General features: G+C 36.2%; 57 protein-coding genes (1 of these 57 cut by a window edge). 25 read left to right on the forward strand and 32 right to left on the reverse strand.

Features of this window, described 5'->3' with window-relative positions; translation table 11 throughout:
• On the reverse strand, positions 1-569 hold the 5' portion of the coding sequence (gene nadC / locus DCS32_RS14330; protein ID WP_108878905.1) for a carboxylating nicotinate-nucleotide diphosphorylase. The gene continues 292 nt to the left of window position 1, outside the view; the window shows 569 of its 861 coding nt (coding positions 1-569); it begins with the start codon at positions 567-569; its stop codon lies beyond the left edge, outside the window.
• Between the two features lie 81 nt (positions 570-650).
• Between nadC and rlmH the strand changes: the two genes are divergently transcribed.
• The 5 genes from rlmH (at position 651) to DCS32_RS14355 (ending at position 5,472) form a co-directional block, all read left to right on the forward strand.
• Positions 651-1,124, forward strand: a complete 474-nt coding sequence (gene rlmH, locus DCS32_RS14335; protein WP_108879304.1) for a 23S rRNA (pseudouridine(1915)-N(3))-methyltransferase RlmH — start codon at positions 651-653, stop codon at positions 1,122-1,124.
• A 149-nt stretch (positions 1,125-1,273) separates the two neighbouring features.
• Positions 1,274-1,894, forward strand: coding sequence for a YqaA family protein (locus tag DCS32_RS14340; protein WP_108878906.1), 621 nt, complete (start codon positions 1,274-1,276; stop codon positions 1,892-1,894).
• Positions 1,894-2,472 (forward strand): non-canonical purine NTP diphosphatase, encoded by a 579-nt coding sequence (locus DCS32_RS14345; protein ID WP_108878907.1) that lies wholly within the window; start codon positions 1,894-1,896, stop codon positions 2,470-2,472. Before DCS32_RS14340 ends, DCS32_RS14345 begins: the two co-directional genes overlap by 1 nt.
• A 169-nt stretch (positions 2,473-2,641) precedes the next feature.
• Positions 2,642-4,576, forward strand: coding sequence for a DEAD/DEAH box helicase (locus DCS32_RS14350; RefSeq protein ID WP_108878908.1), 1,935 nt, complete (start codon positions 2,642-2,644; stop codon positions 4,574-4,576).
• Between the two features lie 86 nt (positions 4,577-4,662).
• Positions 4,663-5,472 carry a carboxypeptidase-like regulatory domain-containing protein gene (locus DCS32_RS14355; protein WP_108878909.1) on the forward strand — a complete coding sequence of 270 codons (810 nt, stop codon included), beginning with the start codon at positions 4,663-4,665 and terminating at the stop codon, positions 5,470-5,472.
• Positions 5,473-5,570: 98 nt separating this feature from the next.
• Here DCS32_RS14355 and DCS32_RS14360 read toward each other — a convergent pair whose 3' ends face one another.
• Positions 5,571-6,206, reverse strand: coding sequence for a peroxiredoxin-like family protein (locus DCS32_RS14360; RefSeq protein WP_108878910.1), 636 nt, complete (start codon positions 6,204-6,206; stop codon positions 5,571-5,573).
• 104 nt (positions 6,207-6,310) lie between these two features.
• Positions 6,311-6,967 (reverse strand): TrmH family RNA methyltransferase, encoded by a 657-nt coding sequence (locus DCS32_RS14365; RefSeq protein ID WP_108878911.1) that lies wholly within the window; start codon positions 6,965-6,967, stop codon positions 6,311-6,313.
• A 55-nt stretch (positions 6,968-7,022) separates the two neighbouring features.
• Between DCS32_RS14365 and DCS32_RS14370 the strand changes: the two genes are divergently transcribed.
• The 5 genes from DCS32_RS14370 to DCS32_RS14390 all read left to right on the forward strand — a co-directional run bounded on the left by DCS32_RS14370 (position 7,023) and on the right by DCS32_RS14390 (position 10,702).
• Positions 7,023-7,712, forward strand: a complete 690-nt coding sequence (locus DCS32_RS14370) for an SIR2 family NAD-dependent protein deacylase (RefSeq protein WP_108878912.1) — start codon at positions 7,023-7,025, stop codon at positions 7,710-7,712.
• Positions 7,713-7,715: 3 nt separating this feature from the next.
• On the forward strand, positions 7,716-8,300 hold the full coding sequence (locus tag DCS32_RS14375) for an adenylosuccinate lyase (RefSeq protein ID WP_108878913.1): 585 nt from the start codon (positions 7,716-7,718) through the stop codon (positions 8,298-8,300).
• A 68-nt stretch (positions 8,301-8,368) separates the two neighbouring features.
• Entirely contained in the window at positions 8,369-9,457 is a 1,089-nt protein-coding gene (locus DCS32_RS14380; protein WP_108878914.1) for an acyloxyacyl hydrolase, read from the forward strand.
• Positions 9,454-10,263 carry a head GIN domain-containing protein gene (locus tag DCS32_RS14385; RefSeq protein ID WP_108878915.1) on the forward strand — a complete coding sequence of 270 codons (810 nt, stop codon included), beginning with the start codon at positions 9,454-9,456 and terminating at the stop codon, positions 10,261-10,263. Before DCS32_RS14380 ends, DCS32_RS14385 begins: the two co-directional genes overlap by 4 nt.
• 61 nt (positions 10,264-10,324) lie before the next feature.
• Entirely contained in the window at positions 10,325-10,702 is a 378-nt protein-coding gene (locus DCS32_RS14390) for a LysM peptidoglycan-binding domain-containing protein (RefSeq protein WP_204161783.1), read from the forward strand.
• Between the two features lie 152 nt (positions 10,703-10,854).
• Here the strand turns inward: DCS32_RS14390 and DCS32_RS14395 are convergent, their stop codons facing one another.
• From DCS32_RS14395 to DCS32_RS14405, 3 genes are all read right to left on the reverse strand, one after another.
• Positions 10,855-12,321 carry a sigma 54-interacting transcriptional regulator gene (locus DCS32_RS14395; protein WP_108878917.1) on the reverse strand — a complete coding sequence of 489 codons (1,467 nt, stop codon included), beginning with the start codon at positions 12,319-12,321 and terminating at the stop codon, positions 10,855-10,857.
• Between the two features lie 94 nt (positions 12,322-12,415).
• The gene (locus tag DCS32_RS14400) at positions 12,416-13,537 is read right to left on the reverse strand and encodes a vWA domain-containing protein (protein ID WP_108878918.1); all 1,122 of its coding nucleotides are present in this window, start codon (positions 13,535-13,537) and stop codon (positions 12,416-12,418) included.
• 83 nt (positions 13,538-13,620) lie between these two features.
• Positions 13,621-14,211 carry a fasciclin domain-containing protein gene (locus DCS32_RS14405; RefSeq protein WP_108878919.1) on the reverse strand — a complete coding sequence of 197 codons (591 nt, stop codon included), beginning with the start codon at positions 14,209-14,211 and terminating at the stop codon, positions 13,621-13,623.
• Positions 14,212-14,467: 256 nt separating this feature from the next.
• Between DCS32_RS14405 and DCS32_RS14410 the strand changes: the two genes are divergently transcribed.
• From DCS32_RS14410 to DCS32_RS14435, 6 genes are all read left to right on the forward strand, one after another.
• Entirely contained in the window at positions 14,468-17,731 is a 3,264-nt protein-coding gene (locus tag DCS32_RS14410; RefSeq protein ID WP_108878920.1) for a WD40/YVTN/BNR-like repeat-containing protein, read from the forward strand.
• Positions 17,731-18,417: a DUF2490 domain-containing protein gene (locus DCS32_RS14415; RefSeq protein ID WP_108878921.1), complete on the forward strand. Its 687-nt coding sequence runs from the start codon at positions 17,731-17,733 to the stop codon at positions 18,415-18,417. Before DCS32_RS14410 ends, DCS32_RS14415 begins: the two co-directional genes overlap by 1 nt.
• A 225-nt stretch (positions 18,418-18,642) precedes the next feature.
• Positions 18,643-19,860 (forward strand): bifunctional alpha/beta hydrolase/OsmC family protein, encoded by a 1,218-nt coding sequence (locus DCS32_RS14420; RefSeq protein WP_108878922.1) that lies wholly within the window; start codon positions 18,643-18,645, stop codon positions 19,858-19,860.
• A gap of 170 nt (positions 19,861-20,030) precedes the next feature.
• Positions 20,031-20,534 carry a hypothetical protein gene (locus DCS32_RS14425; RefSeq protein WP_108878923.1) on the forward strand — a complete coding sequence of 168 codons (504 nt, stop codon included), beginning with the start codon at positions 20,031-20,033 and terminating at the stop codon, positions 20,532-20,534.
• A gap of 6 nt (positions 20,535-20,540) precedes the next feature.
• Positions 20,541-21,284: an LVIVD repeat-containing protein gene (locus DCS32_RS14430; RefSeq protein WP_108878924.1), complete on the forward strand. Its 744-nt coding sequence runs from the start codon at positions 20,541-20,543 to the stop codon at positions 21,282-21,284.
• A gap of 82 nt (positions 21,285-21,366) precedes the next feature.
• Positions 21,367-21,948 (forward strand): superoxide dismutase family protein, encoded by a 582-nt coding sequence (locus DCS32_RS14435; RefSeq protein ID WP_108878925.1) that lies wholly within the window; start codon positions 21,367-21,369, stop codon positions 21,946-21,948.
• A gap of 332 nt (positions 21,949-22,280) precedes the next feature.
• Here DCS32_RS14435 and yajC read toward each other — a convergent pair whose 3' ends face one another.
• Genes yajC through DCS32_RS14450 form a run of 3 tightly spaced genes read right to left on the reverse strand, consistent with a single transcriptional unit; the run spans position 22,281 to position 24,003 of the window.
• Positions 22,281-22,580: a preprotein translocase subunit YajC gene (gene yajC / locus DCS32_RS14440; protein WP_013752057.1), complete on the reverse strand. Its 300-nt coding sequence runs from the start codon at positions 22,578-22,580 to the stop codon at positions 22,281-22,283.
• A gap of 5 nt (positions 22,581-22,585) precedes the next feature.
• On the reverse strand, positions 22,586-23,044 hold the full coding sequence (locus DCS32_RS14445; RefSeq protein ID WP_108878926.1) for a DUF1573 domain-containing protein: 459 nt from the start codon (positions 23,042-23,044) through the stop codon (positions 22,586-22,588).
• A 47-nt stretch (positions 23,045-23,091) separates the two neighbouring features.
• Positions 23,092-24,003: a transcription antitermination protein NusB gene (locus DCS32_RS14450; protein WP_239057529.1), complete on the reverse strand. Its 912-nt coding sequence runs from the start codon at positions 24,001-24,003 to the stop codon at positions 23,092-23,094.
• A 216-nt stretch (positions 24,004-24,219) separates the two neighbouring features.
• Here DCS32_RS14450 and DCS32_RS14455 point away from each other — a divergent pair, with 216 nt between their 5' ends.
• Both DCS32_RS14455 and DCS32_RS14460 read left to right on the forward strand, forming a co-directional pair.
• A complete protein-coding gene (locus tag DCS32_RS14455) occupies positions 24,220-25,977 on the forward strand; it encodes an ABC transporter ATP-binding protein (RefSeq protein WP_108878928.1) in 1,758 nt (585 codons plus the stop codon).
• A 73-nt stretch (positions 25,978-26,050) separates the two neighbouring features.
• A complete protein-coding gene (locus DCS32_RS14460) occupies positions 26,051-26,452 on the forward strand; it encodes a PUR family DNA/RNA-binding protein (protein WP_108878929.1) in 402 nt (133 codons plus the stop codon).
• 60 nt (positions 26,453-26,512) lie between these two features.
• Here the strand turns inward: DCS32_RS14460 and DCS32_RS14465 are convergent, their stop codons facing one another.
• Both DCS32_RS14465 and DCS32_RS14470 read right to left on the reverse strand, forming a co-directional pair.
• Entirely contained in the window at positions 26,513-27,640 is a 1,128-nt protein-coding gene (locus DCS32_RS14465; RefSeq protein WP_108878930.1) for a hypothetical protein, read from the reverse strand.
• A gap of 20 nt (positions 27,641-27,660) precedes the next feature.
• Complete coding sequence (locus DCS32_RS14470; protein ID WP_108878931.1) at positions 27,661-28,146, reverse strand: RidA family protein; 486 nt, start codon at positions 28,144-28,146, stop codon at positions 27,661-27,663.
• 127 nt (positions 28,147-28,273) lie between these two features.
• Here DCS32_RS14470 and DCS32_RS14475 point away from each other — a divergent pair, with 127 nt between their 5' ends.
• From DCS32_RS14475 to DCS32_RS14490, 4 genes are all read left to right on the forward strand, one after another.
• Positions 28,274-29,809, forward strand: coding sequence for a helicase HerA-like domain-containing protein (locus DCS32_RS14475; protein ID WP_108878932.1), 1,536 nt, complete (start codon positions 28,274-28,276; stop codon positions 29,807-29,809).
• A gap of 91 nt (positions 29,810-29,900) precedes the next feature.
• A complete protein-coding gene (locus DCS32_RS14480) occupies positions 29,901-30,446 on the forward strand; it encodes a hypothetical protein (RefSeq protein WP_108878933.1) in 546 nt (181 codons plus the stop codon).
• A complete protein-coding gene (locus DCS32_RS14485; RefSeq protein WP_108878934.1) occupies positions 30,446-30,808 on the forward strand; it encodes a cupin domain-containing protein in 363 nt (120 codons plus the stop codon). The genes DCS32_RS14480 and DCS32_RS14485 overlap by 1 nt, the downstream gene beginning before the upstream one ends.
• An 8-nt stretch (positions 30,809-30,816) precedes the next feature.
• The gene (locus DCS32_RS14490; protein ID WP_108878935.1) at positions 30,817-31,653 is read left to right on the forward strand and encodes an alpha/beta fold hydrolase; all 837 of its coding nucleotides are present in this window, start codon (positions 30,817-30,819) and stop codon (positions 31,651-31,653) included.
• Here DCS32_RS14490 and DCS32_RS14495 read toward each other — a convergent pair.
• Genes DCS32_RS14495 through hisG form a run of 7 tightly spaced genes read right to left on the reverse strand, consistent with a single transcriptional unit; the run spans position 31,645 to position 37,870 of the window.
• Positions 31,645-32,202: a DinB family protein gene (locus tag DCS32_RS14495; RefSeq protein WP_013752046.1), complete on the reverse strand. Its 558-nt coding sequence runs from the start codon at positions 32,200-32,202 to the stop codon at positions 31,645-31,647. The two genes, DCS32_RS14490 and DCS32_RS14495, sit on opposite strands and share 9 nt — an antisense overlap.
• 1 nt (position 32,203) lies before the next feature.
• Positions 32,204-32,935 carry a 1-(5-phosphoribosyl)-5-[(5-phosphoribosylamino)methylideneamino]imidazole-4-carboxamide isomerase gene (hisA, locus tag DCS32_RS14500; protein WP_108878936.1) on the reverse strand — a complete coding sequence of 244 codons (732 nt, stop codon included), beginning with the start codon at positions 32,933-32,935 and terminating at the stop codon, positions 32,204-32,206.
• Entirely contained in the window at positions 32,932-33,513 is a 582-nt protein-coding gene (gene hisH, locus DCS32_RS14505; RefSeq protein WP_108878937.1) for an imidazole glycerol phosphate synthase subunit HisH, read from the reverse strand. The genes hisA and hisH overlap by 4 nt, the downstream gene beginning before the upstream one ends.
• Complete coding sequence (gene hisB / locus DCS32_RS14510) at positions 33,513-34,649, reverse strand: bifunctional histidinol-phosphatase/imidazoleglycerol-phosphate dehydratase HisB (protein WP_108878938.1); 1,137 nt, start codon at positions 34,647-34,649, stop codon at positions 33,513-33,515. Before hisB ends, hisH begins: the two co-directional genes overlap by 1 nt.
• On the reverse strand, positions 34,649-35,698 hold the full coding sequence (hisC, locus tag DCS32_RS14515; protein ID WP_108878939.1) for a histidinol-phosphate transaminase: 1,050 nt from the start codon (positions 35,696-35,698) through the stop codon (positions 34,649-34,651). Before hisC ends, hisB begins: the two co-directional genes overlap by 1 nt.
• Positions 35,699-35,713: 15 nt before the next feature.
• Positions 35,714-36,997 carry a histidinol dehydrogenase gene (gene hisD / locus DCS32_RS14520; RefSeq protein WP_108878940.1) on the reverse strand — a complete coding sequence of 428 codons (1,284 nt, stop codon included), beginning with the start codon at positions 36,995-36,997 and terminating at the stop codon, positions 35,714-35,716.
• A gap of 12 nt (positions 36,998-37,009) precedes the next feature.
• Positions 37,010-37,870, reverse strand: coding sequence for an ATP phosphoribosyltransferase (gene hisG / locus DCS32_RS14525; RefSeq protein WP_108878941.1), 861 nt, complete (start codon positions 37,868-37,870; stop codon positions 37,010-37,012).
• Positions 37,871-38,151: 281 nt separating this feature from the next.
• Between hisG and DCS32_RS14530 the strand changes: the two genes are divergently transcribed.
• Together DCS32_RS14530 and DCS32_RS14535 are read left to right on the forward strand one after the other, a co-directional pair.
• Positions 38,152-38,862 carry an OmpA family protein gene (locus tag DCS32_RS14530; protein WP_108878942.1) on the forward strand — a complete coding sequence of 237 codons (711 nt, stop codon included), beginning with the start codon at positions 38,152-38,154 and terminating at the stop codon, positions 38,860-38,862.
• A gap of 1 nt (position 38,863) precedes the next feature.
• Positions 38,864-39,487, forward strand: a complete 624-nt coding sequence (locus DCS32_RS14535; protein ID WP_108878943.1) for a hypothetical protein — start codon at positions 38,864-38,866, stop codon at positions 39,485-39,487.
• A 34-nt stretch (positions 39,488-39,521) separates the two neighbouring features.
• On the opposite strand, the gene DCS32_RS14540 is transcribed toward DCS32_RS14535, so the two are convergent.
• The 12 genes from DCS32_RS14540 to DCS32_RS14595 all read right to left on the reverse strand — a co-directional run bounded on the left by DCS32_RS14540 (position 39,522) and on the right by DCS32_RS14595 (position 51,518).
• On the reverse strand, positions 39,522-39,971 hold the full coding sequence (locus DCS32_RS14540) for a PepSY-like domain-containing protein (RefSeq protein WP_239057530.1): 450 nt from the start codon (positions 39,969-39,971) through the stop codon (positions 39,522-39,524).
• Between the two features lie 103 nt (positions 39,972-40,074).
• The gene (locus tag DCS32_RS14545; RefSeq protein WP_013752036.1) at positions 40,075-40,890 is read right to left on the reverse strand and encodes a prohibitin family protein; all 816 of its coding nucleotides are present in this window, start codon (positions 40,888-40,890) and stop codon (positions 40,075-40,077) included.
• 20 nt (positions 40,891-40,910) lie between these two features.
• Positions 40,911-42,944: a hypothetical protein gene (locus tag DCS32_RS14550; RefSeq protein ID WP_108878944.1), complete on the reverse strand. Its 2,034-nt coding sequence runs from the start codon at positions 42,942-42,944 to the stop codon at positions 40,911-40,913.
• A gap of 62 nt (positions 42,945-43,006) precedes the next feature.
• On the reverse strand, positions 43,007-43,753 hold the full coding sequence (fabG, locus tag DCS32_RS14555; RefSeq protein WP_108878945.1) for a 3-oxoacyl-[acyl-carrier-protein] reductase: 747 nt from the start codon (positions 43,751-43,753) through the stop codon (positions 43,007-43,009).
• A 213-nt stretch (positions 43,754-43,966) separates the two neighbouring features.
• Positions 43,967-44,842 (reverse strand): succinate--CoA ligase subunit alpha, encoded by an 876-nt coding sequence (gene sucD, locus DCS32_RS14560; protein WP_108878946.1) that lies wholly within the window; start codon positions 44,840-44,842, stop codon positions 43,967-43,969.
• A gap of 72 nt (positions 44,843-44,914) precedes the next feature.
• On the reverse strand, positions 44,915-45,316 hold the full coding sequence (locus DCS32_RS14565; RefSeq protein ID WP_013752032.1) for a nuclear transport factor 2 family protein: 402 nt from the start codon (positions 45,314-45,316) through the stop codon (positions 44,915-44,917).
• The gene (locus DCS32_RS14570) at positions 45,316-46,251 is read right to left on the reverse strand and encodes a UDP-3-O-(3-hydroxymyristoyl)glucosamine N-acyltransferase (protein WP_108879306.1); all 936 of its coding nucleotides are present in this window, start codon (positions 46,249-46,251) and stop codon (positions 45,316-45,318) included. The genes DCS32_RS14565 and DCS32_RS14570 overlap by 1 nt, the downstream gene beginning before the upstream one ends.
• Before the next feature lie 67 nt (positions 46,252-46,318).
• Complete coding sequence (gene efp / locus DCS32_RS14575; protein ID WP_013752030.1) at positions 46,319-46,885, reverse strand: elongation factor P; 567 nt, start codon at positions 46,883-46,885, stop codon at positions 46,319-46,321.
• Positions 46,886-47,064: 179 nt separating this feature from the next.
• Positions 47,065-47,847, reverse strand: a complete 783-nt coding sequence (lpxA, locus tag DCS32_RS14580; RefSeq protein WP_013752029.1) for an acyl-ACP--UDP-N-acetylglucosamine O-acyltransferase — start codon at positions 47,845-47,847, stop codon at positions 47,065-47,067.
• Position 47,848: 1 nt separating this feature from the next.
• Positions 47,849-49,255: a bifunctional UDP-3-O-[3-hydroxymyristoyl] N-acetylglucosamine deacetylase/3-hydroxyacyl-ACP dehydratase gene (locus tag DCS32_RS14585; protein WP_108878947.1), complete on the reverse strand. Its 1,407-nt coding sequence runs from the start codon at positions 49,253-49,255 to the stop codon at positions 47,849-47,851.
• Positions 49,248-50,273 (reverse strand): UDP-3-O-(3-hydroxymyristoyl)glucosamine N-acyltransferase, encoded by a 1,026-nt coding sequence (gene lpxD, locus DCS32_RS14590; protein WP_108878948.1) that lies wholly within the window; start codon positions 50,271-50,273, stop codon positions 49,248-49,250. Before lpxD ends, DCS32_RS14585 begins: the two co-directional genes overlap by 8 nt.
• Positions 50,274-50,294: 21 nt before the next feature.
• On the reverse strand, positions 50,295-51,518 hold the full coding sequence (locus tag DCS32_RS14595) for an HD domain-containing protein (protein ID WP_410492543.1): 1,224 nt from the start codon (positions 51,516-51,518) through the stop codon (positions 50,295-50,297).
• Positions 51,519-51,636: 118 nt separating this feature from the next.
• Between DCS32_RS14595 and DCS32_RS14600 the strand changes: the two genes are divergently transcribed.
• A complete protein-coding gene (locus tag DCS32_RS14600) occupies positions 51,637-53,184 on the forward strand; it encodes a bifunctional response regulator/alkaline phosphatase family protein (protein WP_013752025.1) in 1,548 nt (515 codons plus the stop codon).
• 99 nt (positions 53,185-53,283) lie between these two features.
• On the opposite strand, the gene DCS32_RS14605 is transcribed toward DCS32_RS14600, so the two are convergent.
• Both DCS32_RS14605 and DCS32_RS14610 read right to left on the reverse strand, forming a co-directional pair.
• A complete protein-coding gene (locus DCS32_RS14605) occupies positions 53,284-55,125 on the reverse strand; it encodes a helix-turn-helix domain-containing protein (protein WP_108878949.1) in 1,842 nt (613 codons plus the stop codon).
• Between the two features lie 277 nt (positions 55,126-55,402).
• Positions 55,403-57,244 (reverse strand): helix-turn-helix domain-containing protein, encoded by a 1,842-nt coding sequence (locus DCS32_RS14610; RefSeq protein WP_108878950.1) that lies wholly within the window; start codon positions 57,242-57,244, stop codon positions 55,403-55,405.
• Positions 57,245-57,671 lie beyond the last annotated feature (427 nt).

Below are 57,671 nucleotides of genomic sequence, written 5' to 3' on the forward strand. Positions count from 1 at the left end.
AGGTAATCCACTGTTTTGAGAATCGCTTTTGTAACACCACCCGCAAAATCAATATGATTATCTTTAAGCATAATCATATCATACAGTGCAAAACGGTGATTCTCACCACCACCTATTTTAACAGCCCATTTCTCTAGCGCTCTTATTCCTGGTGTGGTCTTTCTTGTGTCTAGAATTTTAGTATCTGTTCCTTCTAAAAGGTTCACAAAGAACTTTGTCTTTGTCGCAATAGCACTCATACGCTGCATAGCATTAAGCACTAAGCGTTCTGCTTTGAGAATGCTTTGGCTTGAACCAGATACATAAAATGCAATATCACCATATTTTACAGCGTCTCCATCCTTTAATACGTCCTCTACTTCTAATGAAGGATCTACGTGTGCAAATACCGCTTTCGCGAAAGCGCAACCCGCAAGGACACCCTCATCCTTTACAAGTAGTTTTGCTTTTCCAGTGGCGGTGGCTGGTATACAAGCCAGTGAGCTATGGTCTCCATCACCTAAATCCTCTCTAATAGCATTTGCAATTATACCTTCTATCTCAATCTGAAATTGTGCTTCTGAAATCATATTTATATTGTTCCTTTGATGTAAAAATAAGCAAAAGGTAAAGCTTCTTACTTCTGTATGGTAGTTTTGTATTTTTGCCACATGAATATTAAACTTCTCTGCGTAGGCAAGACCGATAATAAACAGTTGCAAGCACTGATAGACACGTATAGCAAACGGCTCAATTTTTATGTGAAATACTCCATAGAAATTCTCCCGGATATTAAAAATGTCAAAAATCTTAGTGAGCAAGAACAGAAAAACAAGGAAGGCGACCTTATTTTATCTAAAATAGGCCCTTATGATCACCTCTTGCTATTTGATGAAAATGGAAAAACGTTTACAAGCGTAGGCTTTTCAAAATTTCTACAAAAGAAAATGAATAGTGGTATTAAGACCCTAGTCTTTGTTATAGGTGGTCCTTATGGATTTTCTCAAGAGGTTTATGCAAAAGCACAAGGAAAAGTATCCTTATCATCCATGACCTTTTCTCACCAGATGGTTAGACTCTTTATTACCGAGCAAATTTATAGAGGTTATACTATATTAAAAGGGGAACCATATCATCATCAATAAGGATAATTTCTAAAATAAAAATGAGCTTACAATTACCTTGAGTTAATAACGTTAAAAATTAAACGGGTTTAACCTATATTTATGAGCATAAGTAGCTATATAATTACCGCTACGTGTTATTTTTGTATGCTCAATACGACTACAATTACATGGGATCACAATCAGGTACAAAAAAGAAAAACAGGCTGCAATTATTGCACCAGTACTACGTGTACACTGGTTTTTATACTTTTTTAAAGGATGCTCTTAAAAAAGCACTCCCTCCTATCTTATTTGTTGTGGCAGCTATAGTTCTTATTCACTATTTTGTAATAGACCTTAATACTGCACTTCAATATGTAATAGACAACTATTCAAATCTACTTGTCCTTACCTTATTTTTTGTTTCAGAATCTATACTTGGTATAATACCTCCAGAGCTTTTTATTGCATGGAGTGATAAGACGAGTAATCCTATTTTATACCTATCTCTTATTGCACTATTATCATATGCTGGTGGAGCAGTTTCGTATTTTACAGGAAGAGCAGCTTTAAAAATTCCATCCGTTCATAATTACCTAGAGGTAAAAATGGAGAAGCACTTAAAAAATGCTCGTAAATGGGGAGGCTTTTTAATTCTTGTAGGAGCTTTACTCCCGCTTCCTTTTGCTGTAGCAAGTCTTGCTGCAGGTATGATTCGTTTTGAGTTTAAGTATTGGGCATTATTTGGTCTTGCTCGTTTTGTAAGATATGCAATATACGGAGCAGCAATTTTTAGCCTTGTATCCTAATGAAACTAGTTTTTGCAACACACAATCACAATAAACTTCGCGAAGTTCAAGCATTAGTGCCTGATCATATTACCCTCCTATCTTTAACAGACATAGGATGCACAGAAGAAATCATTGAGGATGCAGATACCATCGAAGGTAACGCACTTCTTAAAGTAAATCATGTGCTAACTAACTATGGGTACGATTGTTTTGCAGATGATACTGGTCTTGAGGTAGATGCGCTTGATGGTGCACCAGGAGTATATTCAGCAAGGTATGCTGGTGAGCAAAAAGATAACTCGGATAATATGAATAAGCTCTTAATTAATCTCGCTACTAAGCAAGACCGTGGAGCACAGTTTAAAACAGTTATCGCTTTCGCGAAAGCAAATAAAACAGAAACCTTTACAGGTATATGCAGAGGTGAAATCACCAAAGAGCGTCATGGTGATGGCGGTTTTGGGTACGATCCTATTTTCAAACCCGAAGGTTACGATGCAACATTTGCACAAATGGCTCCATCTTTAAAAGGAAAAATAAGCCACAGAGGCCTTGCTGTATCTGCATTTCTTGAATTTCTACATAACCAGGAATAAGTTTTTTAAACCCAAATGCTTTCATTATAGTTTTATTGAGTACTTTTGCACCTTGAAAAACCTCAGGGTGAGGTATTGCCAGATTTTTTGGCACGTGTTGATCGAAGCAATTGGTTTATAAGTCGTTGCGCTTCCTATACACGCTAACACTTATAAATACTATTGTCTTATGACATTTGATGAACTAGGCCTAAATGCGCCTTTACTCCAGGCTATTGCCGATATGGGATTTGAAACCCCATCAAAAATCCAAGAAGAAGCTATCCCACAACTACTCGCCGAAGACCGCGATATGGTTGCTCTTGCACAAACAGGAACAGGAAAAACAGCTGCCTTTGGATTTCCATTATTACAAAATATAGATGAAAATAGTAAGACTACTCAAGGTCTTATTATAGCTCCTACTCGCGAACTATGTCTCCAGATTACAAATGAGATGAAACTGTACTCAAAGCACATGAAAGGTGTGCGTGTTGTTGCAGTTTATGGAGGAGCAAATATACAAGAACAAGCTCGTGAGATTTCTCGCGGAGCACAAATTGTAGTAGCTACACCAGGACGTATGCAAGATATGATGCGCCGTCGCATGGTAGATATTACAAAATTGAGCTACTGTGTACTTGATGAAGCAGATGAGATGCTTAACATGGGGTTCTATGAGGATATTACAAACATCCTAGCAGATACACCAGAAGATAAGCTTACATGGCTCTTTAGTGCGACAATGCCTAGAGAAGTTGCACGTATAGCAAAGGAGTTTATGGTAAACCCGTTAGAAATAACGGTAGGACATAAAAACGAAGGAGCAAAGAACGTATCTCATGAGTACTTTGTAGTACACACAAGAGATCGTTACCAAGCACTTAAAAGACTTTCTGACGCAAATCCAGATATCTTTGCGGTTATCTTTTGTCGCACAAAACGTGATACTCAAAAAGTTGCCGAGCAACTTATTGAAGATGGATACAACGCAGGAGCACTTCACGGAGATTTAAGTCAGAACCAGCGTGACCTGGTAATGAAGAGCTTTAGAAATCGCCAGATACAAATGCTTGTTGCAACAGATGTTGCTGCTCGTGGTATTGACGTAGATGATATTACTCACGTAGTAAACTATCAATTACCTGACGAGATAGAAACCTACACACACCGTTCTGGTCGTACTGGTCGTGCTGGTAAAACAGGTACTTCTCTGGTAATTGTTACTAAAAGTGAAATGCGTAAGATCAAACAACTTGAGAAAATCTTAGGTAAGAAGTTTGAACAAAAAACCATTCCAGACGGAAAGGAAATCACGCAAGTACAGTTATTTCACCTTGCAAATAGCATTAACACAACAGAGATTAATAACGAGATTGATGCTTACCTTCCAGAAATAGAAGAAGTATTAAAAGACAACACGAAAGAAGAGCTTATCAAAAAAGTATTTTCTGTAGAGTTCACACGTTTCTTTAATTACTACAAGAAGTCCAAAGATCTTAATCAAAATGCAGTTGGAGCAGCTAAGGAGCAATCTGGTGACTCTACTCGTTACTTTATAAATGTAGGTAGCAAAGATGATTTTGACTGGATGAAACTTAAAGACTTCTTAAAGGAAGAATTAGGATTAGGTCAAGATGGCGTATACCGTGTAGACTGTAAAGATGCTTTTTCATTCTTTAATACAGATACTGAGCACAAAGATAGAATTTTATCTCACTTTGAAAACTTTGAGCTAGATGGTCGTCGTGTAAGCGTTGAGGAAACTCAAGGTGGCGGTGGTCGCAGTGGTGGCGGAGGTCGTAGCGGTGGCGGAGATCGTCGTCGTAGTGGCGGAGGTCGCAGCGGTGGTGGTGATCGTCGTAGAGGTGGTGATGATGGATTTAGATCTAGTGGTCGCAGCGGTGGCGGAGATCGTCGTCGTAGTGGCGGAGGATCTTCAGATAGAAAACGTAGCGATCGTAAATCAAGCTATGGAGATGACCAAGGAGGTCGCTCTAGAAGTAGATCAGAAAGACCAGCAAGGTCGGAGAGATCAGAACGTAGTTCATCTCCACGCACGCCAGATAACAGGTCTGAAGGAAACAAGAGCCCATTTTCTGGCAAAAGACGTCGCAGAAGCTAGTCTAACGCACGTTAAATGTTAGAATTATTGTAAATAAATAGATTTGGTATGATTTTCCCAATGGAATGCATAAATTGCCTTAGCATATGAAGAAGATCATACTAAACCTACTTATATTCTCTGCCGTTGCAGTAGGATATTCACAAGAAATAGATACTATATCAGACCCAACTGAAGCTCAAGAAAAGCTAGAGGATGGATTTATTGATGGAAAAGTATTAAGCAGTAGTACAGATATTACTTTACAGAATGTAAATATCCTCAACCTCTCAAATTTTAAAGGAGCAACTACTGATAAATATGGTAGATTCGAGATTAAGGCTGCAGTAAATGACACCTTATACTTCTCTTACCTTGGATACAAATCTCTTAAAGTACGCGTGAGCGGTGACTGGATTAAATACGGAGACGTAAAAATCCAAATGACAGAGATAGGTATTGCACTTGAAGAAGTTGTGGTTCAAGAAATTGAGCTTACTGGATATCTAGAAATTGATGCAAAGAGAGTTCCTATTTACAGCAATCAGCGATACAGTATATCTGGTCTAAATTCTGGTTACGAGGTAGGAAAAAGTCAGCCAGGAGCTATATCTAGAGTATTGAGCTCTATTTTCAATCCTGCAGATTTTCTTTATAATATTTTTAGCAGAAAGAAAGGCCAACTTCGTAAGCTTAGGCAAATGAAGGAAGATGATAAAGTACGTAATCTCCTAGAGCGTAAATTTGACCGTGAGACACTAAGTGCATTACTTCAAATAGATCGTGTTGATATAGATGCAATACTCAAAAATTGTAGCTACTCAGATAATTTTATCATGAGCGCAAATGATCTTCAAATTCTCGATGCAATAAGTGAATGTTATGAAGAGTACAGAGTACTTCAAAGAAAAGATTAATTATCTATTAAACAGATAAACAAAAAGCCCGCTAGATTTAGCGGGCTTTCGGTTTTATGTACTATTTTAAATAGTACGCTTTCGCGAAAATATGATTTTTATAATGCAGCTATAATATCTTCTGGATCTGCTCTAAGTTTATAATCTTCTGACAGAAAATGATAAGAAACCTCTCCGTTTTGGTCTATAATATACGTGGCAGCGATAGGAAGTTCATTTGCATTATTACCTTGACTCTCTAAAAGATCAATGCCAAATTTCCCATATAATTCCGCAAGTGCCTCTGGAAGTTTAAAAACTAAATTGAGTGATCTTGCTAATTCGTTATTTTTACTAGTAAGGACTTCAAAATCTAGCTGATTTTTCTCCTTAGTTGATAAAGAATTATCTGGTGTCTCTGGAGTAATAGCAATAAGTGTTGCGCCTTTATCCTTAATTTGAGGTAACACCTCTTGAAAAGCTTTAAGTTCTAAGTTACAATAAGGACACCATCCACCTCTATAAAAGGTAATCACTACCTTACCTTTTTGTAATTGCTCACTTAGCGTGATAGTTTTTCCTTGAGCATTTGGCAATGTAAAGTCTGGAAATTTATCTCTTGTCTTTACAGCATGCTTCAATATATCTGTAGCTTCAAGATCTTCAATAGCTTTTCTCATGATGTCTTGAGCAGCGCCAGGATGACGTTTTATACTGTTATCTGCAAGTTCTTTTAGTGATGCGGTAAGTTTCATAATTTGAATTTTTCAATTTACATCTTGGTCTTTAAAAGTGCATCAACTTTACACTTATTGACAGCTTATATTTTAAGAAATCAAATTTTCGCGAAAGCGTACTTCTACCCTCTTTCTTCTAGAAATCTTTGCTCAATTCCTTCCACATCTTTAATCATCTTACGTGTCCACTCAAGTTTTTTATCAAAAAGCTCTTGCTCCGTAAATTGCCAAGAATTACTTGATTGCTTGAGCTTAGTCATAATATGCTGTAAGGTTATTGCCGCAGAAACTGAGATATTGAGACTCTCTGTAAAACCCACCATAGGTATATAAATAAAATCGTCTGCCATGTCAAGCACCGTATCACTTAATCCCTCTGTCTCACGACCAAAAAATATAGCTGCCTTTTCTGTAATATCAAAATCCTCTAATCGATGAGCATCTTTATGAGGTGAAGTGGCAACAATCTTATATCCTTGCTTTCTTAGGTTCTCAATACAATGTTTTGCACTGCTATGGCGCTGCACATCTACCCATTTTTGAGCACCCATTGCAATCTCACGATCTATTCTCTTAACATTAACCTCTTCTATAACGTGTAGTTCTTGAACCCCAAAAGACTCACAGCTACGTATTACAGCGCTGGTGTTATGCAATTGATACACATCCTCCACCGCAACAGTAAAATGATTTGTACGCTCTTTAAGCACCCTATCAAATAATTGAACGCGTCTTTCTGTAAGAAATGATTGTAAATATACTAGCAGCTCTTGATCCATGATTGTTGTTTACAGGCCAAAGATACTGTACTTTTAAAATGCAAAACAAACTAGAATGTCTAAACAAAACATAGTTGTCCTCTCTGGAGCGGGAATAAGTGCCGAAAGCGGTTTAAAAACCTTTAGAGATGCAGATGGTCTCTGGGAAGGTCATGATGTAATGGAAGTTGCTACTCCAGAAGGATGGCGCAATAATCAAGAACTCGTATTACGCTTCTATAACGACAGAAGGAAACAACTACTAGAGGTCACGCCTAATGCCGCGCACAAAGACCTTGTGCTACTAGAAGAAGATTACAATGTCACAATTATCACTCAAAATGTAGACGACCTGCATGAACGCGCAGGTAGCTCAAATGTCATACACTTGCACGGAGAGTTACTCAAAGTACGTAGCAGTAAAGATAAAAGTGATATAAAACCATGGACAACCGACTTAAAAAAAGGGGATTTATGTGCACTAGGGTCCCAACTAAGACCGCATATAGTATGGTTTGGCGAAGAGGTACCACTTCTAGACAAAGCTGCAGAGCTTGTGAGTAAAGCAGATTTTATAATTATTGTAGGAACCTCCATGCAAGTATATCCAGCCGCTGGACTTATTGATTTTGCAAAACCTAACGCTCAGATTTATTTTATAGATCCAAAACCCTCAATAGCACAGAGAGAACGTCTTAGCATAGTTCCAGAAATAGCATCTACCGGAATTAAAAAAGTGGTTGAAACATTATTAAGACAAGCCTAATTAATGACACTATCCGAACTTTATAATGAACTAGCACATGTGAACCATACTCGCAATAAGCGCGCGCACTATGCACAGTTAGTCATAAATGAGCCTAGTCTTATGGAGATCGTTCTAGAAATTCTATTTATGATAGACGACCCTAGATCTCCTAAGGCCGGCTGGATAGCAGAGTTTGCAATTAGAAAAGAAATCAAAACCCTTTTACCTTATTTGGAGTATTTTACAAGCAAGATGCATACAGTTTATCAAGATTCCGCACTGCGACCTGTGAGCAAGATCTGTGAGGAGCTAGCCGTCTCCCATTACAAAATAATGAATCCAGAAATAAGATCTTCTCTAACTAAAATTCAAAGAGAGCGCATGACTACTACTTGTTTTGACTGGTTAATATCAGATCAAAAGGTTGCCGTTAAAGCATACTCCATGACCACACTATTTCATCTAGGAACAGAATTTGACTGGATACACGGAGATTTACTACGCATTATGGAAGACGACTACACAGCTAGTAGTGCAGCATTTAAAGCGAGATGTAGACATATCACAACGTGGATTAATAAACACCAAAAACTCAAATCATCTTGAGTAATTAATCGATATCTAGAAAATAAATCATATCTCAGTTTTTTATTGATATTTTCGCACATCTCTCTATGATGCAAAAACTACTTATCACCACAATTGCTTTACTTACCATACTACAAGTAAACGCTCAAGAAGTACAACCCTACGAACTAGAAGCTAACTATTTTTACGGAAGTATTTTAAGACATAATAAAGATGTATCCTCACTTATTACTGGACATCCCGAAGGAATTATTCTGAGTTATAATAGAAAAACCTACGGTCTAAAGGAGTGGGAACGACTCTATAATTATCCAGACTGGGGATTTACCTTTGCATATCAAGATCTCAAAAATGAAAATCTAGGAGATACCTACAATGCGCTGGCTCACTACAATTTTTATTTCTTGAACCGCAAGCTCATGTTTAGAATAGGTCAAGGTATTGGTTATACTACAAATCCCTTTGACTTAGAAACTAATGTGGAAAACAATGCGTATGGCTCTCGTTTATTTAGCGCGACACTCGTAATGCTTAACTATAAACAAGCCATCACTCCTACGCTTTCATTTCAAACAGGACTTACTTTTTTACACGGTTCTAATGGAAATTTACGAGCGCCCAACACGAGTACAAACACAATAGCTTTCAATGCCGGGATTATTTATAAAGATCAGGCCGTTCCAGATTTTATCCCAAAGGGAAAAAAAGTATCTTACAAAGAGCCTATCCATTATAATATTGCCCTAAGCGCAGGACTCAACGAGAGCGACTTTATAGGCTTAGGCAGAGAGCCATTTGCAATAATCTCTGCATATGCAGATAAGAGATTAAGCAAGAAAAGTAGTGTTCTCGCAGGTGCTGAAGCTTTTTTCTCAAAATTCTTGGACAATGAAATTGAATTTTTGTCTGTTGCATTTCCTGGACGTGGCGTAACTGCAGATCAAGACTGGAAGCGTGTAGGATTATTTATTGGTCACGAGTTACATCTCAACAATACAGCACTAATAACACATGCGGGATATTATCTTTATTATCCATATGATTTTGAAGGTAGATTTTATCAACGCGTAGGACTTAAACGCACCTTTGGTAAAAAGTACTTTGGTAGTGTGGCTGTAAAAACCCACGGAGCAAAAGCAGAAGCAATAGAATTTGGATTAGGGATACGATTATGAGTTTACAAAAACACTTATTAAATATTTTAAGTACGCTTTCGCGAAAGCGTAACACTATGCTGCAGCTACTTGTCATACTGTTATTCTCTTGCGATACAGAAAATGCAAATGATTGCCTCCAAACGGATGGTGATATCATCACTTATGAAATTGACGTACCTGTTTTTACAAAAATCCAAATGGAAGATGACATTCGGGTGCTCATAAAGCAGGGAGCAGAACAACAAGTGATTATTGAAACAGGTGAAAATCTTGTATCGGACTTAAATTTTGAAGTATCAGAAGGAACACTTGTACTACAGAACAATAATAGTTGTAATATTCTAAGGGAGTATGGACGAACACTAGTAACAATAACGTCTCCAAACATTAATTTTATAAGACAAGCATCTTCTTTTGACATAGAAAGTGAAGGAATCCTCTCCTACCCAGCTCTAACATTATGGAGCAACACAAGTCCAAATGGCGTTAACATAGATGATCCTAATAAAAACGGTAATGTGTTTTTAACTCTAGATGTACCGTCGTTAACAATATCTGCAAATGGTTCTAGCAACTTTAAAATATCCGGCAGAGCAGATCAAATGAATATCAACTTTAGTGATGAGTTTCCGCAGTTTGATGGGAGAGACTTTCTAGTAGATGATATTCAGTTTAGACACACTAGCGCCGCTGCGATGGTATTTAACCCTATAAGCAGTCTTAAAGGAACCATACGCGCCACGGGCGATGTAATTGTTGTAAACGAACCACCTTTAGTCGAGGTAGAAGTGCTATTTACGGGACAACTAATCTTTGAAGACTAAAAAGTATCTAATTGTAGAAAACATTGTATCTTTTAATCATTAATAACAATAAACTTAAATAATGGTAAAAGCAAAATATCAAAACGTTCTTGACCTAGGAGAAAAACTTAACATCCAGAACGGAGATGTAAAAGAAGAAAACGGTGTACTTCATGTAACAGGTACTGCTACAAATCAGTATGAGAAAAATCAACTTTGGGATGCAATCAAAGCAGCTGGAGGAGAAAGTCCAAGTGATATTGTAGCCGATATTAAAGTTGCAGACACATCTGTGTATGCAAAACATACAGTGGAAAGTGGAGACACTTTAGGGAAAATTGCAAAGCACTATTATGGTGATGCAATGAAGTACAAAGAGATTTTTGAAGCAAACAAAGACATCTTAAAAAACCCAGATGTTATACACCCAGATCAAAATCTTGTGATTCCAAATTTATAAGTTAACATCATTTTCTTATAGATAATTATCGATAAAAAAAGCTCCCAATTTGGGAGCTTTTTCATTTTTAGTCTAAACTAAAAAATTTACATAATTCACTTTAAATCAAATGTATAAACAAATTAACTAAAGCAATTATTTAATTATGTTTCCTATGCTAATCCTGACAAATAAGACCCGTAGAGATCATTGAAACGCATACCAGTCGTAAGCTTATATTTTGACAGCTTCTTGAATTCTACTAACCCGAAGAGTATAAATTCTTTTAAGAAATACGTATCCTCTTTTGCAATTTCAGGTTGATATTTCTTGATTAAATCATCAAGGGGTGTAATACTATCTAGCATAAGTTCGTACTCTTTATTGGTAAGCGTATCTTCTAGTTCAAAACCGCTTTGCTCAAAAAACCATGCTAGCACTTCTTCATAAGGATCTTTCTCATCATCCTTTGTGAGTTTTTCAATCTTAGGGAAATAGTCATTAAACAAAGAAGCTGTTGCATCACCTATTAAAATTTTGGCAACCTCTCCTGCTCCTTCTTGTTCCCCTTCGTAAACAAGTTCTACCTTCCCTGTAATTGCAGGAACGATTCCTAGTAGATCTGAGTAGCGTATTGTAGTTGAACTATCACCAGAAAGCAACATACGACGCTCTGCAGTACTCATTAGGTTTTGAAAAGCTGTAATACTCATTCTGGCACTTATCCCACTCTTTTCGTCTATAAACTCACTTTCACGAGCAACAAATCCTATTTCTTCAATTAAGTCTTTCACTAGATTAGGAACATGAACCTTCGTTTTTTGACGCTCGTCAAGATTTGCTTCTTGATCTGTTATGGTTCGTGCAATAGCTACTGTTTCTGGATAGTGAGTAAGTATTTGCGAACCTATACGGTCTTTAAGAGGTGTTACAATACTTCCTCTATTTGTATAATCTTCTGGATTTGCAGTAAATACAAATTGCATGTCAAGTGGCAATCTTAATTTGAATCCGCGTATTTGAATATCACCTTCTTGTAGGATGTTAAATAATGCAACCTGTATTCTAGCTTGTAAATCCGGTAATTCATTGATTACAAAAATTGATCTGTTTGCACGAGGAATCATCCCGTAGTGTATCACGCGATCATCTGCATAGCTCAGTTTTAAATTTGCTGCTTTGATGGGATCTACGTCACCTACAATATCTGCAACTGTTACATCTGGAGTCGCTAGCTTCTCTGCAAAGCGCTCAGAGCGATGAATCCATGTAATTGGAGTATCGCTGCCTTTTTCTTCAATAAGCTCCGTAGCATATCTAGAAATAGGATTAAGTGGATCATCATTAATCTCAGATCCGCCTACTATAGGCATCCACTCATCAAGTAGGTTTACCATTTGACGTGCAAGACGTGTTTTAGCCTGCCCTCTTAATCCTAGTAAGTTTATGTTATGCTTACTAAGAATAGCTCTCTCAAGCTCAGGAATTACAGTATGCTCATAACCGTGTATACCTTCAAATGTAGGCTTACCAGACTGTAATCTTTCTATCAAGTGTTCTCGTAACTCATCCTTTATGCTACGAGATATCCATCCAGCTTCTTTAAGTTGTCCTAGTGTATTTATCGTTTCGTAATTCATAGTGTTTTTTATTTCCTTTTTGTAATAGCTGCTTGTTTGAATAGTCTACAAGCAACGGTATCTCCTTTGTAACAAGTGATTATTATAGAAGTTCTTACTTAATTCTCTTTTTTCTATTAGTCTCGTAGTCTTGAAAAATCATCTCACCTAACCCTTGTAAGCCTGTAAAAAATGCTTTTCCTTGATTTGCTTCTGTAAAATTATCTACAAACTGTTGTAAATAAGGATCATTTGCTATCATAAAAGTGGTGATAGGTATATGAAGCTTGCGTGCTTGTCTAGCCATACTGTAACACTTATTTACAATATACTCGTCTAGTCCGTTAGGGTTTTTATAGTAACGACCATCCTTAAGTTTTAAACAAGATGGCTTCCCGTCTGTAATATTAAATATCTGTTTATTTGAGTTGCGCTTGCGCCTTAAGATATCCATAGCAAGATTAAGACCTGCTACTGTATTGGTATGATACGGTCCTACTTGTAAATACGGTAAGTCTTTAATTTTAATAGGCCAGGCATCATTACCATACACGATTATGTCAAGAGAGTCCTTAGGATAACGCGTGGTAATAAGCTGTGCGAGTGCCATTGCTACTTTCTTTGCAGGTGTAATACGATCTTCACCATAAAGAATCATACTGTGAGAGATATCAATCATTAACACAGTACTCATTTGAGCTTTAAAATGCGTCTCTTCTACTATAAGATCACTTTCGCGTAAGCTAAAGTCATCTGCTCCATTATTAATTTGCGCATTACGCAAACTTTCTGTCATAGATATACGCTCTAGTGGATCGCCAAAACGATACTCACGATGATCCCCAGTATGCTCATCACCTCTTCCATTTAGTTTGGAGCGGTGATTTCCCTGGGAGCTTTTTTTGAGTTTACCAAAAATTTGATCAAGAGCACGCTTTCTTATGGCACGTTCTGTCTTTTCTGTTATCGCGGTACCACTGTTACCATCGGGTTTAACCTCCTCCCGTATGTAACCTTTGTCTTTTAATTCTTGAACAAAGTCGTCGAGGGTGTAGTCCTCATTTGTTAGTTTATATTCTTTATCCAAGTCTTTAAGCCAATCCATAGCCTCATCAAAGTCTCCTGAGGTATGTGTAATTAGTTCTTGGAAAATATCGAGCAACTGATCAAATAATGATTGTTGCGGAGCATCATAGGTTTTAAAGACAAACCCACTCCTTTCTTGTTGTCTTCTCATAGCTTTATAAAAATACTACCTAATGTTCCAATAAAAAAACACCTCGCTAGAGGTGCTTCATAAATCTTTCTTAAGAAATGTGCTTATGCTTTTGGCATAATTACAGTATCAATAGCGTGTATAACACCGTTTGAAGCTGCTACGTCTGTCATTATAATAACTGACTTCCCACCTTTTGCATCCTTAATTACAACGTTTTCTCCATCCATCATTAATGTGATTTTCTGTCCCATTACTGTGTTGGTTTCAAAAGTTCCGTTGTTGGCTTTAATAGCTTCTACTACGTCTCCAGCCATATATTTTCCAGATACTACGTGGTATGTAAGAATATCAGTCAACATCGCCTTATTTTCTGGCTTTACTAAAGTTCCTACAGTTCCTTCTGGTAATTTAGCAAATGCATCATTTGTAGGCGCAAATACTGTAAATGGTCCTGTGCTAGCAAGTGTCTCTACAAGTCCTGCAGCTTTTACTGCTGTTACTAGTGTAGTAAAGTTTTCATTCCCTACTGCTACATCTACTATAGTCCCTACCTCTTCTTTAACTGGTGCTTCAATTTCCATTGTTGCCTCAGCTACTTCATTATTTACTTCAGTAGATTTCTCTTTCGTTCCTTCGGCACATGAAGCAAATAATAATCCTGCTCCTGCAACCATTAATAACATCTTTTTCATAGTAATTGGTTTTTTGAATAATTAATTTGTTCAAAGATAATTCGATTTTGTTAGACAAACCATAATACTATCTCAATTCCTTGTTAATCATTTCATAAAGATTTCAAGGGTATTAGTTATGCTTTCGCGAAAGCGTGAATAAAACCTTTACAACATAGCCCATCCATTAACATCCCTTTAAGAATTTCAAATTAGCTTTTCTTTAACTTTAGTCCCTTGACTGCAATGTCATAAAGAATCAACCAAATAATATAAAATGAAACAACTCTTCTCTCTGTTGCTACTGTGCGTCTGTACGGTAGTTTCTGCCCAAAAACTTGACATGTCCTTATTAAAGGATATGCAACCCCGTAATATAGGTCCAGGCGGTATGTCTGGCCGTGTGACTGCTATAGACGTCGTTACAGATGATCCAGATGTAATGTATGTAGGTACTGCTTCTGGTGGTCTATGGAAATCTACCTCTGGCGGAATTAAATGGGATCCTATTTTTGAAAATGAGCTTACAGCATCTATAGGAGCTGTTGCGATACAACAATCTAATCCATCTGTGATATGGGTAGGTACGGGAGAAGGTAATCCTCGTAACTCTCTTAATGGTGGTTATGGTGTTTATAAATCTCTTGATGGTGGTAAGTCCTGGAAGTCTATGGGACTTGAGAAAACAAGACATATACACCGCGTAATTATAGATCCTACTAATCCAGATATCGTTTACGTAGGCGCTATAGGTTCGCCATGGGGTGAGCATCAAGAAAGAGGTGTTTATAAAACTACAGATGGCGGTAAGACCTGGAATAAGATCTTGTTTACAAATATTAAGTCTGGTGTTGCAGATATGGTGATGGATCCTACTAACCCTAACAAGCTTATTGTTGCCATGTGGGAACACAAACGTGATCCTTGGTTTTTTAAATCTGGTGGTGAAGGTTCTGGTATCTTCATGACTCATGATGGTGGTGATAATTGGAAACAACTGAGTGATAAAGATGGTTTGCCTAAAGGCGAACTAGGACGTATAGGTTTATCTATTGCCCCAGGAAGTCCTAATGTGGTATATGCACTTGTAGAGGCAAAAAAGAATGCTCTATACCGTTCTAACGACGGTGGTTTTAACTGGAAGAAGATCAATGATAAGAGTGATATAGGTAACAGACCATTTTACTACAGTGATATTCACGTAGATCCTCAAAATGAAAATCGTGTCTTTTCTGTGTTTACATATGTAAATGTTTCTGAGGATGGTGGAAAGAACTTTGACCAACTTATGGGTGCTTATGGAGTAGATAATGGAGTACACCCAGATCACCACGCATGGTGGATTCACCCTAATAACGGGAAGTTCATGATGGATGGTAATGACGGCGGACTTAACATCACAAAAGACGGTGGGAAAACATGGCGATTTATAGGTAACCTACCTGTAGCACAGTTCTATCATATTAATGTAGATAATGAGTTTCCTTATAATGTATATGGAGGTATGCAAGATAACGGCTCTTGGAGAGGTCCTGCTTATGTATGGAAAGCTCAAGGAATACGTAATGATTACTGGCAAGAGATTTCCTTTGGAGATGGATTTGATGTAATCCCTGATCCAGATGATAGTCAGTTTGGATGGACTATGAGTCAGCAGGGATCTGTGAGTCGCTATGATTGGAAAACTGGAAATAACTACGGAGTAAAGCCTACTCATCCAGACCCAGATGTATTTTTACGTTTTAACTGGAACTCGGCTATAAACATTGATCCTTTTGATAACAGTACTATTTACTTTGGAAGTCAGTTTGTACATAAATCTACAGATAAAGGACTTACATGGGAAGTAATCTCTCCAGATCTAACGACAAACAATCCTGAGAAACAAAAACAATCAGAATCTGGTGGGCTTTCCATGGATGCTACAGGAGCAGAAAATCATACAACGATTCTTGTAATTGAGCCTTCTCCACTGGAAAAAGATATGTTCTGGGTAGGTACAGATGACGGTCGCGTACATTATACTCAAAATGGTGGGCAATCTTATACTGATGTGTCAAAAAGCCTAAAAGGGCTTCCAGAAGGAAGCTGGATTGTACAAATCAAGGCTAGTAATAAAAATAAAGGAGAAGCATTATTAGTAGCAAACGATTACCGTCGTTTCAACTATACTCCGTATGCATACAGAACTACAAACTATGGTAAATCATGGACTCGTATTGTAGATGAGAATGATGTACAAAGTTATGCACTTGCTATAATAGAAGATCCAGAAGAGAAAAACCTTCTCTTTCTAGGTACAGACGATGGTTTATATGTGTCTATAGATGCTGGTAATAACTGGCAAAAATGGACTAAAGGATTCCCTACCACTTCGGTTAAGGATCTTGTAATTCATCCTAGAGAGCAGGATCTTGTGATTGGAACTTTTGGACGTGCTGCATGGGTTCTTGACGACATAAGACCATTACGAGCGATTGCTAAGGATAGAAGTACGCTTTCGCGAAAGCTAAAACTCTTCAACCCTCCTACTGCATATGATGCCGCATACCAGCAACCTACGGGAAGTCGTTTTGGCGCAGATGCTCTTTACAACGGAGAGAATCGCGGAAGTGGTGCACAGATAGCATATTACTTTACGAAAGAAAAGCCTACAGCTTCAGATAGTTCTAAGCGCAACGCAGATGATAATGATGATATAGATAACGATGTTCCAGATGGAGAAGACACTGCTGAAATATCTGATGATGATGATAACACTACAGAAGTAAAAGATGTAAAGTGGGACTCGATTCACTTAAAAATCTACGACGGCGCACGCCAGATTCGTCATTTAAAGTGGAAAACCCCAGACAGCACTGGAATTCATAAAATGACTTGGTATATGCGTGAAGCTGGTGGAGATCGCCCTTCTCGTTCAATTAGAAAACGTAATAACGAGCCAGGAGGGGTTTCTGTAAAGCCAGGAAATTACAAACTAGTAATGCAATATGGTGATCAATCAAGTGAGTCTTCTATTGAAGTAGCAAGTGATCCTCGTTATGATGTTCCTGCTAAGGCTATTAATGATGCTTATAACACTGGAAAGCAACTGCAAGCAATGTCACAAACCGCTGCAGATGCTGTAAAACAACTAGTACAAAGCAAAACAATCGCTAGTGATTATAAGAAGATGATTAAAAAACTAGATGATGATAAAGCTTATAAAAGCGAACTCAAATCAATAGGAGAAATGACTAAGCGTATTGATGAGGTTATTGCTCTTTATATAGGGACTATAGATAAAAGACAAGGAATAACTCGCAATCCAGAGATCACGGTAATGAACCGTATAGGATCTGCAAGTGGCTATGCACGTAGTCGCCCTAATGGACTTACATCTACAGAGACTACGTTAATATCGCATGCTCGTAATGAATTACAAACTGCGCTAGATAAAACAAACACTTTCTTCTCAGAGGAGTGGGCTCCTTTTGAGACTACACTTAAAGCAATGAATGTAAGTGCATTTAAAGAAATTAAAACCTTTACCTTAGACTAATGAAAAAAGAAATCATTTTAATAGTGCTTACCATAATTATGACAGCTAGCCTTACCGCGCAAAATCGCGGTGAGGACAAGCTAGGATCATGGGGTATGCTCTTTACTACAAATCAAATCTCAGAAAAATTAAGTATACACGCAGAGGCGCAGTATCGTACTTATGAGTTTGGAACCAATTTTAATCAGTTGTTATTGCGTACTGCTTTAAATTATCATATTTCTGAGAATGCTATGGCATCTTTTGGCTATGGATATATCACTACAGACACCGCTTTTGAGGAGTTTGACGGTGAGAAGAATGTAACTGAAAATAGACTTTATGAACAATTTGTATTAAAAAACTCATTAGGTAATTTTAAATTCAGTCATAGGTACCGTTTAGAGCAACGGTTTATCAATAGGCCTTTTGGTGAGAACACGACAGAGCATAGAGCACGTTACTTTTTACGAGTAACCTATCCTCTTAATGACACTTGGTTTTTAACGGCTTACGATGAGGTTTTTATTAATCTGCAGAATGACTTTTTCGGTCAAAACCGTTTATATGGTGCTGTAGGGTATAATTTCAACAAGAATGTGAGCACGCAAGTGGGCTATCTTAAAAATGATTTTGCGGTAGATACCTACGATCGTTTTCAAGTAGCACTGTTTATCAAAACAGATTTAAGAAAGAAAAAAGGGTGATATTATTCACATAGTATTGAAAAACCTCAATCTTATGATTGGGGTTTTCTTTTTTACGCTTTCGCGAAAGCGGAATAGAAAAATATGATAAAAGCGTAAAAATTATCAAGAACAACCTCTTTAACTTACTAAGTAGCCGTAATAATCGTACATTAAAATCTTTAAAGATAGGTTGCTCGATTTCCTTCGACAGAAGGGCTACAACCATTCAACTAATAACTTATTATGAGATCAAGCAAAATAAATTTTACAAACGCACAAGGAGAAGTATTATCTGGTAAACTTGATTTACCAGCAAATCAAGATCCTCATAACTTTGCCATTTTTGCACATTGCTTTACTTGTACAAAAGATTTTAGCGCAGTGCGCAATGTGAGTCGTGCTTTGGCTTCACAAGGATTTGGAGTACTTCGATTTGATTTTACTGGCTTAGGAGATAGTGATGGAGATTTTGCTGACACTAATTTTTCAAGCAATGTAGATGATCTTATAAGCGCTGCAGATTTCCTTGCCAAAGAATATAAAGCTCCCTCCCTACTGGTAGGTCACTCGCTAGGAGGTGCTGCTGCAATTTTTGCTGGAGGCAAGATTGACACTATAAAAGCCGTTGCAACTATAGGCGCTCCTAGTAATCCTGTACACGTTCAAAAACAACTGGGCGCTCAGTTAGCTACGATAAGAGAAAAAGGTCAAGCTCAGGTAAAACTTGCAGGCCGTGACTTTACGTTCAAAAAACAGTTTATAGACAATCTTGAAGAAAATTCATGTGTAGAAGCTGCTCGCAATTTGCATGAAGCCTTACTTATACTACATTCACCGCAAGATGATACCGTATCAATTAAGAATGCAGAAGAGATTTACCTTGCAGCACATCACCCTAAAAGTTTTGTGACTCTTGATGGCTCTGAGCATTTATTAATTGATAAGGAAAATGCTTCTTATGTAGGAAAAATAATTGCTGGATGGGCTGCCAGGTACATCCCTACACCAGATGAGGCTTCCATAAGCACTACACACCAAGTGGTCGCAAGTCTAGATGCCGAAGATGGATTCTCTACTCTTCTTAAGCTTGGAAGCCACCACATGAAAGCAGATGAGCCTGTGCGTGTAGGAGGAAATGACTACGGCCCTACTCCTTATGAATTACTAGCAGGAAGCTTATCTGCCTGTACTGCGATGACTATACAGATGTACGCCAAGCGTAAAAACTGGCACATTGAAACTGTAGAATGTCATACGAGCTACTCAAAGACACATGCAGAAGATTGTGCTGTTTGTGATGAGAGTGATACAGCAGGTAAAATAGACACTTTTCATCGTGAGATTAAAATCATATCAGATCTTGATGAAAAACAACTTAAGCGCATTTTGCAAATAGCAGATAAATGTCCAGTACACAAAACATTGCACAGCGAGACTCAAGTTCTTACTAAATTAGTATAAAATAATTACGCTTTCGCGAAAGCGTAACACTATTGAAAACATTAGAAGTTCGAAAGGGATACCATATCCTTTTCGAACTTTTTTTATTGCCTACGTTATCAAATTGTAAATTACTTACGATACACGCAACGCAAAGGAGATTCATGCATCTAGTTATAAACTACAACATTATGAAACACGTATGTATCCTACTACTCGTATCTTTCTCTCTACTGAGCTGTGTCACAGACAGAAGTAGTGATGATATAGATACTATTGGTCTATTATCAAACTACGATGCGATTACTCTTGATCGTCCCACTTTTGAAGCAAGTGTCACTCTTGAAGACGCAAGAAACATCATCAACTCAGGTAAAATTTATGTCATTAATGATTTACTCTTTGTCAATGAAAAGAATGAAGGTTTTCACGTTTATGATAATGAAGATCCACAAAACCCTACGGCCCTAGCTTTTATTAAAGCTCCCGGAGCTACAGATCTCGCTATTAAAAACAATGTGTACTACATCAATCAAGCTGTAGATCTCATAGCAGTTACTTATGATAAACTTGATGCAAATCTGGTTGTCACAAAACGCATACGCGATGTGTTTCCCGTAAAAATATCACCAGACGGATTTATTCCAGATGTGGAGGACGGAGCTATAATCATTGATTACGAACTTCAAAACTAAATCACGATGAGAACATACATATTTATAGTAGTATTTGCAATCGTTTCATTGGGATGTAGTTCTGATAGTAATGAAAACAGTAATTTTAATAGTGTGGACAGTGTAGGTCAAGGCGGATCACTTGCGACTTTTGTCATTAAGGGAGATTATCTTTATACGGTAGATAACGAAGATCTTAATGTATTTAATATTACTACAACTACAGATCCTGTCCTTGTCAATACAGTTCCTATTGGATTTGACATTGAGACTTTATTCAGTTATAAAGATTACCTCTACATAGGTTCTCGCAACGGGATGTTTATTTATGACGTAAATAATCCAGAATTTCCTGTACAATTATCATCTGTGCAACATTTTACTTCTTGTGACCCTGTTGTAGCAAATAGCACCTATGCTTTTGTAACGCTATGGAGTGATTTAGGCTGTGGTGGTTTTGTAAATCAGCTAGAGATTTATAACGTATCTGATGTACTTAACCCTATGCTTGTTAATATTCGCCAACTTACATTCCCAAAAGGTCTTGGACTTTATGGTGACTACTTGATAGTATGTGATGATGAGATAAAAATATTTGATGTAACAAACCCAGCCGAGTCTGTGTTAGTACATAGCATTGATAGACTGGCATTTGATGTCATTATTCAAGGCGACTTACTTATTGCTGTAGGAGAAAGTGGCGTTTTTCAATACGCACTAAATGCTCAAGATATTACAGATACACCAGCACTTAGCACCATAAGTATCTAAAAGGTTTTATAAATGTTTAGTATTTCTTAGCTAACCTTGGTATCTTAGAGGTTATTAAACACTAATCACAAAATTTAAAATTATGAAATTGAAGTATATTACGCTAGCAATACTAGCTACAGCAACTCTTGCAAGTTGTAAGAAAGACGTAAAAAAAGTTGAAGAAGTTGAGGAAGTGACAGTAGAAGTAGAAGCTCCTGCAGCACCCGTAGCTCAAAAAGTTATAATGAAGCTAGAACCTAAAAGCGATAGCAAAGCTACTGGGAGTGTTGTTTTTAAGGAAGAAGATGGCCAAGTAAGCTTTACAGCTGTTATAGGTGGTCTTGATGAAGGAATGCATGCAATACACATCCACGAGAGTGCAGATTGCTCTAGCGCAGATGGCTCATCGGCTGGAGGACACTGGAATCCTACTAACGAGCAGCACGGTAAATGGGGCGCAACAGAAGGTTTCCATAAAGGAGATATAGGAAACTTCCCAGCAGACGAAAGCGGAAATGGAACGATCACTATGAGTACAGATCAGTGGTGTATAGGTTGTGGAGATCCTAAAAAAGATATTGTTGGAAAAGCTATTATTGTACACCAAGGAACAGATGACTTTACATCTCAACCTAGTGGTGCAGCTGGAAAGCGTATTTCTTGTGGTGGGATTATTAAATAAGACTACAGATTAATTTATAGTAAAGCCTCACCGTTCCGGTGAGGCTTTTTTATGTGCTGCTGTGACCATATTAATCCGCATTTACATGCATTGGAAACTCATCTACACAATTGCAAAGCAAATATCACTCGCTATAAATGAGATGTTGAACAGCTTCCATTACATACATATCTCTATGGTTGATGATATAAACTTGTATATTTCGCTACACATAACGCATCGTAAACAGGACAAGCTATACTTAATAAATATGGGTAATTAGAAAATATCATAACGCAAAAAAGCCCTCGCAAATGCGAGGGCTTTTATTATAGTAAGTTCGTTTGATAAGATTACTTCTTAACTTCTACAGCAGATTTTTTTAAGGCCTGACTCATCTCTATAGATAGAGCAGATCTCTCAAATTTCATTTTACCTGACATTGTTTCCAATACACAAGTACCGTTATCATTAAGCTCAAGGATTTTACCGTGTAACCCACTTTTTGTGATCACGCGATCTCCTTTGGCAAGATCTTTATCAAAGTTCTTTTCTTGTTTGAGTTTCTTACGTTGTGGTAATACAATAAAAAATACTATAAATACCGTAAAGAGTAAGAGTGGGCCTAGTATGCCCTGCATTCCTTCGCCCATAGTGCTTATTTAGCTGCTCCTGCAGCAGGGTTTACAAATGCTTTGATAAGTACAGTTTCTGTCCCTTTCTCAGTGTTTGCTTTGATTGTAACCGTTTTAGTTACTTGGTTTGCACCACTACCGTTATATTTTACAAGTAATTCTCCTTTTTCTCCTGGAGCTACTGGATTTTTAGAATATTCTGGTACAGTACAACCACAAGAGCTCTTTGCATCTACAATTACTAATGGTGCTTTACCAGTGTTTGTAAATGTAAATTTGTGCTCTACAGTTGTTCCTTTTTCAATGTTTCCAAAATCAAATTCAGATTCATCAAAAGCAATAACTGGATATGTAGTAGCTTGTGCATCTCTTGCTGCAGCAACTTCTACATTTTCTTCTTTTACTTTGCTAGCTGCATCTTCCTTACATGAAGTAAATACCATAGCCGAAAGTACTCCTAATACTAATAAACCTTTTTTCATTGTTGTTTTTTTATTAAATAATGATATGTAAAAATAAGAAAATTTAATTATTTTAAACCTCTACCCTCTTTCTTTAACCTTTTTTCTGACTCGTACTGTTTTACAAGCTTGTCAAGTATTCCGTTTATAAAAATACTACTCTTAGGGGTTGAGTATTCCTTTGCTATCTCAAGGTACTCATTGATAGTCACTTTCACCGGAATGGTAGGGAATTTTAAAAATTCGCAAAGTGCCATTTTTATCAACACCATGTCTACATCTGCTATACGTTCTTTATCCCAATTAGGCGTATTTGCTGAAATTTCAGAAGACAAGAACTCTTCATTTGCAACAGTTTTCTCAAGTAAGGTAGTTCCAAATAGTAAATCCTCATCATTCTTAAAGAGCACTGGAAGCAACATAGATTCTGGAGATGCAGGTTTCATCTTCCCTATACGCTTTAATACAGCCATGTTTACCATAGGGATATCATCTATCCAAGTAAGACGAGCATCCTCGATATAATCATATAGCTTATCATTAGGAGCGATAATCTCTGTGTAAGCCGCAACAAGGAATTTTTTATCTAATTTAAAATCAGCTTCCTCTTGTTCCATGTAAGAGGCATATAATTCACTATTTATAAGCTCGTTATAAATGAGAGTTACATACTCATCATTCATTCTCCAGTTTTTGAGTTTACGCTTACTTACCTCGTCGCGTAGCTCTGCATTGTCAGCTAATTTGACAAGCACTTGGTTCTGAATAAACTTTGTGTTCGGATTTTTTTCTTCTTCGGTTGCTAGAATCTTTTTAGAGAATTTTTCTTGTTCCGCTTTCGCGAAAGCGTGAACCTCCACCATTAAGTCTAGCATTAAGAGATACAGATTGTACATCTGGTTCATACTCTCTACTGTAAATTTATCTTCTTGTTGAAGATCAAAATGCTCCTTACTACCTAGTGCGTAGATGGTTTGCATTACTTTGACACGGATATGGCGTCTGTTTAACATAGCGACAAAGAACTTTTAGTTTGGTTATAAAATGAAAAACGATCATTTTTAAAATCGGTGCAAAAATACAGTATTTCTAAAAGTATCTCCATGTTTTATGGATTATGTTACACTAAAATTTGGCTCGCATAGGTCTTAAAAAAAACCGACCTTAGCGGTTCAAAAAAACTGCACAATATCGCCATGGGCGCACTACAATCATTAAACAAATATTTCTTACGCTATAAATGGCGTCTTATCGCTGGATTTTTCATTGTTATTGCTGCAAGATTCTTTGCAGTTTTTAATGTGGATATCGTAGGTGACATCATAAACGACGTAGAGATTTATATCAATGCTGGAGAAGATAATCTTCCTGGCCTTAAAAAATCGATGCTCTTTAAACTGGGCTTACTACTAGGAGCAGCATTACTTTCTGGGTTTTTCACCTTCTTAATGAGACAGCTCATCATTGTAGTCTCTCGTTATATAGAAGCAGATCTTAAAAATGATGTGTACCAGCAATACCAGCGACTCAGCTTAGGTTTTTACAAACAGAACAGAACCGGAGATCTCATGAACCGCATCTCTGAGGATGTAACTAAAGTACGTATGTATGTAGGACCTGCAATCATGTACCTCTTACAAGCACTTGTTTTATTTGCTGTGGTAATACCGTATATGGTGAGAATGGCTCCTTCCCTAGCCGCCTACACACTTATCCCATTACCTATATTGTCTATTGCTATTTACAAACTAAGCCGTGCAATACATGTAAGGAGTACGATCGTTCAAGAGTATCTCTCAAAACTTACTACATTTACTCAGGAATCCTTTAGCGGGATATCTGTGATTAAAGCTTACACGCTTGAAGCAAACACCTTTAAAGATTTTGCTCAACTTAGTGAAGATAGCAAAGAGAAAAACTTAGATCTTGTAAAGGTACAAGCCTTCTTCTTCCCTCTTATGATAGGATTAATAGGTGCTAGTAACCTTATTGTAATCTTTGTGGGAGGACAGCAATATATAGACGGCACCATACCAGATTTAGGTACACTAGTAGAGTTTATAATGTATGTAAATATGCTGACCTGGCCTGTTGCTACTGTAGGATGGGTAACATCAATAATTAAAGCTGCAGAAGCTTCACAAATACGTATTAATGAGTTTCTAGAAATAGCACCTCAAATTCAGAATACCGCAAGTAACCATACGCCTATTACAGGTGCTATCGAATTTAAGGATGTTACATTTACCTATGACGACACAAATATCACGGCCTTAAAGAATGTATCTTTCTCTATTAATCCTGGGCAGACCCTCGCTATTATAGGCCCTACAGGTTCTGGAAAGTCAACAATTCTTGAGCTTATAGGTAGATTATATGACGTTACGAGCGGCGTTATTGAAATAGATGGTCTTGCTATGAAAGCTATTCATCTTGATGATTTACGATCAGAAATAGGGTATGTACCTCAAGATGCGTTCTTATTTTCTGATACTATAGGAGAAAATATCAAGTTTGGTGATACAGACGCAAGTGATGAACAGGTTTACGCTTTCGCGAAAGCGGCATCTGTACACCACAATATCATTGATTTCAAAAATGGTTATGATACCATTCTAGGAGAACGAGGAATCACTCTTTCTGGAGGTCAAAAGCAGCGTGTATCTATAGCAAGAGCGCTTATAGGTAACCCTAAAATATTACTTCTAGATGACTGTTTAAGCGCAGTTGACACCGAGACAGAAGAAGAAATACTTAACAATCTAGAGAAATTAACTGTCGATACTACGACCATCATCGTGAGCCATAGAATATCATCTGCAAAAAATGCTGACCAAATTCTAATTATCGAAGATGGAAAAATAACGCAGCAAGGCTCTCATAATCAACTAATAGAGAAAGAGGGATACTATAAAGAACTTTACGTAAAACAACTAGACGAAAAAGAAATGTAGAAATAATTGGGCAATGGCTAATTTTTTATCATTTTTGAAGTAGATAAACACAATCCAAACAATAAGGAATATTATGAGTGATTACGAAGGACGTGACAATGAAGAGATTTTCTCAAAAGTATTAAGAGCAGGAAGACGCACTTACTTTTTTGATGTAAGATCTACGAAGGCAGGAGATTATTACCTTACCATTACAGAGAGCAAGAAGTTTACAAATGATGATGGATCTTTCCATTTTAAGAAACATAAAATCTACTTATATAAAGAAGACTTTGCAGGTTTTACAGAAAACTTGAATGATATGACTTCATATATTCTTGATGAAAAAGGACAAGAAGTAATATCAGACCGTCACCAGAATGATTACTCGCGCCCAGAGCCAACAGAAGTTGTAGACTCAGGAGCTGTTTCTTCAGAGAAGCCTAGTAGCATGAGTCCAGACAAGTTTACAGATGTAAGCTTTGATGATATTTAAAAGATTAAATTACTTAAAATCTATAAATACCACCTCTCACGAGGTGGTATTTTTTTTTTGCTAGTCTCTTATGAAAATTACTTCTTGAGGTCTCACACTATCTGTTTCTAGCGTGAGTTTTACTTCCTTATCTAAGCTCATTAGTACCACAAGACCATACATAATATTATCTTCCATATACGTTCCCATCACAACGTATGTTCTCGTATCAAGATCTATTGACGTATTTATAATATTGATCCCTCGACCCGTTTCTTCAAAAATTCTATTTATTAAATCTGTACTATCATAAGTTATAATAGTATTTGTTTCGTAGGAGTACAAACTAGAGACAATCCCATCAAACTCCTTAAAAATCATCTCATTTTGAGAAAACTGCGCTTCATTAAAGCCATCACTTATACTTAATCCCAACGGAAATGAAGTAAGCTCGCTAGTAGTAAAAGTATTTATATCAAGAACAACATGAGACACTGCGTCACCATTAAAATTAAAGAGATACATCTCATCTCGCACATCATTATACATAAAACCACCATACTCACTTACATCTATAACACCTAAGCGCTCGCCATCTATTGCGCTATTTACATAGAGATTACGCACTCCCGTAAAAGTATCTACAGCTATGGCAAAAGATCTATTACCGCTGGCAAAGACATTAAATTGAACAGGCGCTATATCTGCGTTACCTATATATGACTCTGAAGACGCTCCTGATAGTTGATTATAACTATGAACATATATATCACAACAAGTACTAGTAGCATCTAGATAATAGGTGAGTAAACCTTGATCTGCATTAACGGTGTAAAAATTATTTGTAGCATTCTCAGGAGTAAAAAAATCTGTTATACTTCGCATACCACCTGTAGCCACATCATAAAATACATAAGATGTAGTTGGAAAATCAAGGGCAAATGCAAGTTCTGTTCCTACAGTGTTTTGCAAAAATCCAAACTCAAATCCAATCGTTTCTTGAAGATCTGTAATCATCTTATCCTCATATGATGCCGTCCACTCCACTAAGTTAAAGCTTGCCCCAGTAGTAAGATCATCCCCAATTATGGCTATTACAGGTAATGTTATTTGCTCTTCATCATTAGTTGAAGAAAATGTGTCATCATTATCGCAATTTATAAATGCGACACATGTGAGTATGAAAGAGAACCTGGTTAATAGCTTCATTTTTTTCTAAAAGGTACTTATTAATTTTTAACAGCGATCACTTCTATCTCGATTTTTGCACCTAGAGCTAGTGCTTCGGCAGCAAAGGTTGTTCTAGCTGGCTTTTGAGGGAAATAAGAGCTATACACTTCATTAAATGCTTTGAAGTCTTCTATATCATCAAGTATTACTAATGCCTTCACAACATTACTCATATCCATATCATGCTGAGCTAACACCTCTTTTATGTTTTCAAGAGTTTGCGTTGTTTCGGCAGTTATTCCACCAGGTACTAGTGTGCGGTTTTTTTGATTTAAACCTATTTGACCAGAGAGAAAATACATCTCGCCTACTTGTACTACGTCAGAAAAAGGAGCGTCTTTCTTTGTGATCTCGTGAGACTTATGAAAGACAGGTTTTTCATTAATTTCAACCTTGGTTTCTGGTACTGGTCTCGTAAGAGAATGTCTTTCTTGACAAGACAAAAGAAGTATTAGACACGCGGCGAATAAGGAAAGTCTTTTCATATAGATTGTTTTTTAGACAATAAATGTACACATAGATGAGAACCTTTTTTAAGGATTACGTATTTTTAAACTTTTAGATTACATGATGTAGTACGCTTTCGCGAAAGCGCACTAACAACCTACCAATATGGATAAAAAACAAGAATTTCTAGAATTCATTAAAGCAGGAAATACGTTTAAGGGAGACTTTATAACGATGGGAGCTGCGATGCTAGATGGTGAGACTATTACAAATGCACACGTAAAAGTGCCTCTTAAAACCTTGAATCGTCACGGTCTTATAGCCGGAGCAACTGGAACTGGTAAAACAAAAACACTACAAATAATAGCCGAAAACTTATCTGACAAAGGTATCCCTGTACTTTTAATGGATATGAAAGGTGATCTATCTGGTATTGCAAAAGCAAGCCCAGGACATGCTAAGATAGATGAGCGCCATGCAAAAATTGGAGTTCCCTTTGAAGCAAAAGATTTTCCCGTAGAACTTCTCACACTCTCAGATCAAAATGGGGTGAGATTAAGAGCTACGGTAAGTGAGTTTGGACCTGTGTTATTTTCTCGTATTCTTGATGCTACTGTTGCACAATCTGGTATTATCTCTATTCTCTTTAAATATAGTGATGATAATAAATTGCCTTTACTAGATTTAAAGGATTTCAAAAAAATCTTGCAGTACGCTACTAAGGAAGGTAAAGAAGAGATAGAAGAAAATTACGGAAGAATATCTCCTGCTTCTTCTGGATCTATCTTACGTAAGATTGTTGAGCTAGAACAACAAGGAGCAGATATCTTTTTTGGAGAAAAATCTTTTGATACAGATGATCTTACTAGAAAAACTGAGGATGGCCGTGGCGTTATAAACGTGATTCGACTTACAGATATTCAAGACAGACCTAAACTGTTTTCTACATTTATGCTAAGCTTGCTGGCAGAGATTTATTCTACCTTTCCAGAACAAGGAGACAGCGGTAAACCAGAGCTTGTAATATTTATAGATGAAGCACACCTTATATTTAAAGAAGCCTCAAAAGCACTTCATAGCCAGATAGAAAGTATAGTAAAATTAATACGTTCTAAAGGAGTTGGAATTTATTTTGTAACACAGAATCCAACAGATATTCCAGACGGAGTATTGAGTCAATTAGGTCTAAAAGTGCAACACGCTTTACGTGCATTTACTGCAAAAGATAGAAAAGCAATAAAACTTACTGCCGAAAACTATCCAGATTCTCCATACTACGATACCAAGTCCGTACTTACCTCGTTAGGTATAGGGGAAGCATTAATATCTGCCCTTGATGAGAAAGGTCGCCCTACTCCACTTGCTGCAACAATGTTACGAGCTCCTATGTCGCGTATGGACGTGCTTACTCAAAAAGAGATTGATAGTATTAATGATAGATCTGAACTAGTAGAAAAGTATAGCGAACTCACAGACCGCGAGAGTGCTTACGAACTTTTACAGAAAAAGATAGACAAAGCAAACGAATCTGAAGCAAAGGAAAAAGCCAAAGAAGAACGCGCCAAAGCAACAAAGTCCTCTTCTAGATCATCTAGTTCAAAAAGCACACAAAGTGCTGGTGCAAAAGCATTAATTAAGGTTCTTACCAGCGCTACAGTGATACGCGGAGTATTTGGAATACTTGGTAAAATGCTTAAATAATTAGAAATTATTAAAATGATTAAAAGCTAACCTAACGGTAGTTTTATTACAAATAATCGCATCCATCACACATGAGGTGCATCTATATTTTATGAAAAAACACATTATAACATTATCACTTTTAGGACTTATACTCGCAAGCTGTAGTAATTCTGGCAACTTTAGCATCTCAAAGGAAACTGTAGGGCCACTTACAAAGACTACCAAGGTAAGCGAACTAAAAACAACTTTTGCAAATGATAGTCTTGTAGATGCTACAGGAGCTACAGACTTTAAAACGCCACAAGGATATGTGACCGTTTTTGAAAAAGGAGGTAAAAAGCTATTAGAACTAGGTCCAAGTTCAAATGAAAGTGATGCTACTATCAACTATATTCGAGTATATGATGAACGCTTTAAAACAACCGAAGGTATCACTACCAAAAGCACTTTTAAAGATATTCAAGATGGTTATAAAATCAAGCGCATAGACAACTTGATATCTACTATAGTTGTTCTTATTGAGGATAATGACATCTTCTTTACAATTGACAAAAAGCACCTTCCATCTGAGCTTATGTTTGATACACAATCAAAAGTAGAGTTATCTCAAATCCCAGATGATGCACCTATTAAATATGTTCAAATAAGCTGGTAATGAGTAAAAAATATAAGATTCAGAAAAGTCCTTTTGTAGTTCCTACTACAGATGGTAAATTAATAGAAGAACACTGGGGTCGTGCTACAGACGGTAATACTGCTGTAAGTATTGCTCATATGATTGCTCCGCCAGGATGGAGTGAGCCATTTCAAACTCCAGAGTTTGATGAGTATACTTATATTATACGTGGTAAAAAACAATTTATCATAGAAGAAGAAACATTAATACTAGAAACGGGGCAAAGTATTAAAATAGAGCGCAACACAAGAGTGCAATACAGCAATCCATTTAATGAGGAATGTGAGTATATGTCTATTTGTACTCCTGCATTTTCGCCAGATTCCGTTAACAGAGAATAATATTACTATTGAAAAAGTCACTACAACGCCTTATACCTAAACTTATAGGGGCAAAAATTAATAGCATTAGTATTGTAAATCCTGCAGCAGCAGCGCAGCAGTCATTTAATATCTTTTGTACGCCACGCAAAGGCAGGCCTTTTGGTGAGCAAATCCCATATTTAGAACAACCAAAATTTGAAAAATTAGATTCTGGATCCTGTGAACTTCAATCTTATCGATGGGAAGGTACTGGTAAAAAGGTTCTTCTCATTCATGGCTGGGAAAGCAATACCTACAGATGGTATAGACTTATAGAAGATCTACAGAAAGAGAATTATGACATCTATGCAATAGATGCACCTGCTCATGGATACTCAACTGGAAATTTACTTAACGTCCCAAGATATGCTCAGGCGATAGAAACTGCTATCAATGCTTATAAACCTGATCACATTATCGCGCACTCGATAGGTGGTCTTGCTACGGTGTTTCATCAGTTTACTTATAAACCTGAAGGCTTGACATCTGCTGTAATCTTAGGGTCTGCTTCAGAGCTTCAAGAAATTATGGTGGGCTATAAGGCAATTCTTGGCTTGAATAATAGAACTATGACCGCCTTAGAAAAATTAGTCAAGGAATTATTTGGCTATAATTTTAAAGAATTTTCTGGAGCTACTTTTGCAAAATCTCTCACCCTACCGGCGTTGATTATTCATGATAAGTATGATAAAATTACGCCTGTCTCTGCTTCACAAAATATCCACAAAAACTGGAAAGGGAGCACCTACATTGAAACGGAAGGCTACGGGCACTCCTTATATCAAGAAGAAGTACGTAAGCATATTATAGATTTTTTAGCTTAAGTCTTCTATATCCTCAATGTCATCTTGAGAACTTTTAGGACCTTCATTGTGTACATTTAAGTCATAACCCACATAAAAACCTAATGGTTCATCTATGATTAATTTAACTTGTGAAGCAACTTGACCAGTATGAAATGAAAAATGCTCTACTGCGTGAAGCACAAGTCCTATTCCAGAATAATTGAATCCTTGCACTTGTCTTTTATTCAAAAGATTTTCAGGCAATGCATCTTCTATTATTATAGTCGCAGACTGGACTGTAAGCAACAATTTTTGAAGAAGCTCATCTCTCGTATACCCGTCTTCTGTTGAAAACTCCAACTCACGATCACGCTCATCTGGCTTACCTCCAAGGCCAGATATTATATACTGAGTAAGATTGCCACAGATATGTAATAGTTGGTTACCAAGTGTATTGAGCGCTTGATTTTGCTTTATCCAAATTTCATCTTCTGAGATTTTGGATAAAGCAATACTAATCATACGCACATTCTCGTCTAAACGAAAAATAGCATTTTCTTTAAAATCTTCGTGCCAGCTACTTTGCATACTACGCCTTTGTTTCTAAAATATAATTCTCTAGCTGCTTTAATGAGATTCTGTTCTCATAAATAGCTTTTCCTATAATCGTCCCTTCGCAACCCATTGCCGCAAGCTTAGGAAGCTCATCAAAAGTAGAAATTCCGCCTGATGCGATTAGTTTCAAATCTGGCGTACTTTTTAATATCTCTTCATATAAGTCAAAACTAGGACCTTCAAGCATACCGTCTTTACTTATATCTGTACAAATAACATAAGACACTCCTTCCTTGTTGTAAGAGTTTATAAACTCTACCACATCATCATCAGACTCTTCAAGCCATCCAGAGATTGCAATTTTTCTATTATGAGCATCTGCTCCCAAGATAATTTTATCACTCCCAAATTTTGATAGCCAGCTCTTAAATGTCTCTGGATTTTTTACAGCAATACTTCCTCCTGTAATTTGAGAAGCTCCACTTTCAAAAGCAATCCTTAAGTCCTCATCTGTTTTCAATCCTCCGCCAAAATCTACTTTTAAACTCGTATGAGAAGCTATTTGTTCCAGAATTTTATGATTTACAATATGCTTACTTTTTGCACCATCCAGATCTACAAGATGCAAGTGTGTAATCCCGTGAGCTTCAAATTGCTTTGCAACCTCAAGCGGATTTTCATTATACACTTTCTTCGTTGCATAATCACCCTTAGAAAGACGTACACAAGCTCCCTCTATGATATCTATTGCAGGTATAATTCTCATAATTCTAAAAAGTTTTTAAGTATTTGTTCTCCCACACTACTAGATTTTTCTGGGTGAAACTGTGTTCCATAAAAATTATCTTTTGTAAAAGCACTTCCGTAAGGAATTCCATAAGAGGTGGTTGCTATGGTTTCGGTGGTTACTGGAGCATAAAAACTATGCACCATATAAATAAATGATCCATCCTCTACTCCTTTAAATAATGGAGATTTAAGATCTGTGATCTTGTTCCACTGTATTTGTGGGACTTTTACGCTTTCGCGAAAGCGTAACACATCTACATCAAAGATTCCTAGCCCTTCTGTATTACCTTCTTCAGAACGGTTACACATAAGTTGCATCCCAAGACAGATTCCTAAAACAGGTTGCTTTAAGGTAGGAATCACTTTATCAAGACCTGTTTCTCTCAGTTTTGACATGGCACTACTCGCCTCGCCTACTCCTGGAAAAATCACCTTATCTGCCAAACGAATTTCTTCTTCATCATTGCTTAAAGTGGCTTCAAATCCTAAGCGCTCTATCGCAAATTTTATGCTCTGTATATTACCAGCGCCGTAATTAATTATTACTATTTTCATTACAGCATACCTTTTGTGGATGGTAAAATCATCTTATCTGCATCTCTCTTTACAGCTACTTTAATAGCCTTTGCAAATGCTTTAAAGATGGCTTCTATTTTGTGGTGCTCGTTTGTTCCTTCGGCTTTGATATTAAGGTTTGCCTTTGCACCATCTGTAAACGATTTAAAGAAGTGATAAAACATTTCTGTAGGCATTTTACCTATCATCTCACGATTAAAATCTGCTTCCCAAACTAGCCAGTTTCTTCCTCCAAAGTCTATAGCAACTTGCGCAAGACAATCGTCCATAGGCAAGCAAAAACCGTAACGTTCTATTCCTAATTTATTTCCTAAAGCGATGGCAAACACTTCTCCAAGGGCAATTGCTGTGTCTTCAATAGTGTGGTGTTCATCTACTTCTAGGTCTCCTTTTACTTGGATATCTAAATCCATTTGCCCATGACGAGCAATTTGATCCAGCATATGGTCAAAGAATGAAAGCCCAGTATCAATATTTGATTTACCAGTACCATCTAGATTAAGTGTGATGTTTATGTCTGTCTCGTTTGTTTTTCGCGAAAGCGTAGCAACACGTCTTTCTAACTTAAGAAACTCATAAATCTTTTGCCAATCATTAGTCTCTAAGGCAATATCTTTATTTAAATCATCTTGTGAGATAGTGATTTCTCCCGTACCAAGATTAGTATCATCATTAATAAATATCCCTTTTGCTCCTAAGTTTATTGCTAGTTGCATATCTGTAAGGCGGTCACCTATTACAAAAGAGTTAGCAAGATCATACTCCTCAGAAAAGTATTGAGTTAATAAACCTGTTCCAGGTTTTCTAGTGTTTTTATTTTCGTGCGGAAATGTTCTGTCTAAAAACACATTATCAAAAACAACTCCTTCGTTTTCAAAAGACTTCATTATAAAATTATGCACTGGCCAGAATGTATCTTCTGGAAATGATTCTGTACCTAAACCATCTTGATTTGTAATCATCACAAGCTCATAATCGAGCTCCTGCGCAATCTTACCTAACCAAGTAAAACACTTAGGGTAGAATATCATTTTTTCAAACGCATCGATTTGTTCATCTACCGTTTCTTTAATCATTGTACCATCACGGTCTATAAAAAGGACTTTTTTAGCCATTATTCTAATGTATTTAATGCGTTTATAAGTTGTGTGTTTTCTACTGTAGTTCCCACTGTAAAACGTAGTGTATTCTCACACAAAGGTTGTGTGCTTCTGTTACGTACAACAATCCCAAGAGCTATAAGTTGCTTGTAACGCTCGTTTGCATCATCTACTCTTGCTAGAATAAAGTTTGCGTCAGATGGAAAAATCTCTTTAACAAATGGTACTTCTTGTAAGACTTTTGATAAAGCCGCTCTGTTCTCTAAAAGCGTATTTATCTCTGTATCTATAGTTTCTGTTTGCATCAACCTATTATAAGCTCTCTCTTGTGTAAGAGCGTTTACATTATAAGGAGGTTTGATTTTATTTAATACAGTAATAATCTCATCACTTGCAATGCACAAGCCTAAACGTATACCTGCAAGGCCATACGCCTTAGATAGTGTTTGCGTGATTATTAAATTAGGATATTGAGATAATTGTTTTGACCAACTTTCTGTAGTTGCAAAATCTATGTATGCTTCATCAAGAATTACTAGACCTTTAAAAGTTTCTAAAATCTCAATAATAGGAGCTGCATCAATCACGTTACCTGTTGGATTATTAGGCGAGCAAATAAAAATGAGCTTTGTATGCTCATTTATGGCAGCCAAAATACCCGCGGTATTAAGTTGGAAATCTTGATTAAGTAAGACTTCCGTATTTTTAATATCATTAGTTCCAGCAAGCACCTTGTACATTCCATATGTAGGTGGCACAGTGATGATTTCATCCTTACCAGGAATACAAAATGTTCTAAATATAAGGTCAAGCACTTCATCACTACCGTTACCCAATAACAACTGGCTCTCAGAAATATTGCGCTGTGCAGCTATAAGACTTTTTAAAGTGCGCTGCTGCGGATCTGGATATCTATTTACACCATTTTCAAATGGATTTTCATTTGCATCAAGAAATATCATTTCCTTATCAAAATCTGTAAACTCATCTCTAGCAGAGCTATAAGCTTGCATGCTTGCCACGTTAGGACGGACGAGACTAGAGATACTAAAGGTTTTATTCATACTAAAAGGTGTAGCTTATTGTAATTTTTTAAGTCTAAGAGTTACTGCATTTCTATGTGCATCAAGTCCTTCTGCAGCAGCCATAAGCTCAATAGCTGGACCTATATTTTGAATCCCTTTTGGTGATATTTTTTGAAAAGTCATAGACTTCATAAAACTATCAAGATTTACGCCGCTGTATTGTTTTGCATAACCATTAGTAGGTAGCGTGTGATTTGTTCCAGATGCATAATCTCCAGCACTCTCAGGCGTATAATTACCTATAAATACAGATCCTGCATTCATGATATTATCCACATAAAAGTCTTCGTTTTCCATGCAAACAATAAAATGCTCTGGGCCATACTCATCAATTAATGCTAAAGCGGTTTCATCGTTTTCAACATATATCAGTTTACTGTTTTCGATGGCTTTTTCTGCAATATGCTTTCGCGAAAGCGTACTCATCTGCATTTCTACTTCTTTTTCAACATCGTCAATGAGTTTACGAGAAGTTGCCACTAAAATAACTTGACTATCAACACCGTGCTCTGCCTGGCTTAATAAATCTGACGCTACAAAACTCGCATCTGCCGAATCATCTGCCACCACTAATAACTCTGAAGGTCCAGCAGGCATATCGATTGCTACACCATGCTTTGTTGCTATTTGTTTTGCAACTGTGACAAACTGATTTCCTGGACCAAATATTTTATATACTTGAGGCACCGTCGCTGTTCCAAAAGTCATCGCAGCAATCGCCTGGATACCTCCTACTTTAAAAATTTTAGTAACTCCGCTCAGCTTTGCGGTGTATAAAATTGCAGGATTTACATTTCCATTTTTATCCGGAGGTGTACAAAGTACAATTTCTTTACAACCGGCAATATTTGCAGGAGTAGCAAGCATCAATATTGTCGAAAATAATGGCGCTGTTCCTCCTGGAATATAAAGTCCTACTCTTTGAATAGGTCGTTTTTCTTGCCAGCAATCTACTCCATCTGTTGTAGTAACTGCTACTCTAGAAGTCTTTTGAGCTGTATGAAAACGTTCAATATTTCCTTTTGCTAGCTGTATCGCCTCTTTTAATTCTATAGATAACGAATTTTCAGCATCTCGTATTTCATGATCAGATACAGTGATAGTATCTAGCGTAACATTATCAAAAATGGACGTGTATTTTGCAACCGCCTCATCTCCCTTTAACTTTACCTCTTTGAAGATATCGTTTACTGTAGCCTCGATATCATCTACTGTTTGAGTAGGTCTTTTAAGGATTTTCTCCCACTCACTTCTTTCTGGATTATAGATCTTATTCATAGCAAAATAAATTTATAGTACCATTTTTTCAATAGGACACACTAAAATACCTTCGGCTCCAGCAGATTTTAAATTATCTATAACATCCCAAAAACTATTTTTATCAATTACTGAGTGTACACTACTCCAATCCTTTTCGGCTAGAGGTAAAACAGTAGGGCTTCTCATTCCAGGAAGCATCGCTATAACATCATCTAGCTTATTGTTAGGAACATTCATAAGTACATACTTACTACGCTCACCTGTAAGAACAGCTCTAATGCGAAACTTAAGCGTATCAAGAATAGCTTCTCTTTCTTTTGTAATGGTAGGAGAAACTGTCAATACTGCTTCTGAAGTAAGCATTTGCTCTACTTCTTTAAGGTTATTTTTAAATAATGTGCTACCACTAGAAACGATATCACAAACAGCATCTGCAAGTCCTATACTTGGTGCGATTTCTACAGATCCATTAATAATGTGTAACTCTGCTTTAACACCCTTACTATCAAGATATTCTTTTACGGTGTTAGGATAAGAAGTTGCAATGCGCTTACCTTCAAAGTCCTTAACAGAATTGTATTTCTGTCCTTTAGGAATAGCAAGTGAAACTTTACACTTCGAAAAACCTAATCTCTCTACTATGGCTAAATCCTTACCTTTTTCAATTAAAGTGTTTTCACCTAAGATTGCGATATCTACGACACCATCTCTTAAGTATTGAGGTATATCACCATTCCGTAAATAAAGTACTTCTAATGGAAAATTTCTAGCAGTTGCTTTGAGTTGGTCTTTACCATTATCAATAGAGACACCACAATTTTTTAATAATTGTAATGATTCTTCATTAAGGCGTCCAGATTTTTGAATAGCAATTCTAATTTTTTGACTCATGATAATTTTTTAATGTCCAAATTACTCAAAAGAAAAAACCCGCTTGAGTAATTCAAACGGGTTTTTAATATGAAATATATACATACTCTTTACCTCGCTTGAGCGATGATTGAAGTATGATGGTGATGTGTATTGTTATTAATCATTGTGGTACAAATTTAAGAAGTTCTTTGTTAAAAACAAGTGGATAACCTGATTTAATTAATTCTTAACATTGATAACTTTTCTGTAACTTTGAAGATAGTGCTATTACCTATAATAGTGCTCGCTTAGCATAATCGATGAAGGGATTTTTTGGGGCATTCTTCGTTTTTTTACTATGGACTTCTGGCTGTATTTACTTTGTAAGTACAAGAGAGGCTACTAGTGACAGTGCCGTACAACAAATTGTTGAGGAGAAAGATAATTCAGAAAAAAGTATCCTCAATCCAAAAGACCAACAATCACCTCCCCGAGAAGTTTCTAAAACTAGGTCGACAAAGACTCGTTTTGCTCCAGATAGTTTAGATTTATATGGAATTGAACATGAGACCTCTTCCCTACTTGCAGAAGAAATTCAAAAATCTATTGCAATTAGTGATACTATAGATATTACAAAAGATGAGCCTGCGTTAGAATTTGAAAAGGAACTTAACTCATTTATGGGCCCTTCTTTTTCTAGCAATATCTTTTACCCTCGTTATAACAATACAGATCTTATACTTGATAAGGAATTAGTTGAATATGCGACAGAGCTTAGACAACTATTGAAAGAGAATCCTGATAAAAAGGTTACCATACTAGGCCACACTGATAATGTAGGAAGCAGTAAGGATAATTTTAATCAAGGACTTAAAATGTCTCGACAAGTAAAATGGTATCTCACGGCAAGAAGAGGAATACCTAGGCGTAAGATAACAGCAACATCCCGAGGTGAAGAAGAACCAATAGCAAATAATGAGACACTCTCTGGCAGACAAGAGAATAATAGAATAGAAATTATAGTAGATTAATATGAGTGTATCACAAGAGGCTATATCAATACCAGTTGCATACATAGAGACATTTGTAATGACTCTTGTTGCCTTTTTAATTGGTTATATAGGTTCGCATTTATACAGTAAAATTGTTCTTAAGAAGAAACTTGCAACTCAAAGTGATACTATAAAAAACCTAAAAGAGACTATTGATAATCTGCAAGACGAACTAGACCGCAAGGCAGATGGTGTTTTTAGAAAAGATAGAATGGATGAAGAGTTTGATCATCTCAAGGTGAGAAATCGAGCCTTTTCTCAAGAAGTTATTTCTGAGAAATTAGTAGAGAAAGATTATACAGACCTAATTAATTTTGAAAGAATAGGTAAAGCTTCAGTTTCTGATAAAAATGAACTTCAACAAATTATAGGTATAGGACCTTACACTGAAGCAAAATTAAATGAGTTAGGCATTTACACTTTTGATCAAATAAGTAGATTGACCAAAGAAGATATTGAAATTATAACTAAGCTTATTAAATTTTTTCCAGATAGAATTAAAAATGATCGATGGGTAGCCAAAGCAATCAGGCTCAAAGAACAATTACTGGAAGATACTCAAGATCCAAAAAAAAAGATGAAGCATAAAAAAACCACCTATTAGGTGGTTTTTTTATAAGTACTATTGATGTCTAGACTTAATTAATCTTAACTCCAGATTCATTAAACTCAATATCCATATTCTTTCCTTTTCTCTTAAACTCTACATCGTAAAACAATCCTTTTTCGGCGCTTTGAACGCGTTCTATTTCTGTTATTTCTTCGTCTGAGTAATTATCATCTATCGCTTTTTGAACAACTTTAGGCAGGTCATCTTTCTCTATACTTACCTCTGTCTCGATCCATGAACCGTTAGGACTAAAGTCTGCTCTGTGACGTACTCCATCTATTCTAAACCTAGATTCATAGTTCCCATTTGAATCAACGTGCCAGTCTGGATCATTCTCTCCTGGATATTTTGCTTGAAACGTTTTCTTTACTGCTTCAGGTGCATAACCCTTTTCGCTATTTTGACTTTCTACGTTTTGACCACAGCTTATAGCAATTATGAATCCAAACAAGAAAAGTATTTTCTGATATCTATACATAAAAAAATCTTTACAATCCACACGTGAATTCGCGTGGACTGTAAAGATATAAGCTTTCGCGAAAGCGTCATCTTAACGCTTTCTTATAGTTTTATGAAGTATTCTAATTATTTCCTAAAATTAATGGAAGTCCAGAATCCCCTGAACCAACAACGATAACTTTAGAATTAGGTGACTTTGATAACTCTATAGTTGCATCAATTCCTTTGTCTTGAAGAATTTTATCTGTCAAAGAAGCACTTAAAATCTTATTTGCATCTGCTTTACCTTGAGCTTCAATACGCACTTTTTCTGCTTCTTTAGATGCTGTTACAAGTCTAAACTCGTACTCTAAAGATTCTTGCTCTTGTCTTAGTTTTCTTTCAATTGCGTCTTTTATAGTATTAGGAAGCGTCACGTCTCTTACTAATACCTCATTAAGTTGCACATATTGCTTAGACAAAATAGCTTTAGTTTCTACAAATATTTCGTCCTGTATAGCATCTCTTTTACTTGAGTACAATTGCTCAGGTGTATACCTACCTACTACACTACGTGCTGCAGATCGTATAGCTGGCTGGATTACTCGTTGTAAATAATCTTTACCTAGTGTTTGGTGTAGATTTCCTAAATCTTTGCGCACTGGCTCATACCAAGCCGAGGCGTCAATTTGTATTTCTAATCCATTAGACGATAAAACTTTCATTTTTTCAAAAAGCTCTTGTTGTCTTACTTCATAAACGAATACCTTATTCCATGGTGCAACTAAGTGAAATCCTTCACTCATAGGTGGCTCATCTGTCACCACACCATTTCCAAACGTTTTAAATAATACTCCCGCCTCTCCAGAATCTATGGTTACAGCAGATTTTGTAACTAATACTAATAAAATAATGATACCTATAACTATAGGTACGCCAATCTTTGGTAATTTTTCCATAATAATTTTTTGATTTTTATTTACGTGAGTCCGTTATACTTGCGCATAAACCACTCAATAGAAAGTAGTAAGGCTATTATAAATAATAACCATTTCCAATCTATTAAAGGTACGATTTTTTCCGTGCTTTTCTGTATAGGTTTGTATCGAGTATCTTTCAAAAGATCTTCAATAAGTTGGTCTCCTGTTGCGCTCGTATAAAGGGCTGCTGCTGTATTAGACGCTAGAGTACGTAGTTCTGTTACATTTGCATTTAAGAATTGTTGTTCTATCTCAAAAGAAACTATTGTAAAACTACCAGATCGAGCGAGTCCTTGATCTATAACCGACACTGTAAACTTGTAATTACCCGGCTCTAGATTATTCATCGCAACCTGATATGTATTCTTATTAAGCAATAACGGTATATCTGTCACTTTACCTGTCTCTTCATGGACTACACGTATGGATAAACGTGCTCGTGTATCAAAGGTGTAATTTTTATCAAAGTACTGCGCATATAATGTGACATCACCATTCCCATAATAGAAGGACTCATAATCTATATTGAGACGACTCTTTTTCTTATTTGATGCTGCATATTGCACGAGATTATCAATAAAATTGTCAAAATCTTCAAAGCTGTTATTATTAATAAAACTCTGTGCTCTCCATCGCCACAAGCCTTCTCCTAGAATGTATACTTCGCGCTGTCCATTTGTATCAGTAGTTGCTATAAGTGGATTTTCAGTATTTAAAGATCCTATAGTTTGGGTCAGTGCAACATCTACTTCTGTCTTAAAATTAACGTCACCAAAGCTTGTCTTTAACGGCGGAAAGTCAGCAAAGCCTATATCTTCTATCACAAAAGCAGAGAAATTCACATTGAGTTCGCCTTGTACTTCCTCTTGCTGTCCAGTGATTTCTTGATTAATGGTATTCTGGAAGGTATTTACAGCATTCCAATCTGTATTTGCGCCAGCGACTGTAATACTATTTTTGGATAACGAAGTAAGTTGCTCATAAACATTCTTGAAACGTGCATCTGGCTGATACAATATTACTAGCTCATAGTCATTGAGCTTACTTATACTTTCTAGAGGGTTTGAAAAAGTAACCGTGCGTAGTCTGTTACTCTCTATACTCTTTTTAAGCATACCCACATCTGGATGAACGATGTTACTTACTATAAGAACATTCGTTTTTTGATCGATAACTTCAATCGCAAAGTTCTTACTATTGTTTTTTATGTTTTTCTCTGTCGTATTAGGTGCAAGCTGTATAGCATATTGCCTAACTCCTACGCTCGTTGCAGGTAATAGCAAATTGAAAACCTGTGATTCTTTGTCTGGACTAAAAGTAACTCGCTCAGAATGTACTACTGCCCCTCCTGAAGTAACCGTTAATTGTGAGCTTACTGTATTGTTCCCGTTATAAGTGGCAAAAATCTCTACCGGAAACTTATTATTGATATAGGCATATCTATTTACGTTTATCTGCCCTAATTTAAGATCATCGTATGTAATTGTATCTCCTAGAACTACAGGATATATCTGCTGATTGAGGTTTTTTGAGGTGTATTGATAAGCCTCACCATAGGTTTGATTCCCATCGGTGAGTAAGATAACTGGTGCTATTTCTGTACCGTAAATGTCTTCAAGACTATGAAGAACATTAGAAATGTTAGTCTGCTTTTCCTGAAAATCTAAAGTATCTAAACGTTTAAATTCTTGACCGAAACTATAAAACTGTACGTCAAAAGCATTGTTTAAAGATTCGCTTTCGCGAAAGCGTGATACTAAATCACTACTCTCATCATCATATTCCAAGTGTTTAATACTTGCCGTATTATCTACAGCTACCGCTAGTGATGGTTTTACGGTAACGTATGTAACTTGTTTATAAGAAGGATTAATTAAAATAATAAGCAATCCAAAAACGCTTAAAAATCTTATAAGCGCATAAACTTTATTCCGGCTGGTCTTATATTTTGCCTTATAAAAATACTGAAAAACCGCTATTCCCAAGGCGAGAATAGCAGCTCCAATAATTAATAATAATGTTTCTGTTTGCAAATGTTGTGGTTGTTCTTATCTCAAATACATTGAGAATGGGCAATAGACACGTAACTCGTAAATTACGTAAGCATTCCTCCATCTACATTAATAACTTGACCTGTGATGTATGCACTCATATCACTAGCAAGAAATACGCAAGTGTTTGCAATATCTTCTGGGCTTCCACCGCGTTTTAATGGTATAGACTGTCTCCATCCATCTACAGTAGCTTCATCAAGTTTACCTGTCATCTCAGTCTCGATAAATCCGGGAGCAATCACGTTTGTACGTATGTTACGAGAACCTAGCTCAAGTGCCATAGACTTAGAGAAACCTATCATTCCAGCCTTTGAGGCAGCATAGTTTGCTTGACCAGCATTTCCTTTTACTCCTACCACAGAACTCATGTTAATGATACTTCCTTTGCGAGCTTTAAGCATCGTGCGCTGCACAGCTTTAGTCATATTAAAGATAGACTTAAGGTTTACCTCTATTACGTTGTCAAAATCCTCTTCAGACATACGCATAAGGAGATTATCCTTTGTAATACCTGCATTATTTACAAGAATATCAATAGTTCCAAAATCTTCAAGCACGTTCTTCACAAGCACTTGAGCCTGCTCAAAATCTGCTGCATTACTTTTATATCCTTTGATTTTTACACCTGTGCTTTCTAAACTTTTCTCTAGTTCATCTGCCGCGGCAGATGATGAACTGTATGTAAAAGCAACATTTGCTCCATGTTGAGCAAATACTTCTGCGATTCCTTTTCCTATGCCACGGCTAGCACCAGTGATGATAGCTGTTTTTCCTTCTAATAATTTCATATTAAATGCTATGAATAGACAGTTAACCTATTATAATTACTGTCTGAGGTTATTTTTATTGATCTAATTAGTTTAAATATTAGGTTGTATCGTCACGCTTTCGCGAAAGCATACATCGCTAAATTTACTTACTCAAATATAAGAATTACGATACCGACTAGAAACAAAAAAACCTCCCTAAAAAAGGAGGCTTTTTTATAATGTATCGTAAAATTATTTACCTAAAACTTCGGCAACTTTTTTACCTATTTCTGCTGGGCTATCCACAACGTGAATACCACATTCTCTCATTATTGCTTTTTTAGCTTGAGCTGTATCATCAGATCCTCCTACAATTGCTCCTGCATGACCCATAGTACGTCCTGCTGGTGCAGTTTCACCTGCAATAAAACCAATTACTGGCTTCTTGCTACCGCTTTCTTTGTACCACTTTGCAGCGTCACCTTCAAGTTGACCACCTATCTCACCTATCATTACAACAGCTTCTGTTTCTGGATCATTAATAAGCATCTCTACTGCTTCTTTTGTAGTAGTTCCTATAATAGGATCTCCTCCAATACCGATTGCTGTAGTAATACCAAGACCTTGTTTTACAACCTGATCTGCCGCTTCATACGTAAGTGTTCCAGATTTTGAAACAATACCTACAGTTCCTTTCTTAAATACAAAACCTGGCATGATACCTACTTTTGCCTCACCTGGAGTAATAACACCTGGACAGTTAGGTCCTATAAGGCGACACTCTTTTGTAGAGATATAGTCTGATGCTTTGATCATATCTGCAACAGGGATACCTTCTGTAATTGTGATAATCACTTTGATTCCTGCATCTGCAGCTTCCATAATTGCATCTGCAGCAAATGCTGGCGGTACAAAAATAATAGTAGTATCTGCTCCTACTTTTTCTACTGCTTCTTGAACGGTATTAAAAACAGGCTTATCAAGATGTGTTTGTCCTCCTTTTCCTGGAGTTACACCACCTACTACGTTTGTTCCATAATCAATCATCTGGCCCGCGTGGAAAGTTCCTTCGCTACCTGTGAATCCTTGAACAATTATTTTCGAATCTTTATTAACTAAAACGCTCATCGGTTTGTTTTAAAATTTTGCACTGCAAAAGTAACAGTTTGGTTAAGTATTATGAAGTAAAAACAATGAAATTTACTTCCAAGATTTCATGCTCTCTTTTGCTTCTTCTGCTGGTTGGCTCATTTGGTACCCTCTATACATCAAACCATCCTTCATTTCCCATATAGCCATAAAATGTGCCATAGGTTGTTCTGTATCTGGTTGCTCGATCGTAGTTACAAAATATGTGAACCTTATCACTACCTGATCCTCTTTAGAAAGAAGGTGTGTAATCTCTGGACGAACCGCATCAAAAGATTTACCAGCCTCTGCTGCCATTTCTTTTAATCCTGCTATTTCCATATGATTGTAACCTGTTTTTGCATTCCAAAAAAGCTGCATATCAGGATGAATATACTCATCAAAAGCAGTTGTGTCATTAAAAAAGTCTGAGCTATAAAACTCTTTCACGATTTTCTTATTACTCTTAGCCATTATTGTTGCTTTAGTTTTTCTAATAATTCTTGCACTTGTCTCAACGCTGCAAGCTCTTTATATTTTGTTCTGAAATCACCTGCTGGTGACCCAAAATAACTTTTTTCTCCTTCTAGTGACTTACTTACTCCACTCTGCGCAGAGATGATAGCCTTCTTACCTATAGAGATCCCACTAGTAACTCCTACCTGACCCCACAAAGTCACTTCGTCCTCTATAACGACACAACCTGCTATGGTAGTTTGAGCCGCGATTAAAACACGTTCTCCTATAACAGTATCATGACCTACATGGACTTGGTTATCAATCTTAGTTCCTTTACCTATCGTTGTATCACCAGTAACTCCTTTATCTATAGTTGTCCCAGCTCCTATATCTACATTATCTTCTATTACAACACGACCACCAGATTTAAGTTTATCAAAACCTTCTGGACGTTTTTTGTAATAAAAAGCGTCTGCACCTAGTATGCTTCCTGCGTGTATAGTAACGTTGTCACCTATAATCGTATTATCATATAGACATACATTAGGGTGTATGGTACAGTTATCACCTATAACCACGTTATTGCCAACGAAGACATTAGGCTGTATAACAGTTCCTTGACCTATAATTGCCGTCTCTGCTATGGCAGCTGCTGCGCTTTTAAAAGGTTTAAAGTGATCTGTAAGCTTATTAAAATCTCTAAAAGGGTCATCAGATATTAAAAGTGCTTTACCCTCTGGGCAAGCTACTTCTTTGTTTATAAGTACAATAGTCGCGGCACTTTGTAGCGCCTTGTCGTAATACTTAGGATGATCTACAAATACAATATCTCCTGGTGTTACTACATGGATCTCATTCATACCCAAAACTGGAAACGAAGGATCACCCACAAAAGTGATATTAAGAAGACTTGCAATATCTTGAAGCGTATGTTGTTTTTTAAATTTCACGATTACGAATATAAAAGAAAATCCCGTCATTTGACGGGATTTATATAATAAGTTAATACAAGATTATTTACTCCTTAACGCGCTCTTTATAGGTCCCTTTATCGGTCTCTATTTTTATCTTATCTCCTTCATTAATAAACAAAGGAACGTTTACCTCTGCTCCTGTCTCAACAGTTGCTGGCTTTGTAGCGTTAGTTGCTGTATTACCTTTTACTCCTGGCTCTGTGTGACTCACTTCAAGTATTACAGAAGCAGGCATGTCTACAGAAAGTGGTGCGTTATCTTCCGTATTTATAAGTACGGTAACAACCTCTCCTTCCTTTAATAAATCAGAACGATCTAACGCAGTCTCTTGTAAAGCGATTTGCGTGTAGTCTTCTGTATTCATAAAGTGATACCCCTCTCCATCATTATATAAAAACTGAAATTTATGCGTCTCTACACGCACTTCTTCAATCTTATGTCCTGCAGAAAATGTATTATCTAATACTTTTCCAGAGGTAACACTTTTCATTTTTGTTCTTACAAATGCTGGGCCTTTACCTGGCTTTACGTGTAAAAATTCGATGATTTTATAAATATCGTGATTGTAGTGTATACAAAGTCCGTTGCGTATGTCTGATGTTGTTGCCATATATAGTATCAAATTTCTGCAAATGCAGAATTCTTATTTAATTAAAAGTTAATCTCGCTTTCGCGAAAATATGAAAAGATTATCAATCTCTCCGTTTTATGAATTTCTCTGCTCACCTTATGTTAGGCAAAAGCATGAGTGTTATGTTGTCAAATTTTCGCGAAAGCGTAAAAGAAAACTTATGAATTGAAGTATCCTTTCATAATACCGCGTTGAGAATTACGTATAAATTGCAATATCTCATCACGTTCCTGAGTAGCTTCCATCTCTGCTTCTATAATTGCAACAGCCTGAGAGTTGTTATAATTTTTCTGATATAAGATGCGGAATATATCCTGGATCTCACGTATTTTTTCTGTTGTAAATCCGCGGCGACGTAGTCCTATAGAGTTAATCCCTACGTAACTTAATGGCTCACGACCAGCCTTTACAAAAGGTGGCACATCCTTACGTACTAGTGACCCACCAGTTACAAATGCATGGCTTCCTATCGTACAAAATTGCTGTATTGCAGCCATACCAGCTAGTACCACGTAGTCACCTACAGTAATGTGCCCAGCAAGCGTACTGTTATTAGAAAAAATACAATTATCACCTACGATACAATCATGAGCAATATGGCAGTATGCCATAATCCAACAATTGTTTCCTACCTGAGTTTTCATACGATCTGAGGTACCACGGTTAATAGTCACACACTCACGTATGGTTGTATTATCGCCAATGATTGTAACGGTATCCTCGTCATTAAATTTTTTATCTTGTGGTACTGCAGAGATTACTGCACCTGGAAAGATACTTACGTTCTTCCCTATACGCGCACCTTCCATAATAGTCACATTAGATCCTATCCAGCTACCCTCACCTATAACAACATTATTATGTATCGTTGTAAATGGTTCTATAACTACATTCTTTGCAATTTTTGCACCTGGGTGCACATATGCTAATGGCTGATTCATACTAGAGATTTTTTACTTTTACTATTTGTGCCATTATTTCGGCTTCTGAGACAAGTTTACCATTTGCATAAGCGCGAGCTTGCATCTGGCAGATTCCTCTACGTATAGGTGACATTAGGTCTAATTTGAAAATAAGTGTATCACCAGGTACTACCTGATGCTTATATCTTACTTTATCTATTTTAAGTAAATAAGTAAGATAGTTTTCTGGATCTGGAACGGTACTTAAAACTAAAATACCTCCCGTTTGAGCCATTGCTTCTATTTGAAGTACGCCAGGCATAACCGGAGATCCAGGAAAATGCCCCACAAAGAATGGTTCATTCATTGTTACATTTTTCACTCCAATCACATGCTCTTTTGTAAGCTCTAAAATCTTATCTACAAGCAAAAATGGAGGTCTGTGAGGTAACATCTCCATGATTTGATTTACATCCTTTACAGGAGTTGCATGCAAATCTACATCTGGAACATAATTACGACGTTCATTCTTAATAATTTTCTGAAGTTTCTTTGCAAACTGTGTGTTTACAAAGTGCCCAGGCTTATTTGCAATGATTTTCCCTCGTATTCTTGTACCTGCTAGTGCTAAGTCTCCTATTACGTCAAGTAGTTTATGACGTGCTGCTTCATTAGCATGGTGCAAAGTAAGGTTATCTAGTATGCCGTTAGGCTTAACAGCGATATCATCTTTATTAAAGGCTACCTTCAATTTTTCCATTGTACTAGGAGATAATTCCTTATCTACATATACAATCGCATTATTGAGATCTCCTCCTTTAATGAGGCCATGCTCAAGCAACATCTCTATCTCATGTAAGAAACTGAATGTTCTACTATCTGAAATTTCCTCCTTAAACTGTGAGATATGCTGTATGCTTGCATTTTGAGTACCTAGCACTTTAGTACCAAAGTCTACCATAGTAGTAACTTGATACTCATCTGCCGGCATTAAAATAATCTCACTCCCAGACTCTTCGTCTAGATAAGTGATAATATCTTTAACGATATATTCATCTCGTATAGCATCCTGCTCTAGAATCCCTGCTTCCTCTAGTGCTTCTACAAAAAACTTTGAAGAGCCATCCATAATAGGAGGCTCAGAAGCATTGAGTTCAATAAGAAGGTTATCTATTTCAAGTCCTACGCAAGCAGCAAGTACGTGCTCTGTAGTTTGAATAGAAACGCCGTTTCTTTCAAGGTTTGTTCCTCGTTGTGTATTAGTTACAAGAGAAGCATCTGCATTTAGTACTGGCTCTCCTTCAAGATCAAGGCGTTTAAATTTATACCCGTGATTTTCTGGAGCTGGCTTAAAGGTCATTAGTACATCTGCACCTGTGTGCAGACCAACACCTTTTAAGCTTATTTCTTTAGCTATCGTACGTTGTTGTGCTTTAGCGTTACTCATTATTTTGTTGTTTTTTTAATTCGTTTACCGTTTGTACAATTTTTGGTAAATTTTTAAAGTGTACGTAAGAACGATTCCAATCAGCATAATTAAATGATGGAGATCCTTGCAGCACTTCATTATCCTTTATATTTCTTCCTATTCCAGATTGTGCTTGTATACGCACATTATCACCTATGGTTAGGTGTCCAGAGATACCTACTTGCCCACCTATAAGACAGTGCTTTCCAATTTTTGTAGAACCAGCAATACCTGTTTGTGCAGCAATAGCTGTATGAGAACCTATCTCTACATTATGTGCAATTTGAATCTGGTTATCAAGTTTAACACCTGTTCTAATCACAGTAGATCCTAATGTTGCACGATCTATGGTAGTTCCTGCTCCTATATCTACGTGATCTTCTATAATTACATTTCCTGTTTGTGGTACTTTACTATACTCTCCTTTTTCATTTGGAGTAAAGCCAAAACCATCTGCACCTACAATGGCACCACTGTGTATGTAGACCGTGTTACCTATAACACAATCAGAATACACTTTAGATCCTGCAAAAAGTACACAATTGTCTCCTATAGTTACATTATCTCCTATGTAAACGTTAGGATAAATTTTTACATTATTCCCAATAGTTACGTTCTCTCCTAGATATGAAAAAGCTCCTAGATACAGTCCGTCTCCATAAGTAGCTGTTTCAGAAATAAAGCAAGGCTGCTCTATTCCAGATTTATTGAGTTTTACTTGATTGTAATATTCTAGTAATTTTGAAAATGACTTATAAGCATCCTCTACTCGTATAAGCGTAGGCTTCACGGGTTGTTCTGGTTCAAAGTCATTACCTACAATGGCTATACTTGCCTCTGTAGTATATATAAATGATGTATACTTAGGATTTGCTAAGAATGTTAGAGACCCTGGGATCCCTTCTTCTATTTTTGCAAGCTTTGACACTTCTACATCCGGGTTACCTTCTATAGTTCCTTCTAGTATTCCTGCGATTTGATTTGCGGTAAATTTCATGGATGACAAAAATAGGAAAAATTAACGTTTAGGTTTTGGGTAACAGAGATAGTTTTTAACTACTTCTTTTGTAAGTGACTTTAGACTTAATTGATCACTTGCTTTTACCACATCTACAATCTTCCCACTATTGAGAAGAATATTGATTCCACCTTTCTCATAATTATAAGCTTGGTTTGATATAGTCCCTGTAAACACAAAGTATGATGCCTCATGTTCTGTTATATTAAATTCCTCCATTAATAAGGACTTATGTTGCTCAAGCTTAGACGCTACAAATGGTTTCTTTTTAATTTTTACATTTAAAAGATCTCTATTTATAATCGCCTTAGACAACTCAGAAAGCACAAAATCGTCATGAAAACACCATTCTTTCATAGCAGAAATAATATCATAATCGTCTAGCTGAGCAAACGTATCTAGACTCTTTTTAATGGTATCACTATCTATTCTATGTTGTAAAAAATATTGTAAAGGTTTACTAGAAGATAGTATAACACCATCATGAGAGAGCTCTTTTGCACGCTTGAGTACTCTCGTTATTAATTGCTCTGCTACAATACCTGTTTTATGCAGGTACACCTGCCAGTACATGAGCCTTCTAGCGACAAGAAACTTCTCTACGGTATAGACACCCTTTTCTTCTACTACAAGCTTATCATCCATCACGTTAAGCATCGCAACGATACGCTCCGTATTAATGTTACCCTCGGCCATTCCGGTATAAAAACTATCACGTTTTAAATAGTCGGTACGATCCATATCTAACTGACCAGAAACCAGCTGATTTAAAAAAGAGCGATGATATGACCCCTTGAAGATTTCTATTGCCAGCGTTAAACTTCCGTTAAACTCCGTATTGAGAGCCTCCATAAATAAGCTAGAAATGTGCTCATGACTTACACCCTCTACAATACTATGTTCCATAGCATGAGAGAAAGGACCATGACCTATATCGTGAAGTAAGATTGCTATAAACACACCTTCTTTTTCTTCAGGTGATATCTCAACGCCTTTGTCTTCAAGGACTTTGATGGCTTTCTGCATAACGCCCAGACATCCTATCGCGTGCTGAAAACGTGTGTGATGCGCTCCAGGATATACAAGATATGACAATCCCATCTGCGTGATGCGTCGTAGTCTTTGGAAATATTTGTGCTGTATCAAATCAAAGACTACACCATTAGGTATAGTAATAAACCCATAAATAGGGTCGTTAATAATTGTAACTTTGGGAGACCTCAATATTAAAAATTTTGGATTTCTATTTTTTATGCTTTCGCGAAAGCGTATTACATACAAATATAAGGTTTCGCCTTGCAAACAAGGAGCCTCTTAAAAACTAACATACTTAACTAATTATATGAGCAACATACAAATACTTTGGGTAGATGACGAAATTGACTTACTTAAGCCACATATTTTATTTCTTGAAAAGAAGAATTATAGCGTAACTACCTGTGATAATGGCGCCGAAGCTGTAGAAATGATAGATGAGCAAAACTTTGACATCATTTTTCTTGATGAGAATATGCCTGGACTATCGGGTCTAGAAACACTAAGCGAAATCAAAAATAAACGGGAGAATGTTCCTGTTGTCATGATTACTAAAAGTGAAGAAGAGTATATTATGGAGGAAGCGATAGGCTCTAAAATAGTAGACTACCTTATTAAACCGGTAAATCCTAACCAGATATTACTGAGTTTAAAGAAGAATCTTGATCATAGTAGGTTAATAAGTCAAAAAACCACCTCTTCGTACCAGCAAGAATTCCGCAAGATTGCCATGGATTTATCTATGGTAAACAGCTTTGAAGAATGGTCTGAGCTTTACCAAAAGCTTATTTACTGGGAGATGGAGCTTGAAGGCATAGAAGATACAGGAATGTTTGAGATATTAGAATCTCAAAAATCTGAAGCAAATAATCAGTTTTGTAAATTTATTGATAAAAATTACCCAGATTGGTTTAACGGCTATGAGGGACCTACGATGTCTCACACCTTATTTAAAGACAAGGTACAACCACACCTTAAAAAAGGTAGTCCTACCCTATTCATTGTCATAGATAACATGCGCTATGATCAATGGAAGGCTTTTGAGCCTCACCTTAATGCGCATTATAAAAAAGTACAAGAAGAACCTTATTACAGCATCTTACCTACGGCAACTCAGTATGCTCGTAATGCTATATTTTCTGGACTCATGCCAGAAGAGATGAAAAAGAAGCATCCAGACTTATGGCTTGATGATACAGATGAGGGAGGAAAAAATATGCACGAAGCAGATTTTCTTGAGGCACAACTTAAAAGACTACGTCTTGACCTAAGCTGGGAATATCATAAAATCACCAACTTAAAAAATGGTAAAAAACTTGCCGATAATTTTAAATCTCAGAAAAATAATGATCTTACGGTAGTCGTTTACAATTTTGTAGATATGCTTTCTCATTCTAAAACAGAAATGGAAGTAATCAAAGAACTAGCTAGTAATGACAAGGCTTACAGGTCACTTACAGAAAGTTGGTTTAAAAATTCACCGTTACTCACGATGATACAGCAAGCGCAAGAGCTAGGCATGAAGCTTATACTTACTACAGATCACGGTACCATTAATGTCAAAAATCCATCTAAAGTTATAGGTGATAAGAATACTAGTCTCAACCTGCGTTATAAAACAGGTAGAAGTCTCACGTACGAAAATAAGGATGTACTCGCTGCCGAAGATCCTCGCACGATACACCTACCTACTATTAATATGAGTAGCTCATTCATATTTGCAAAGGGAGACCTATTCTTTGCATATCCTAATAATTTTAATCACTACGTAAGTTATTATAGAAATACATACCAGCATGGAGGCGTAAGCCTTGAAGAAATGGTGATTCCTTTTGTCGTGCTTGAACCTAAATAGAAATGTTACGCTTTCGCGAAAGCGTGACCACAAACAACAAAACCACAGCAATATAAGCTGTGGTTTTTTTTATGGTTGTATATGTTCTCGAAGAGCTGCTTAACCCGTTTTATTAATTCGCTCTAGAAAATCTATTACATTATCATCCTTATCTTTCTCAGGAGGCTCTTTAACATCCTCAAGATTTTTTATGAAATAAGTCACCGAAAGGCCAGTAATACGTTTAAAGTGGTTTGAAAAAGATTTTGGATTAGAAAAACCAACTTCCTTCGCTAGAGCACTCACTGTGTATGTTCTTATTTTCTCAGAACTATAGAGTAATTTAAGTACATGATTAATACGCAAGTCATTAATATAAACAGAGAAATTCTCTGATTTCTTGTCATTAATATACTTAGACAGATATGTTGAATTAGTACCTACATGGAGAGCTAGACTCTTAAGCGTGATATTCTCCTCTGTAAACATTAATGTGTCTTCAAAAGTTTTGAGACCAGCTTTAATTTTATCTGTTTGTGTAGACTTTAATTGCGGTGTAGAATTATTTATAGCTGTCTTAGTCGTACTAGTAGTTTTTACAGGAGATGACACCTCACTTTTAATACGCTTCTCAAGCGCCACTTTGAGATTATCAAACCTCTTTTTATAAATAAGTCTTTTTCTGTATTGAAATATCGCTACGATGACTCCTATGCAACTCAAGATTATGAATAGAATAACACCAGCATTACTTGTTGACTTTTCTTTTTCTAGTTTATTTATTAAAAGCTCCTTCTCGGCTGTAAGCTCTGGGATAGTATACATAGACACGACACCATTACTCACAGATTCCTTAATACTACCTACTGATTCCTCATAAGCAATCATTTTATTTAGGTATTCTATTTGCTTGTTAGTATTTCCTTCTTTCTTATAATGATTAAGTAGATATTTGAATGTATGCTTGAGCTCAGTAAAATAATAATCAGATCCTGCTGCTACAAAAAGGCTATCAGAGATAAGGAATGAAGTAGTCGCCTTTTCTTTTAAATCTAACCCCTCGTAGGCTATTCCTTGCATGGCAAAAGAATGAGACAACTCATCATCTGCTTTTTCATAGTCATTAGAAATATATTGATTGGTTAATTCTAACCCCTTTAGGTAATTTTTTTGTTTGATTAAAATAGCCCCTTTAAGCCCTAAGTAAGAGTTCTGATATTCTTTATCATTGTCAGTATCAGCATAAATCTTCACTTTTTCTATATAATCGCTTGCAGCATCTAGACTATCTATATCAAAGTAAGAAGATGCAATAGAATATCTAACGGAAGCAAGAATATTCTTATTCTGAGAATCACTACTGTAAATGTGAATATTCTTAACTTTTCCAGTGGTGTAAATAGACTCTACTTCCTTTAAATTTGAAATACCGCGACTTACATTTCCATAATTTATCTGTAATACCCCAATAAAATTCTTCAAAGTCCATTTGTTAGATAAATTTCCGGATTCTTCAGAATATTTATACGCCTCTTCCGCTAACTGCAAAGACATATCGATTTGATCATTGTAATAATATGATATTGCCTTACTTAACAGTGTTGTTTCATACAAAACGAGCAAATTATTTTCTTCAGTAAAATTTAATATATAATCAAATAAATCAAAATCATTATTTCTCAATTCAGCTAAAACAAGATAAAATTTAGCAATATCAGATTTATTCTTACTTCGTGTTGCTCGCTTTATAAGTTCCTTGCTTTTTAATTCTTGTACCAATGAATCAACTGATGTCATATCATCTTTAAAAAGAGTAAAAAAATCAGCTCTCAATACAGGATAACTTTTTACAGATATAGAGTCAGGAACATCAATATCTGATAGGTATGGAAGCTCCTGTGCACTTATAGAGAACAAAGAGCACATAAAGATTACTATAAATAAAGGGGACTTTATAATCATTAACGAAACGAATGGGAGTACTATTTTCTAAGAAAAATCTTACTCCTATATATGTTAAAAATGGTTTTAGGCTTATTTAAGCGGGATGCAAGTTAATCGTTATATCCCTATAATTAAACCTCATGACTAATAAATTCCTCAATTTTATGATTGGCACCCTTAAAATACTGAAAATTAAAAGGTATTCTTATAAAAATGGAAACAGCCATAGATTTAAAAGGAGATTTTAGTGTATCGCTATTTAAGGACGGGACATATAACTGGATTGAAAAACTGCTTACCCCGTTTTATTAATTCGCTCTAAAAAATCAATCACATTATCACCCTTTTCTTTTGCTGGAGCCGCCTTAATATCCTCAAGATTTTTTATAAAATAAGTCACCGAAAGCCCAGTAATACGTTTAAAGTGGTTTGAAAAAGATTTTGAATTAGAAAAACCAACCTCTCTTGCAAGAGCACTTACTGTGTACGTTCTTATTTTTTCAGAACTATAGAGCAATTTAAGTACATGATTAATACGCAAGTCATTGATATAAACAGAGAAATTCTCTGATTTCTTGTCATTAATATACTTAGACAGATATGAAGAATTAGTACCTACTTGGAGAGCGAGACTCTTAAGCGTGATATTTTCTTCTGTAAACATTAATGTGTCCTCAAAAGTTTTGAGACCAGCTTTAATTTTATCTGTTTGTGTAGATTTTAATTGGAGTGTAGAATTATTTATAGTTGTCTTATTCGTACTAGTAGTTTTTATAGGAGATGACACCTCACTTTTAATACGCTTCTCAAGCGTCACTTTAAGATTATCAAACCTCTTTTTATAAGTAAGTCTTTTTCTGTGTTGAAATATCGCTACGATGACTGCTATACAACTCAAGATTAAAAATAGAATAACACCGGCATTACTTGTTAACTTTTCCTTTTCTAGCTTACTTATTAAAAGTTCCTTCTCAGCTGTAAGCTCTGGGATTGTATACATAGTCGATACACCATTGCTTATAGATTCTTTAATACTACCTACTGATTCCTCATAGGAAATCATTTTATTAAGATATTCTATTTGCTTGTTTGTATTTCCTTCTTTCTTATAATGATTCAGTAGGTATTTGAATGTATGCTTGAGCTCATCAAAATAATAATCTGATCCTGCTGAAACAAAAAGGCTGTCAGCGGTAAGGAAAGAAGTAATTGCTTTTTCGTCTAAATTCAACCCTTCATATGCAATACCCTGCATGGCATAAGAATGAGACAACTCCTGATCACTTTTTTTTAGATCATTAGAAATATATTGATTGGTTACATCTAACCCTTCTAAATATCTCTTTTGTTTGATTAGTATTCCTGCTTTTAAACCAAGGTAATAATCTAAATGATCTTTATTTCCTACTGATTCAGCATATATCCTAACTTTTTCAATATAATCATCTGCCTCATCAAGACTATCAATTTCAAAATATGTCTTTGCTATGGAATACCTAATAGATGCCAGCACATCTTTATTATAGCTATCTGTATTGTAAGGGTGTATTGTTTGAACCTCTCCTGTTATATAAATAGACTCTACCTCTTTTAAATGTTGCAATCCACTAGAAACATTACCATAATCAACTTGTAGATTACCAATAAGACTTTTTAAAACCCATTTATTAGATATATTTTGAGTTTTTTCAGAAAATCTATACGCTTCTTCTGCTACTGCTAAAGCCTCTTTAATTCGCTGATCATAGTAAAGAGCAATAGCTTTTTGCAACAACCCTCCTTCGTAGGAATCATCTAACTCATTAGTTCTTGTATACTCAAGTATATATTCAAGTATATCATAATCACCATCTCTTAAATTTTCTAAAGTCAAATAGAATTTAGCTACATCGGACTTGTTTCTACTTAATGTAGCCCGTCTTACAAGTTCCTTTCCTTTTAATTCAAGTGCCAATGAATCAACCGAAGTTTTACATTCATTAAAAAGAGCAAAAAATTCAGTTCTTAATACAAGGTAACTTTTTACAGCTATAGAATCAGGTACAGCAATATCTGATAGATATGGAAGCTCTTGTGCACTTATAGAGAACAAAGAGCACATAAAGATTACTATAAATAAAGGGGACTTTGTAATCATTAAGGAAACGATTGGGAGCACTATTTTCTAAGAAAAATCTTACTCCTTATATATTAAAAATGGTTTTAGGCTAATTTAAGCGGGCTGCAAGTTAAAGTTTATATCCCTATTATTAAATCTCATGACTACTAAATTCCTCAATTTTATGACAGCCACCCTTAAAAAACGAAGAATTGAAGGGAAGATTCATAAATATGGGAAAAATCATAAATTTAAAACGAAAATTTATGAATGTTCCTACACAACTCTAGATATTCTCTTAAGTATAGCTGACTTTTACACTCCTAATCATCAATATAGTTAGTTACAAAATAACTATATATTCATCAATCAAAAAACGGACTTACATCATTTAGTGTTTCATCCAACACAAATTATAGTCTTACAAGTAAGAAGAATTAAAATCGGTGTTTAACAACTAGTTTGA

The organism is Dokdonia sp. Dokd-P16, assembly GCF_003095655.1.
GTDB lineage: Bacteria > Bacteroidota > Bacteroidia > Flavobacteriales > Flavobacteriaceae > Dokdonia.

What these genes read in the sequence shown, in the direction of transcription:
- DCS32_RS14400 (WP_108878918.1), bottom strand. Translation starts at nt 13,537, where the DNA reads ATGAGAAGACAACAAGAAAGGAGTGGGTTTGTCTTTAAAACCTATGAT.
- DCS32_RS14435 (WP_108878925.1), top strand. Translation starts at nt 21,367, where the DNA reads ATGAAATTGAAGTATATTACGCTAGCAATACTAGCTACAGCAACTCTT.
- fabG (WP_108878945.1), bottom strand. Translation starts at nt 43,753, where the DNA reads ATGAAATTATTAGAAGGAAAAACAGCTATCATCACTGGTGCTAGCCGT.
- DCS32_RS14455 (WP_108878928.1), top strand. Translation starts at nt 24,220, where the DNA reads ATGGGCGCACTACAATCATTAAACAAATATTTCTTACGCTATAAATGG.
- DCS32_RS14565 (WP_013752032.1), bottom strand. Translation starts at nt 45,316, where the DNA reads ATGGCTAAGAGTAATAAGAAAATCGTGAAAGAGTTTTATAGCTCAGAC.
- hisA (WP_108878936.1), bottom strand. Translation starts at nt 32,935, where the DNA reads ATGAGAATTATACCTGCAATAGATATCATAGAGGGAGCTTGTGTACGT.
- lpxD (WP_108878948.1), bottom strand. Translation starts at nt 50,273, where the DNA reads ATGAAATTTACCGCAAATCAAATCGCAGGAATACTAGAAGGAACTATA.
- DCS32_RS14390 (WP_204161783.1), top strand. Translation starts at nt 10,325, where the DNA reads ATGGTAAAAGCAAAATATCAAAACGTTCTTGACCTAGGAGAAAAACTT.
- hisD (WP_108878940.1), bottom strand. Translation starts at nt 36,997, where the DNA reads ATGAATAAGATCTATAATCCAGAAAGAAGTGAGTGGGAGAAAATCCTT.
- DCS32_RS14420 (WP_108878922.1), top strand. Translation starts at nt 18,643, where the DNA reads ATGAGATCAAGCAAAATAAATTTTACAAACGCACAAGGAGAAGTATTA.
- DCS32_RS14415 (WP_108878921.1), top strand. Translation starts at nt 17,731, where the DNA reads ATGAAAAAAGAAATCATTTTAATAGTGCTTACCATAATTATGACAGCT.
- DCS32_RS14350 (WP_108878908.1), top strand. Translation starts at nt 2,642, where the DNA reads ATGACATTTGATGAACTAGGCCTAAATGCGCCTTTACTCCAGGCTATT.
- DCS32_RS14475 (WP_108878932.1), top strand. Translation starts at nt 28,274, where the DNA reads ATGGATAAAAAACAAGAATTTCTAGAATTCATTAAAGCAGGAAATACG.
- DCS32_RS14600 (WP_013752025.1), top strand. Translation starts at nt 51,637, where the DNA reads ATGAGCAACATACAAATACTTTGGGTAGATGACGAAATTGACTTACTT.
- DCS32_RS14530 (WP_108878942.1), top strand. Translation starts at nt 38,152, where the DNA reads ATGAAGGGATTTTTTGGGGCATTCTTCGTTTTTTTACTATGGACTTCT.
- hisC (WP_108878939.1), bottom strand. Translation starts at nt 35,698, where the DNA reads ATGAATAAAACCTTTAGTATCTCTAGTCTCGTCCGTCCTAACGTGGCA.
- DCS32_RS14480 (WP_108878933.1), top strand. Translation starts at nt 29,901, where the DNA reads ATGAAAAAACACATTATAACATTATCACTTTTAGGACTTATACTCGCA.
- DCS32_RS14605 (WP_108878949.1), bottom strand. Translation starts at nt 55,125, where the DNA reads ATGATTATAAAGTCCCCTTTATTTATAGTAATCTTTATGTGCTCTTTG.
- DCS32_RS14370 (WP_108878912.1), top strand. Translation starts at nt 7,023, where the DNA reads ATGTCTAAACAAAACATAGTTGTCCTCTCTGGAGCGGGAATAAGTGCC.
- DCS32_RS14355 (WP_108878909.1), top strand. Translation starts at nt 4,663, where the DNA reads ATGAAGAAGATCATACTAAACCTACTTATATTCTCTGCCGTTGCAGTA.
- DCS32_RS14405 (WP_108878919.1), bottom strand. Translation starts at nt 14,211, where the DNA reads ATGAAAAAGATGTTATTAATGGTTGCAGGAGCAGGATTATTATTTGCT.
- DCS32_RS14585 (WP_108878947.1), bottom strand. Translation starts at nt 49,255, where the DNA reads ATGAGTAACGCTAAAGCACAACAACGTACGATAGCTAAAGAAATAAGC.
- sucD (WP_108878946.1), bottom strand. Translation starts at nt 44,842, where the DNA reads ATGAGCGTTTTAGTTAATAAAGATTCGAAAATAATTGTTCAAGGATTC.
- DCS32_RS14465 (WP_108878930.1), bottom strand. Translation starts at nt 27,640, where the DNA reads ATGAAGCTATTAACCAGGTTCTCTTTCATACTCACATGTGTCGCATTT.
- DCS32_RS14485 (WP_108878934.1), top strand. Translation starts at nt 30,446, where the DNA reads ATGAGTAAAAAATATAAGATTCAGAAAAGTCCTTTTGTAGTTCCTACT.
- DCS32_RS14545 (WP_013752036.1), bottom strand. Translation starts at nt 40,890, where the DNA reads ATGGAAAAATTACCAAAGATTGGCGTACCTATAGTTATAGGTATCATT.
- DCS32_RS14340 (WP_108878906.1), top strand. Translation starts at nt 1,274, where the DNA reads ATGGGATCACAATCAGGTACAAAAAAGAAAAACAGGCTGCAATTATTG.
- lpxA (WP_013752029.1), bottom strand. Translation starts at nt 47,847, where the DNA reads ATGAATCAGCCATTAGCATATGTGCACCCAGGTGCAAAAATTGCAAAG.
- rlmH (WP_108879304.1), top strand. Translation starts at nt 651, where the DNA reads ATGAATATTAAACTTCTCTGCGTAGGCAAGACCGATAATAAACAGTTG.
- DCS32_RS14385 (WP_108878915.1), top strand. Translation starts at nt 9,454, where the DNA reads ATGAGTTTACAAAAACACTTATTAAATATTTTAAGTACGCTTTCGCGA.
- DCS32_RS14460 (WP_108878929.1), top strand. Translation starts at nt 26,051, where the DNA reads ATGAGTGATTACGAAGGACGTGACAATGAAGAGATTTTCTCAAAAGTA.
- DCS32_RS14360 (WP_108878910.1), bottom strand. Translation starts at nt 6,206, where the DNA reads ATGAAACTTACCGCATCACTAAAAGAACTTGCAGATAACAGTATAAAA.
- hisH (WP_108878937.1), bottom strand. Translation starts at nt 33,513, where the DNA reads ATGAAAATAGTAATAATTAATTACGGCGCTGGTAATATACAGAGCATA.
- DCS32_RS14345 (WP_108878907.1), top strand. Translation starts at nt 1,894, where the DNA reads ATGAAACTAGTTTTTGCAACACACAATCACAATAAACTTCGCGAAGTT.
- DCS32_RS14380 (WP_108878914.1), top strand. Translation starts at nt 8,369, where the DNA reads ATGATGCAAAAACTACTTATCACCACAATTGCTTTACTTACCATACTA.
- DCS32_RS14535 (WP_108878943.1), top strand. Translation starts at nt 38,864, where the DNA reads ATGAGTGTATCACAAGAGGCTATATCAATACCAGTTGCATACATAGAG.
- efp (WP_013752030.1), bottom strand. Translation starts at nt 46,885, where the DNA reads ATGGCAACAACATCAGACATACGCAACGGACTTTGTATACACTACAAT.
- hisB (WP_108878938.1), bottom strand. Translation starts at nt 34,649, where the DNA reads ATGGCTAAAAAAGTCCTTTTTATAGACCGTGATGGTACAATGATTAAA.
- DCS32_RS14410 (WP_108878920.1), top strand. Translation starts at nt 14,468, where the DNA reads ATGAAACAACTCTTCTCTCTGTTGCTACTGTGCGTCTGTACGGTAGTT.
- DCS32_RS14450 (WP_239057529.1), bottom strand. Translation starts at nt 24,003, where the DNA reads ATGCAAACCATCTACGCACTAGGTAGTAAGGAGCATTTTGATCTTCAA.
- DCS32_RS14495 (WP_013752046.1), bottom strand. Translation starts at nt 32,202, where the DNA reads ATGCAAAGTAGCTGGCACGAAGATTTTAAAGAAAATGCTATTTTTCGT.
- DCS32_RS14540 (WP_239057530.1), bottom strand. Translation starts at nt 39,971, where the DNA reads ATGTATAGATATCAGAAAATACTTTTCTTGTTTGGATTCATAATTGCT.
- DCS32_RS14470 (WP_108878931.1), bottom strand. Translation starts at nt 28,146, where the DNA reads ATGAAAAGACTTTCCTTATTCGCCGCGTGTCTAATACTTCTTTTGTCT.
- DCS32_RS14430 (WP_108878924.1), top strand. Translation starts at nt 20,541, where the DNA reads ATGAGAACATACATATTTATAGTAGTATTTGCAATCGTTTCATTGGGA.
- DCS32_RS14425 (WP_108878923.1), top strand. Translation starts at nt 20,031, where the DNA reads ATGAAACACGTATGTATCCTACTACTCGTATCTTTCTCTCTACTGAGC.
- DCS32_RS14445 (WP_108878926.1), bottom strand. Translation starts at nt 23,044, where the DNA reads ATGAAAAAAGGTTTATTAGTATTAGGAGTACTTTCGGCTATGGTATTT.
- DCS32_RS14610 (WP_108878950.1), bottom strand. Translation starts at nt 57,244, where the DNA reads ATGATTACAAAGTCCCCTTTATTTATAGTAATCTTTATGTGCTCTTTG.
- yajC (WP_013752057.1), bottom strand. Translation starts at nt 22,580, where the DNA reads ATGGGCGAAGGAATGCAGGGCATACTAGGCCCACTCTTACTCTTTACG.
- DCS32_RS14395 (WP_108878917.1), bottom strand. Translation starts at nt 12,321, where the DNA reads ATGAATTACGAAACGATAAATACACTAGGACAACTTAAAGAAGCTGGA.
- hisG (WP_108878941.1), bottom strand. Translation starts at nt 37,870, where the DNA reads ATGAGTCAAAAAATTAGAATTGCTATTCAAAAATCTGGACGCCTTAAT.
- DCS32_RS14365 (WP_108878911.1), bottom strand. Translation starts at nt 6,967, where the DNA reads ATGGATCAAGAGCTGCTAGTATATTTACAATCATTTCTTACAGAAAGA.
- DCS32_RS14375 (WP_108878913.1), top strand. Translation starts at nt 7,716, where the DNA reads ATGACACTATCCGAACTTTATAATGAACTAGCACATGTGAACCATACT.